Here is a 54,659-nt window from a genome sequence, read left to right on the forward strand (position 1 = left end):
CGGCGACGGGCAGACAGGTCAGCAGCCCCTCGCGGATCCCCTCTCGACCGAAGGTCACCGGTTCGGTGCCGTCGGTCTGGCCGGTCGCTCCCTCGGGATCTTCGACGGCGTCGCCATCGCTGTCGCCGTCGCTCACGTTCGTCTCTGACTCGATCTCCATCACCATCGGAGACTCCGGGAACGATCTATAAGTCCCTCTCGAAACCGGTCCCGATCATCGCGTCGCTCAACCGCCCGCGACCGGCGGGAACACCGACAGCGTGTCGCCGTCCTCGAGGATCGTGTCGGGGCCCTCCATGTGGACGACGTCGCGACCGTTTTTCAGCACGCTCAGCTGGGCTCGGATCGCTCCGTCCTCGAGCAGCTGGTCCTCGAGGTCGTCGTACTCGGCCTCGAGTTCGCCCAGGACGTCCCCGACCGTCGCGCCGTCTTCGAACGAGGACGTCAGCTCCTTCTGCCCGACCGCCTCGCGAAAGGTGGCGAAGAACCGTAGATCGAGTTCCATACCGCATGGTTGGAGGCCGACACCATAAGTCCGGCTCTCAGGCCGACGCCGTCGGCGAGGACCGGTAGGTGACCGAGTCGACGCCCGCGTCGGTCAACGCCGCGTCGATCGCCTCGGCGCCGCGCTCGCCCGCTTCGTCGGCGTCGTCGGCCTCGACGGTGACGACGACGTCGAACTCGACCGCGATCGTGTACGGGTCGAACGGCGCGGTCGGATGCTCGCGGACCGCCGCATCCTCGATCGCCCAGTCGACGAGGACGTCCTCGGCCGCGAGCGATTCGAACGTTTCCTCGAGTTTCGCGACCGCGTCCTCGCGGGCGGTCGTATCGCTTCCTCCGTGTAGTGTCACGAGCGTCGTTCCCTCGCGCGAGACGGCGAACTCCATACCCGTTCTAGCAAGTCACGGGATTTGAACGCTTGGGATGCGTTCGCGTACCGATCACGACCCTCACGGTGGCGACACCGTTCGTACCAGCGGTCGACCGTGCTGATAACGCCGGTTCGTGGGGAACGACCGGCGAGCACGGTCAGCTATCGGTCGAGGCGTTCGCTCGTCGATCAGCAACGCTTCGATCCGCGATCGCGAGAACGTGACGCGCCCTCAGAGATCCTGGAGACGGATCCCGTCCTCGACCAGCCGCACGTTTCGCTCCTGTTCTAGGTGCTCGCCGAGCTCGTCGTGTTCGTACAGCTGGGCGACGACGTCGGCATACAGCGTCCGCCACGCGATCGCGTAGATCGGCGACTGTCCCCACGCCCGTAGCTCGGGCACCAGCTCGTCGTAGGTCTGGTAGCGTTCCTCGAAGCGGTCGACTGCCTCGAGGACGCGGCTCGCGGCCTCGCGTTCGTCCTCGGACTCCTCGAGAACGCGGTTGAGCTGTTGCTCCCAGCCACCGACGGCCTCTTGCATATCGGCCGCGGCGGCGTCGTCCTCTTCCGGCAGTCGGTCGAGCAGCGGTTCCGGCACGCCGAGTGAGATCTCGTCCATGGGCGCCCGTACGAACGGGACCGGTATGAAACCACTAGCCGGGACCGTCGTCCTCGGCGCGCCGAACGTTCTCCCTTCGATTCGATATCGCGGTATATGATTTACCGCTCCGAACCCTCGCTACCGGGCGTCCTCTCCAAGCATGAGAGGACGGCGATTCGAGCGTGGAACGCGGCGCTCGATTCCGATCGTCGACGAGCCGAGACTATCGACCGGGACCTCGCCCGCAGCGATCGTATACACGCCACGTCCCATCGCGGCGAGCAACGGACCTGCTTCGAGGATCCCCGGTTCGTGTGCCAGGACGCTCGGAACGACGAACATCTGCGTGCCGAGCGGGGTAGCAACGTTCCGCAGCGGATCTGACCCACCCATCGGAGATGGTATCGGGATCCAGCGGCTGACTCGGGGAGTATCCCTCTTCCGAGAACGGTTCTACATCCGCGTACTCCATCCGCGGTCGCCGCCCCGGTTCTCGATTCGTCGGCGCCCGCGTTCTCGAAGCTCCGAGCGTCGCCCCGGAGTTGTCTCTCCGTGATCGAAACCGGTGGGGCTGGATATCCCCTGAGGTACCGGTGGAGCAGGTTTCGGGTGACGAGTCGTGCTAGATGAGAGCCGGTCGGTCGATCCGCTCGATATATATCAGATACCACGATACCGAACTGCCACGATCCTGCTCTCACCGCGAGGACGGTGCTCGGGTCGCCATCGAAACCGGAAAAGTCCGCCGCCCATGCAGCCCGCACGTATATCCGTCTCCGTCGACAACGGGAAAGGTAACCTTGTCTCCGAACAGCCGCGCCCGCTGCGGTTTCGCGGCGGGTTCCGCGACGCCGGACGCCGACCGGTATGGACCGTCGTGGTCCGCGTCGGGTCGCGTCGTCTACCCACGAAACCGAAGCAGAGACCAGCCTCGAGGACGAATCGAACAGCAATGAGCGAGGCAGGACAGCACACTCCCGAACCGGCCCAGCTGCTTCTGGTCGAGGACAACCCGGGCGACGTCCGACTGACCCGAGAGGCGTTCAAGCAGGGTCGGATCGACAACGACCTCCATACTGTCTCGGACGGCAGCGATGCGCTGGATTTTCTCCGCCAGCGCGGCGAGTACGAGGACGCCCCGCGTCCCGATCTCGTCTTGCTCGATCTCAATCTCCCCCGCAAGGACGGCGAGGAAGTCCTCGCGGAACTCAAGGACGATCCGGAGCTGCAGTCGATCCCGGTGATCGTTCTGACGAGTTCCCGGGCCGAGGAGGATATCGCCAGATCCTACGAGCTACACGCGAACGCCTACCTGACGAAACCGGTCGACCCCGACGAGTTCATCGAGACGGTTCGGGCCTTCGAGAAGTTCTGGTTCTCCGTCGTTCGACTCCCGCCGGAGGATGACGACCAATGAGCGACTCTGTTTCCAGGGCGGGCGACGACACCGACGTCGGCGGGACGCTCGAGCTTCTGTTGATCGAGGACAACCCCGGTGACGCCCGGCTGATCCAGGAGATGCTCCGGGACGCGACCGAGCTCACTCAGCGGGTCAACCCAGACGAGTCGACGAATCAGGCACCGACGGTGATTCACGAGGACCGCCTCGAGGACGGCATCGAGACCCTGGAGTCCTCGCCACCGGACCTCGTCTTGCTCGATCTCAACCTCCCCGACAGCCGCGGGCTCGATACCCTCGAGTCGGTCTCGACGATCGCCAACGAGACGCCGATCGTCGTCTTCACCGGGGTCAGCGATCAGGAGGTCGGCGTTCAGGCGATTCAAAGCGGCGCCCAGGACTTCCTCGTCAAAGACGAGGTCACCGACGAGTTGCTGATTCGAACGATCCATCACGCGATCGAGCGGGCCCACCAGGAACGACAGCGCCGCCGCCAGCGCGAGCAGCTCGAGTCGCTCAACCGGCTCAACCGGATCGGTCACGACATCACCCACGCGGTGATCACGACCGAGACCCGCGCGGAGCTCGAACAGGAGGTCTGTGACCGACTCGTCGAGGACGACGGCTACCGATTCGCCTGGCTGGGCAGCGTCAACCCCGGCAGCGATCGGATCGAGCCGACGGCTGCGGCCGGCGCCGAAGACGGCTACCTCGACGAGATCGAGGTCACGGCCGATCCGGAGGACGAACGGGGGCAGGGACCGTCCGGAACGGCGATCCGGACCGGGGAGGTACAGGTGGCCGACGACACGCAGACCGACGAGACGTTTGGCCCCTGGAAAGAAGCTGCGAGCGATCGGGGGTACCGGTCGTCGATCGCGATCCCGATCGTCCACGAAGACCTCGTTTACGGCGTGTTGAACGTCTACTCGGAGTCGGTCCGTTCGTTCACGGACGCCGAGGCGACGATCCTCTCGCGGATCGGCGACGTCATCGCCCACGCGATCACCGCGATCGAACGCAAGGACGCGCTGGTCAGCGACGCCGTCATCGAACTCGAGTTCCGCATCGAGGAGATGGCCCCCGAACTCATCGCCCTCTCCACGGAGGAATCGTGTACGATCCGGTTCGACCAGATGATCCACGGCGACGAGACGCTGCTGGTCTATGGCTCCGCGACGGATCTCGATCAGGAGACGTTCCTCGAGACGATCGAGGAGACCGACGGGCTCGGCGACGCACGAGTTCTCTCGGCCCGAAAGGACTACTTCGAGTTCGAACTCGTCGCGCCGACCGCGGTCTCGCTGTTCGAAACGATCGCGACCCACGGCGGCCGCGTCGAGTCGGCGACGATCGAAGACGGCGAGTTCCGGTTCGTCGTCGAACTCCCCCGCGGCCGAGACACTCGCCAGATGATCGAACTGCTCAAGGAGCACCGTTCGGACGTCACCTACCTCGCACAGCGGACCACCGAACGGAGCGAACGCTCGGAGTCGGGCTCGGAGTCCGTCCTCGAGAGCGATCTCACGGAAAAACAGCGGGCCGCCCTCGAGACGGCCTACTTCGCGGGCTACTTCGACTGGCCCCGCGAGAGCACGGGCGAGGAGATCGCCGACCGCCTCGGAATCTCGCCGGCGACCTTCAACCAGCACCTGCGGACCTCCGAGCGGAAGTTCTTCGATTCTGTGCTTGGCGAGTAATCGGTCGATGGCCGGGCCGATCCCCCGCAGCCGAACACCTTCGTGACTTCTCCCACGACTAAAGTCGTGGGCTTCTTCGTGTAATGCAACGGGGACAGTTATGCGGATCGAACCCTCATGGGAAGGTGAGTGTTACCATGAGAGCCCGTTACGGGGGTAAACACCGACGATGACCGGGACCGAACAGGCGTTCGGAGAGACGACGGCGCTGCTGGAGGCAGTTTGGCATTCGATGACGTCGGAGGCCTTTCCCGACCGAAGCGTCCGCGATACGCTTCTGGTTGCGTTCGTGTACGCGGCGGTGTTCCTGTCGCTTCCGTTCGCGATCGGGGCCGACCTGGCTAACCTGCTGGCTCACTGGTAACGAATCCTCGATCCGCCCCCACCGTCGTGAGCGTGGCTAGTTCGCTTCCAGGCCGACCGCCTCGGCGAGCAGTTCGTGCGAGCGGCACACGTCGTCGTGGTCCGCGATGAGGTTCTGGACGATTACGTCGTCGACGCCGACCCGATCGGTGAGCTGTTCGAGCAGATCCTGCATCGTCTCCGGACTCCCCGAGATCGATCGGGGCCACTCCCCCTCCGGAAGCGGGGACGGCGTCGGCTCGGGGACGCCGCCGAGCTCGTCGATCGCTTCCTCGACAGGTGGCATAGAGCCGACGACCCCCTGCTGCATCCGCTTGTAGGACGCCTCGGCGGTCGCCCGCAGTCGCGCCGCCTTCTCGTCGGTCTCGGCACAGACCGCGTTCACCGCGAGCATCCCCGACGGCTCGTCGGGGCCGGCGCCGAACGCGGAGGACTCGAAACTGTCCCGGTAGGTCTCGAAGGCCTGCTCGGCGAGCTGGGGCCTGATGAACGCGGCGAAGCAGTACTGAAGTCCGAGCTTGCCGGCGATCTTCGCGCTCGAGGGGCTCGAGCCGAGCACCCACAGCTCGGGCGCGTCCTCGGCCGAACGCGGGAGCCGGATATCGGCGTAGGGGTGGTCCTCCTCGAACCCGTCGTAGAGATGGCTCGCGGCGGCCTCGATCTTCTCGGCGTGGTCCTTGTCGGGGTTGCGCTTGCGCCGTTCGGTACCGAGCGCCCGGTCGACGGCGGGCATTCCCGTCGCCCGACCCAGGCCGAGATCGACCCGACCGGGCGCCAGCGCGTCGAGCGAGCTGAACGTCTCGGCGACCTTGAACGGACTGTAGTGGTTCAACAGGACGGTTCCGGAGCCGACCCGGATCTCGTCAGTCTTCGCGGCGAGGTGGGCGATCAACACCTCGGGCGTTGTGCTGGCAATCGAGTCGGCCAGCCCGTGGTGTTCGGCCATCCAGTACCGGGAGTAGCCCAGCTCCTCGGCGAGGCGGGCGAGCTCCGTACTGTGTTCGTAGGCCTCGGTCGCACTCTCCCCGTCCCGTACCGGCGCGAGATCGACGATCGAGAGATTCACGACGGACGGTCGGGGCCGCGGGCTGAATAACCGTTCGGTCGGCGGCGAAACGCCCTCGATCGGTGGCGCTTCCGTGACGTCACTCGAGTTGCTCGGCCCGTCCTCGTAGCCGCTCGAGGACGTCGGGACGACCCCGACAGGCGAGCTCGACGGTTTCGCCCTCGTAGTCGACCGACTCGACGGTCGTTCGGTCGTGGGCCGTCGAGACCAGCGACATCGCCGCGTCGGTGTTCGGAAGGGTAAGCGTCGCCCGCTCCTCCGGGAACCGCTCCCGGATCGCGTCGCGGACGTCCTCGACGTTGGTCCCCGCGAGGACGCTCGCGAGGATCGGCGTCGCCGCGTCCTCGGGGACGAGATCGCTCGCCGTCGAGTACCGTCGTCGGCGCTCGGCGTCGGACAGCGCGTCGGCCTTGTTCACCACCGGGACGATCCGCTCGGCGTCGACGCCCTGGGCCGCGAGGACGTCGAGCGATACCGAGAGCCGGTTCCGGAACCGCTCTAGGTCGTCGCTCGCGTCGGCGACGAGGACGACGACGTCGGCCGCGGCCGCCTCCGACAGCGTCGAGCTAAACGACTCGACTAGCTCGTGGGGGAGCTCGTCGACGAACCCGACCGTGTCGGTGACGAGGGCGGGACGCCCGTCGAGAGTCGCCCGCCGGGTCGTCGTCTCGAGGGTCTCGAACAGTCGGTCCTCGATCGCCGCCGTCGCGTCCCCGTCGTCCGCGGGGGCGTCCTCGTCGCGGTCCTCGAGGGACATGTCGTCGGCCAGCCGGTGTAGCAGCGTCGATTTCCCGGCGTTCGTATACCCCGCCAGTGTGACAAGGTCGAACCCTTCCTCGCGGCGACGCTCTCGGAACTGCTCGGCCGGGTCGGGCAGCTCCTCGAGTTTGGTCTCGAGACGGTCGATCCGCTCCTCGACGTCGTAGATTCGGGACCCCTTCTCGGTCTGCTGGTTCAACATCCCCTCGTCGGCCGCAGCGATCACCCGCGGCAGGTCGTACTGCAGGCGTGCGAGCTCGACCTGGAGCTGGGCGCGCCGGGTGCCCGCCTGGCTCTCGAAGAGCTCGAGGACGAGCCGGTAGCGATCGACGACGACCGTCTCCGCGGGCATCCGTCGCTCGATGGTGTGGTGCTGGTCGGGTGTGAGCCCGTCGTCGACGACGACGCGATCGGCTTCGCGGTCCGCGACGACGGTCGCGAGCTCGTCGAGCTTGCCGCTGCCGAGGTAGGTTCCGGAGTCGTTCGGCCCGACCTGGGTGACGGTCGCGACGACGTCGTCCCCGTTGGCCCGGGCGAGTGACTCGATCTCGTCGGTCTCGACGGGTGCGTTCGGGGCTCGCTTCGCGACGACTGCGCGTGCGGTCTGGCTGGGTGCTGAGCGTGACATGGGTTTCGGTATCGAGGATGGTTCGGTGTCCGACGAGCCGGGCGTTTCGCTACTCGGCTCCGGGTGTGCGATACGGTGACGTAGTGGGTGGGAGCGCAGGACGCTGTTTCTCGACGGTCGAAAGAATCGGTCCGAACGCCTTACTCCGCGAACAGCTCGTCGACGGCCTCACGCGCGGCGAGGGCCGCATCGTCGGCGACCTGCTCGGGGTCGGCGTCGTCCTCGGGAGCGTTCAGATAGACGTCAACTTCGAGGACGCCGTCCTCGAAGCTGACCGTGACGTCACAGTCGCGGACGTCGGACTGTTTGTACCGGGAGAAGATCAGCCCCTCCGCCGCGTCGGAGGCGGTCTGGACGATCTCCTCGTCGGTCGGCTCCTCGCTTGGCATCTACGCGCCGCCGGCACCGGGGCCGCCCGGACCGGCCGGACCGCCGCCCATACCGCCGCCAGCGCCGCCGAGCATCTCCTCGAGCTCGTCCTGAAGCTCCTCGAACTGCTCCTGGACGCGCTCTTCCTGTTTCTCGAGGGTCTCGAGTCGGATCTCGAGGGAGTCGACCTTCTCCTCGAGGTCGTCCTCGGCCGTGTCGTAGTCGGTCTCGACGAACAGCTCGCCGACGTTGCGGTACATCGTCGTCTCCTCGTCGATGTTGTCGAGCTCGTCGAGGGCGCTCTCGGCTTCCTCGAGGTTCGTCTCGGCCTGCTGTTTCTGGACGGCGACTTCCTGGGCGGTCTCCTGAAGGCCCTGGAGCTGTTCGATTTTCTCCTGTGCTTCCGGCGGCAGGTTTCCTTGCATGTCTCGACCGTCGCCCTCCGGACTGATAAACCCCATCTTTGTTTCCCGTCGGAGCCGACTCCGCCGGATCGCGGGCACAGCCCTCCCGGCGATCCGTGACTGTGGCTGAAGCTGCAACCTCGACGCCTATCCGTTCTGCACCCCTCCCTCCGGTAATGCGACGCCGCGACGTCCTCGCAGCCGGCGGGCTCTCGCTGTCGCTCGCGGGCTGTCTCGACGTCCTCGAGCGCGAGGACGCCTGGCGCGAGCTCGTCGTCGATCCGCCCGGCGGCGTCTACGTCCCGCCGAAAGTCGACGAGATGCTCCCGCTGGGCGACGCGACCGTCGACGGCCTTGCAGTCTCGCTGGCGGCGACGCGGCCCCACTCGTTCTGGACGGTCGCGGGCGAGGAGCGGACGCGCGCGGACGTCCGGGAGCACCACGACGTTCACCTGATGGCGACGGTTGCCGACGCCGAGACCGGGCTCCCCGTTCCGACGTCGGTCGAGACGACGGTCCGAGGCCCCGAGGAGCGAATCGACGGGCGCGCCCTGTGGCCGATGCTCTCCCAGCGGATGGGGTTTCACTACGGCGACAACGTTCCGCTGGGCGGGGACGGCCCCCGTACCGTGACGGTCAAGATCGACCCGGCGGACGTCGAGGCGACCGGTGGACTCGCCGATCGACTCGAAACCGCCCGGACCGTCGACGTCGAGTTCGAGTACGCGGCCGAGGAGATCGAGTCGCTCGAGCGGCGACTGATCGACGAGGACGAGGGGCGAGGCGAGGCCGGGGCGGTCGAGCCGATGGCCCACGACCACGGATCGGAGAGCGGCCACGACCACGAGTCGGGGAACGGCCACGGCCAACACGAGAACCACGACGACCACGGAGACGCTCGAGAACCGATCCTCGAGGACGCCGTCGACGCGTGGCTCGGCACCGCCCGCAGCGGGGATCTCGAGTTCGGCATCGGCCTCGACGACTCGGACGGCGACGAGATCGCCGTGGTCGTGAGCGTGCACACTCGGCACAACGAGTTCCCGGTTCCGTTCGCGGGACTGTCGGTCGCCCCGGTTCGGGACGGGTCGCCCGGGGAGACGACGGCGCTCACGGAGCGACTCGACGCCGAACTGGGTCACCACTACGGCGCCGTCCTCGAGCGCGAGCGGCTCGAGGCGACGGCGGAGCTGGCAGTGGTCCTCGACGCGACGCCACAGCTCTCACGTCACGAGGGGTACGAGACGGCGTTTTTCGACCGCGAACCCGCGACGCTGGCGATCGACCTCGAGTAGCGAGCCGAGCAAAGCGCGCTCTCTCAGTCGCTCCGGGCCGTGTGGCCGTCGGCGAACCGGAGCACGAGGAGTCCGACGGCGAGCATGAGCACGCTCACCGCGAGCCAGTGGGGGTTCCAGGCTTCCGTGCCGTGGACGACGTTGTGAAGATCGAGGACGTAGTGGCTGACGACGCCGTCGAAGACGTTGAACGCGCCCGCGCCGACGACGATCGCACCGACGAGGTACGTCGTCGAGAGCCGGACGTCGGTGCCGTTGACGAGCCGCCAGGTGAGGCCGAGCCCGACGCCCATAACCCCGAGCATGGCAAACAGGAACAGCCCGTCGAACATGACGTTCGTGCGCATCCCGTCGAGGCTGTACGGATCGTAGATTCCCGACAGCAGGTGGTGAGTCTGCAGGGTGAGATGGAAGATCACGACGTCGATAACCGCACCGAACCCGAACCCGGTCGTTCCGCCCGCGAGCAGGACGCGCCGCGAGCTCGCGGCTCCGGAAGCAGTCGTCATACGGAACCCTCGACGAGCGCGGGCAAAAGCGACCTGCCGACGACTGCTACGTCCCTGACGACGCGTGCGCCCGGTCGCCGACGTCAGCGACCCGCTCGGCGACCTCGATCAGCGAGAACCAGGTGTTCAGCGCCGCGCGGAGCGCAACGGGATCCGCGGCCTCGATCTCGATACGGACGAGGGCGTCCTCGCGATCGATCGTCGTCGCCGAGCGCTCGTCGTCGATCTCGCCGATCTCGCGGGCGACCGATTCGGCGACGATGCGGGCCCGAGCCGGCTCGTCGTACTCGAACTCGAGGGTCGCGCCGTGGGCGGACACGGTGCGCTATCGGACGTCGACTTCCTTGACGTCGCGGCTGCGTTCCTTCAGGAGGACGCGGTGACCGCAGTAGGGACACCGTACGCCGCCGTACTCGTCGAGCTGGACGTCGCGTTTACAGCGGGAACACTTGTAGCTCATGCGTAGGGAGTGAGAGAGCGTTATTCGTCCTCGGCCAGCGCAGCGCGGATCGAGCGCTGGACGGTGCGACCTGCGGGGGTCTCCGGCCGGTAGGCACCGCCCGTGAAGACCTCGCCGGTCTCTTCGTTCTTCCAGATACCGGTGCCGACGCGGGTGACGCTGTCCCCGTCGACCTCGGCGTTTTCCATGTCGTCTTCGATCTCGCTGACGCGGCGTCGAGCGACGCGACCGTAGCGTGCGCCAAAACGGCCCGCGCTGCCGACTTCTTGATTACCCATAGTATCGCTACCTATCGCTACTGGATTCTTAAACCTGTTGAGTCACGGCTACTCGTTTGCGGCGCGTTCGGCGACGGGTCCGGCAAGCAGCTCCCGAAAGACGAGCGCGAGTGCGGCGAACGGGCCGGCCGAAACGAGCGGTGCGGCGAGCAACCACGTTCCGATTCCCGAGACCGCGATCAGCGTCTGGAACGCGACGCCACTTACCGCAAGCAGCGGGATCGCAGCCAGGATCGCGTCGGCTCGCTCGAGCATGGCTAATTATATCTAATTACACCCGGCCGGAAAAGGGACTGACAACCAGCAGCGTCTGTCGCTTCCATCGATTCCGGACAGTATTTGCCCGCTCGAGCGGTTCGTCTCCATTCGCTCGATCCGAACGGCAACGAAGCGGAATTTTCGGTCAGCGGTAGTCCGAAAGAACGACACTCAGGACCGACTGTAACCATGTATTACGGTTTCTGCCCGCGTTCGGTCGCGTATGCGGCGACGGCGATATCTCGCTGCCGGGGGAAGTCTGGCGGCAACGCTCACGGGCGGTGTGGCAGCGCTCGAATGGGGGGTCACGAGCCGGGTGGGAAGCGCCCTCGAGGACGACGGGCAGGTCGGCGTTCGGATCCTGGAGACGAACGCGCCGGTCGAGGGCGGGACGCTGCTCGAGGTGACCGTCGAACTCGAGAACGCCGGCACCGAGTCGGCGAGACCGACCGTCGAGAGCTTCGTCGACGGCGATCGTCACTCGGCAGTCACGACGACGGTCGACGCCAGCGATACCGCGACAGTCGATCTCGGCGGCTACCGAACCGCCCCGGTCGAAGCGGACGAGCGGATCTCCGTACGGGCCGAGACCGAGGACGACGCGGACGAGCGGGCGGTCGACGTGCTCGCGGTCCCGGAGCTCGATCCCGGAGGGATCGAGCCGGATCCGGAGATTGCGATTCGACCGGGGACGACGGTTCTCTTCGAGGTCGAATCCGACGCGCTCGGCGAGTACGGCGGCCGAACGCAGTGGTTCGTCGACGGCGAGTACGTCGGGTGGTCGATGGGGCCCTGGTACAGCGCGTACTACAGCCACCGAGGTGTAGACTACTGGCAGCAGACGTTCGAGTCGCCGGGCACTCGCGAGGTTACCGCAGCCGTCGGTGACGACGACGAGACGTCCCGGGCGACGTGGACGGTCGAGGTGACGGAGATCGGAACCGCAGCCCCGTCCCTCGATGAGCACCGACCGACCGAGGAGTCGCTTGAAGTGGTTCGCGGCGAACCGACGGAACTCGAACTGGACGTGAGCCAGCCGGACGGCGCCCTCGAGCGCGTCGTTTGGTGGCTCGGTCACTCGGACACTGTCCTGGACACGACCGACGTCAGCGGAACCGAAGACACGACGTCGATCGGCCTCGCGGGAGGCTGCTACGCCTGCCCGATCGTCGTCTGGGTGATCGGCGAGGACGGGGCCGTCGCGTCCGAGAATCCGTGGGTAATCGACGAGGTCGGCGACCCCGACGACACCCTGGACGTGACGATCACCGAGACGAACGACCCCATCGACGCGGGCGAGGTGCTCGAGGTGACTGCCGACGTCGAGAACGCGACCGCCGACGAGCGATCGGGGGAGGCGGACCTGATCGTCGGTCACGACCCGGAGCTGGTCGACAGTCAGTCGCTGACGGTCGACGGCGGAGGCACCGAGACGGTCGACCTGGAGTTCGAGACCGCCGTGGTTCGCCGAACCCAGACGTTCCCTGCACGGGTCGAAGTCGAGGACGTCGCCGACGAACGGACGGTCGAGGTGGTCGGAACCGAGGACGTCGCGCTCGACGTGACGATCGCCGAGACCAACGCGCCGGTCCGAACGGGGGAGTTCCTCGAGGTGGTCGCCGAACTCGAGAACGCCCACGATTCCGAACGTCACTCCGAGGTGCAACTCGTCGTCGGCCACGATCCGGACGTGGTCGAGACGAGGGTCGTCTCGGTGGAGCCGGGCGCGACAGAGACGATCACGATGGGGTACGAGACGGCCGTCGTCGAGCGAGAGCAGGAGTTCCCCGTGCGAGTCGAGACCGACGGCGACGCGGACGAAATCCCGGTGTTCGTCTACGTCGACGAGCCGCCCGTTCTCGTGAGCGTTTCCGAGACGAACGATCCGGTTGCCGCGGGCGAGTTCCTCGAGGTCACCGTGGAGCTCGAGAATACCGCGGATTCGGAAACGACGCGGGAGATCGACCTCGTCGTGGGCCACGACCCGCAGCTCGTCGATTCCCGCTCGGTGACGGTCGACGGCGGGGCGACCGAGACGATCACGCTGGGGTACGAAACCGCGCTCGTCCGGCGAACTCAGGAGTTCCCCATCCGCGTTGCGAGCGACGGCGACGCGGCCGTTCGCGACGTCGAGGTTATCGGAACGGACGACGCTGCCGTCGACGTGACGATCACGGGGAGCAACGATCCCGTCGACGCGGGCGAGGTGCTCGAGGTGACCGCTGACGTCGAGAACGAGGGCGAGGGCGCGGTCACGCAGGACCTCGAGTTCATCGTCGGCCACGATCCGACGGCCGTGGACACCGCGTCCGTGCGGATCGAGCCCGGGGAAACCGAAACGGTCGAGCTAGATTTCGAGACGGCACCCGTCGAGAACGACCAGGAGTTTCCGGTGCGCGTCGAGAGCTCCGTCACCGCGGACGAGCGAACGGTCCTCGTCCGCGGCGTCGCCGACGGGGAAGTCGAGATCGAGTTCGTCGATTGTACGGAGGCTGCGGTCGCCGGCAGCTTCGAGGACGGCGACGACCTAACTGCGGAGACGCTCTTCGTGGATTCGGCCGGCGTCGGGAACGCACACTGGGGGATCACGGTCGGCGACGATGTCGACGCGCCGTTTTCGGGGACGGTCCGCGTCCGGGTCGGCGAGGAGAACCGAGTCGTCGACCGAACCGACGACGAACTCGTCCTCGAGCTGGCGTCGGCCGGATTCGGTTCGACCATCGGCTCGATCATCGTCAACTGGTTCGATCCGGACGAACGTCGCGAATCCAACCCGCTCGACTGCATGGACGAGCGCCGACCCGATCGGCCGACGATCTCCCTCGAGGACGTCGAAGCCGTCACCGCCGACCGCTATGCCGTGACGTTCGGCTACGAGAACCCGAACGCCCTCGGGCTGGCGGGCGGGGCGTTCGTCGAGGGAACGACGCCGGACGAGCCGCCCACGCTCGAACCCGGGGAGGGCTCGTTTCGCGTCGAGTGGACACCGGAGACCGACGCGGAGCGTCTCGTCTGGGAGGTCGGCCTCGAGCGGTACCTCTACGACGAGTCGCTCCGGGCAGAGACGGAGCCCGCCGGGGAGTACCCCGCTCTCGAGCCGGCGACGTTTACGATACCGACGCTTGACGTGACCGACCCGGTTCCGGCTGGGGAGGTGCTCGAGGCGACGGCCGAGGTCGAAAACGTCGGCGACGAGGCCGGCGAGACCGTCGTCCAGCTGGATACGGACCTGCAGCAGGGTCTCGATACCCGGTCCGTTTCGCTCGCTCCGACTGAGTCCGAGTCCGTCACGCTGACGTACCGAACGGGACGGGAAGACGTCGGCGAACGAACCGTTACCGCGAGCATCGACGACGACAGCGCGTCGGTTCGGGTTACCGTAGCCGACCCCGAACCGGAGGAACCCGACGACGAGCCGCCGGACGAGGATCCTCCGGTCGACCCGCCCGAGGAGGGACCGGACGAAGCCCCTGCGGAGGACGCTCCGGACGACCAGCCGGCGGAGTCGGCGGCAGAGGAAGCCGAACAGGACCCCGACGATCGACCGCCGGCAGAATCGTCCGAGGAGGGGGCCTGAAGACTGATCTCCTCTCACGCCTGCAGTCGCGGGATTTCGCGCTGCATCCGCCATTCCTTCCAGTCTCCGCGAGGCGTCGCTCCTACTGGAACTCCGCGTCGGTCAGCACGTCGTTGAGGTCGTCGCGGATCCGTTCGCCCAGCTCCCGGTTCGGCGCGGTCGTGACGACCCGGTTCTCTTGAACGCTCGAGCCGTCCCGGATGAGCATCCGCACGTTACCCCCGTCGTCGGCGCGGGTCACCTTCGCTCGCAGCCCCGACTGCGAGCCCTTCCCGCCCGCGTCGATCGGCCCCGGAATGACCTTCTTGACGTGAGGGTGGCCCGCGACGGTCTGGATCGCCCGCATCCCGGTGCGGCCGCCGATTAGCGTCGAGTGGCTGCCGCCGATCTTCTCGGCGGGCGGGGTCTCGACGACCTCGAGCGCACGATTCCCGCGCCGTTCGAGGACGTCAGCGACGGGATCCTCGTCGTCGACTCGGTAGAAGGAGTGGTGGACGTCGCGTCTGACCGCGCGAACGACGTCTCGCTCGCCGCTGGCGTAGACCTCGTCGGGACGCTTGCGTCGGATCTCGTCGGCCAGCAGCCCCGCGAAGTTCCGCAGCTCGACGACCTCGTTCTCGCCGTCCTCCGGCGTGGTGGTGATCGTCGTCTCGGCGATCACGGGGTCGTCCGCGTCCTCGTCGGCCAGCATCGTCAGCGTCGCCCGCTCGCGACCCGCCTCTAGCACGATCGCCGCCGTGTTCTCCTCCCGACAGCGCAGACAGAAGTCGCCGGGTTTCTCGAGGGACGAGCCACAGTGGCGACACTCCATACCGCGTGGTTCGAGGGGCGCGTGTAAAACGGCCGTGTTTTCGCTCGCCCTACACGTCCGGGTCGTCGACGAGCTCGAGTCCGCGGCGGTCGGCGACGGTCCGCAAGATCGACTGCGCCTCCTCGTCGGTGACGTCGTCGACGAGACAGTCGACGAACCCGGCGAGGAGCTCGGGTTTGACCCGGAGGTCGACGTACTCGACCTGCCCGCCGGCGACGATGACGTCGACGTCCCACTCGCCCGCTGCGGGATCGGTCATTCTCACGTCGGCCCACTCTCCCGTCGGCTCGTCCGGCGTCGTGAACACTTCGTTTGGCATATCAGACGGCTAGAACGCGTTCAGCGAGGATAACTCTCTCGCCCGGACGACCGTCGACCGGTCGTGACTAACCGTCGATCCGACGGCCGCGACCGCGGAACGGATCAGCCGAGGTCGATCGGATCGACCTTCAGGTACTCCCGCGCGACGACGGTCGCGTACGACCCCTTCGGCAGAGCGAAGGAGATCGTCAGCGGCTCGCGGTCGAGTTCAAGCGCCGTCCGGACGAGGACGGCCCGACGCGTGCCCGTCGAGTGGAACTCGCCGGGGAGATCGAAGTCCTCGGGTGCGAGCTCGAGGTCCGCGAGGACGTCGCGTTCGATCTCGCCTTGCTCGCCGTCGGCCAGCTCGGTCTCGGTGCCGACAAGCGGCGCGGTGACGAAGGCGCGGCCGCGCTCGCAGTGGCGTGTGACGGAGTCGACCCGGCGCTCGTCGACCCGCTGGAGGCGATCGGTGTCGGGCAGGACGAGCCCTTCGGGGGCGTCCGAATCCGCGAAACAGACGACATCGCCGGCGACGGGGCGGTCGAACGGGAGCCCGCGCTCGAGGCGCTCGCTCAGCATCCGGTTGAAGGCGTACGACTGGGCGGCGTGGACGAACAGCCGCTGGAGGTTCGAGGGGACCCGCTCGAGGGCCGCGCGGAACTCCTCGGGACCGGGCTCCTCATCGAGTTCGGCCAGCGCGTGACACATCGAGCGCTCGTAGCGCAGGCGGTTGGGAATCCGCTCGAGGGCCTCCTGCCAGTCTCCCGGGTCGCGTCGCTCCCCGCTCGAAGAATCCGAACTCCGTCGGAGTTCGCGGTCGACGAAGGCACGAGCCTCCTGTGTCCCCTCGGGCTCCGCGTCGGTCGGGTTCCCCAGGTACGCCATCACGGCTCCCTCCCAGTTCCCGCGGACGATCTCGAGGCCCACTTTGTGGGTGACCGGGCGACGGCTGCCGAAGCGCTGTTGGCCGAAGAAGTTGGGGACGCCGATCGGCGTTTCCTTTCCGTCGCCCTCCTCTCCGCCCCGTCGGCGATCGAGCCCGCCGAACTCGCGGAGCGCGTCGGTGATCGGCTCGGCGTTCCCGGGCCGATCGGGGTCGGCGACGACGATCTCGAAGGCGTTGCCCGCCAGATCCCCGAACTCGAGGTTCCGTCCCGCCCGACCAAGCACCTCGAGATCGGCGCCGTCGACGTCGGGCAACTCCTCGGGCTCGGCGCCGTAGACCGAGAACAGCTGCGTGGTCACGGCGTACTTGTCCTTCGTGCCGGCCCAGTTCACTCGCTCCCGGGAGATTCCCAGGGCGTCGGAGAGCCTGGAAGCGAAGTCGTTGGTGTCCCACCCCCGAAGCGTCGCCCGGAACACGAGGTGGGGGTAGGCGTCGGTCGAGGACTCGAGGGGCTCGGTCCCGAAGCGCTCGAGCTCGCGCACGCGAAAGTGGGCGTCCTCGGTGCGGAGGCGGCCGCCGACGCCGTCGGCGTCGCTGACGTAGTGGTCGATCCCGACGGCCTGCTCTGTAGGATGGGCTGGGCGCATGCTCGTTGCCAGCGGTTCGGACGCCGGCGGTAAATCGGTTCGTTCTCGGACGCTGGCGGTTCGGGTGCCGGCACCGCGGGTCGCTACAGCGAGACCTTCCACTCGTGGCTACAGTCGGGACACTCGAACGCCGCGGTGACGCCGTCGGCGTCGCGGTTCTTCTCGATCAGTTCCCCGAGACAGTCGCCACACGCCGGGCACCACGCGTTCATTCTGACGGAGCCTACCGAACCGACGGTGATCAACACCGGCCCCCGTTATTTTGGATCAGAGCTGCTGGTGAACGCAACTACCGCTCGGCGACGTCGGCGACGAGCCCCCGGACGTACTCGAGTTCGTCCTCCAGCACCGTGTGGCCGACGCCCTCGTAGATCCGCTTCTCGACGTCGGCCTCGAGCTCCTCGAAGACGCGGGCGGTCTCCGCGACGCGCTCGACCGGGATGTGGGGGTCCTGATCGCCGCAGCCGGCGAAGACGGGCGTTCCGTCCATCGATCCCTCGTACTCCCGCGGCGTCCCCTCGGGGCCGATCAACCCGCCGCTCAGGGCGACGACCCCGCCGTAGCGGTTGGCGTTCCGGGCGGCGTACTCCGTCGCGAGACAGCCCCCCTGCGAGAACCCAAGCAGTACTGTCCGCTCGAGGGGGACACCCCCGTCGCCGTCCTCGTCCGTCACCTCATCGAGGACGTCCCCGAGCAGCTCGATCGCCGACCCGAGATGGGGCTGGTTGGACTCGATCTCGGCGAGAAAGGAGTTGGGGTACCAGGTCCGCCGGGCCGCCTGCGGGGCGAGGTAGGCGACGTCGTCGCGCCCGATCTCGTCGGCGAGCCCGAGCATGCCACGTGCCCGGGCGCCGCGGCCGTGGACCAGAATCATCGCCGCCGCGGCCTCGTCGAGGTCGGCCCCGGCCCGTTCGATCGGCTGTCCGCCGTGTGGATCGTCGGTCATACCCGATCAAGAGCCGCCAGCGGAAAAGGCGTTTGCCAGCCGGCGAAGCAGACGGCGAGTCAGAACAGTGAGAGCTCCCCGGTGACTCGATCGACGACGTCCTCGTCGCCGGGGCCGACCGCCAGCGCGGTGACGGTGCCCGACTCGAGCTGGGTGTGGCCTGCGTCCCGGATCAGGGCGTTTGGCAGTCCGCGGCTGTCGGCGATCTCCGAGAGCTCGTGGAGCTGGCGCTCACTCTCCCCCTTGAGGACGACCTTCTTCTGGCCGCCGGATTTCCACTGATTGCGAGCGCGGTCGTCGGCGTTCTCGTAGGCCGACAGCGAGGCGTGGGCGACCTGCGCGGCGAGCTTTCCCTGTCCCATGCCGATGTCGGTGCGGGCGACGATGGCCTGTTTCATACTCGAGCGAACGAGGCCGACCCCTATAGCCGCGGCGAAAGCGTCGCTCGATCCGAACCGTTTTGGGCCGCTCGTCTGTTGGTCGGCCCGTGACGCGGTCGACCCCACTCGTCGATCCCGACGGCTACTTCGCTCGCACGGACGCCTTCTCGCTGCAGCGAGCGGTCGGACTCGTCCTCGCGTACTGGCTCGGCTCGCTCGCCGTCGATCTCGGCTGGTGGCTCGCCGGTGACCTCGCTGGCGACCCAGTGACGGTGCTCTCTGCGCTTCAACATCTCGAGGCGACGCTGCTGTACTGGGTCGTACCGACGATCGTCCTCTACGGGCTCGTCCTCGCGGTCGGCGCCGAGGGCGAGCCGGCCGAGACGCTGGCGCTCGCGGCCTGGGGGCTCGTTCCCCTGCTGGTCGGGTTGGCTACCTTCAACCTCGCGCTCGCCGCGCTCGCGACCCTCGGCGTCGATCCGGGCGCGATTCCGTCGGACCCCGACGTCTGGCTGTTCGTCCCGCTCGCGCTCCTTGCCTGCGGCTGGGCCGCCTACGTCTGGCGCGGCGGGCTGGCGGTCGGATTCAGCCTCGAGCGATCGACCGCTACCGCGACTGCCCTGCTGGCGGGCGGGGTCTGTGCGGCGCTGCTCGTCGTCCCCGTCCTCGGCTGAGCCTTCGATCCGAGTCGAACCGTTTACACCCCCGCCGTTCGACTCGTCGGGTATGATCCTCTCCGACGCCGATATTCTGAAGCGCCTCGAGGACGGCGACCTCGCTATCGATCCCCTTGACGATCCCGAGTTGCAGATCCAGCCCGCCAGCGTCGATCTCCGCCTGGGCCGGGAGTTCCTCGAGTTCCAGCGGACGAACATCTCCTGTATCCACCCCGACGCCGAACACGAGGTCGACGAGTACGTCACCGAGACCGTCGTCGACGATGACGACGACTTCATCCTCCATCCCGGGGACTTCGTGCTGGGAACGACGTACGAACGCGTCGAGATCCCCGCCGACCTGATCGCCCACGTCGAGGGCCGCTCCTCGCTGGGACGGCTCGCCGTCGTCGTGCACGCGTCGTTGCCCGCCGACGAGGAGGTCTTCCTGTGGACGCCGGAGGACGGATACGGCTTCTACGAGATCGGCGACATCGTCAAAAACGAGCGCCCGGCTCACGCGGTCGCGTTTGACCCGAAGACGCTTCGCGTGAGCACCCACCCGGTGACGAACTACATCACGAATCCGACGAAGCGGATCTACCGCGTCACGCTCGAGTCCGGACGACAGGTACACGTTACGAAGGACCACAACCTGTTCACGATCGACGAGTGGGGCGGCGTCACCCGGATTCCGAGCGAGGACGCCGAAGGAACGCACGTGATGGTTCCCGATCAGCTCCCCGGACCGCGCGGGACGGAGACGGAGCTGGATCTCGTGACGCTGTTCGAGGGAGACGACGAGATCGTCGCGTACGCAGCCGATGGGTTGGGAACCGTTCGATGGACCGACGATATCGGACGAACGACTCGCCGGCACTACGAATCGAGAAACGCGGCCCCGCTCTCCTGTGTCTCATCGGTGAAGACGCCGGACGACGCCGAGGTTGCGTTCAAACAGAGTGACGCGCGGCTTCCCCGACATCTCGATATCACGCCCGAGTTCGGGTGGGTCCTCGGCTTCTACATCGCCGAGGGCTCCGTCCGCCGAAAGCAGGTCCAGATCGCGAACACCGACTCGGAGCTGCTCGACCGCGTCGAATCGTGGTTCGAGCAGTACGGGACAAGTATCTACCGGCGGGAACGAAACGACGGCGTCGAACGACTGACCGTCTGTTCGGCACTCTGGGCGAAACTGTTCCGGCGGTTGGCGGGTGAGGGTGCCGAAAAGAACGTCCCGGAGCGTGCGTGGAACTGGTCCGACGACGTACTAGAGGCGCTGCTCGAGGGGATGCTCGACGGAGACGGCTGTCGGCGCGAGACGAGAGACACGCTATACACGGCAAACGAAGCGCTCGCCGACCGAACGCTGTATCTCGCGAGTCGGCTTGGACTGTTGAGTTCGACCTACAGCAGGGAACGCGAGAACTATATCGAACCGAGCGACGTTCACAACAGCGGCACCGAATGGGCGATCGATCTCGCTTCGGACGCTCACAAGCGGGGTCAGTACGTTCCCGTCCCAAGCGAACTGCTTCGATCGCTCCGCGAGGAGGCAGAGCTCCGTATGATCGACGCCGCAGAGAAGATAGGCTACTCCTCGAAATCGAGCATTTCGAACGTCGAAAACGAGGAGTACGGCTCGGTGAAGCGATCGACGCTGCGTCGGTTCTGTGACGTCTACGCCGACGAAGGTGCGGACACCGAACGGCTCGAGCAGCTCCTCGAGGGAGGGGTCCGGTTCGAGAAGGTAGCAGCCGTCGAGGAGACCGATCGCGTCGAGCCGACCTACGACCTCGAGGTACAGCCGAACGGACGGACAATCGAAAACTTCCTCGGCGGCCGGGGCGGGGTGTTTCTGTCGAATACGGCTGGCCTTTGCGACCCCGGATACCGCGGCCAGATCACCCTCGAGCTGTCGAACCTCGGCACTGCGCCTGTCGCGCTCACGCCCGGGATGCGGATCTCACAGCTTACCTTCACCGAACTCAAAACGGAGGCGGAACGACCCTACGGTAGCGAGCGGGGCTCGAAGTATCAGGACCAGCACGGTCCTCAGGCCTCGCGCATCCAGAGTGACGACGAGTTCGGCGGCGACCAGCTCGAGCGGGAGGACTAGACCCGATCGGAGGCGACGACTCCTAGGACGATTCCGACGGCCGCGCCCGCGGCGACCGACGAGCTGAGATCGAAGTGTAGCAGGTACGCCGACAGCGCGGTTCCGAGCACGAAGCCGATGGTGAATCCGGCGAACCCACCGGTTAGCCGGCGCTGACGGGGTGGGGTCGACTCGGCGAGCCCGGTCGCGACGCTTGCAACCGCGACGGCACCGGCCAGCGCGCCGACCGGAAGGCCGACGAGCAGTCCCACTCCGAGCAGCTGGCGGGCGAGCTCGCCGACGGCGACGCTGACGATGAAAAACGTCGCGACGCCGGAGCCGATCACGAGCCCGATCGATTGGTCGGTCATCGCGAGTGGATTTCGTCGACAGCGGGATAAATCGTCCGTACGCGACTGACCCGAGGACGCCCGCGCGCTCGCGCATGTCGGTTGGCCGGACGATGCCGATTTGTGCGCTCGGGTGGGAGGTAGTATCATGGGGGAGCAGATCCTCGTTCCTGTCGACCGATCCGCCCACTCCGATCGCGCGCTCGAGTACGCCGTCGACTCGTTTCCCGACGCCGAACTCACGGTCCTGCACGTCATCAACCCCTCGAGCTACTGGTACGGCAACACGGACGGCTACATCTACAGCGACGAGATCGAGGCGTGGCTCCGCAATCGGGGCGAGGCGGTGCTCGAGGACGCACGGCGGACGGCAGCCGGGCACGACCGCGAGGTTCGCACGGAGCTGAAGCTGGGATCGCCGTCGCGGACGATCACCGAGTACGTCAACGCGCGTGGAATCGACCACGTCGTCCTCGGCAGCCACGGTCGGGACGGCGTCTCGCGGATGCTGCTGGGTAGCGTGGCGGAAACCGTCACCCGGCGCGCACCCGTTCCGGTGACGATCGTTCGCTGATCGCCGGGAGCGGACCCAGGAGTTATTTCCGCGGCGCGCGTCTGCTCACTTACGAGATGCAATTCGTCGAAGAGATCGTCGTCGACGAGTTCCTGCCGACCTTCCGCTCGCTGCTGGCCGGCGAGCTCCGGGAGCGGGGACTCACGCAAAGCGAGGTCGCGGCGGTGCTTGGCATCAGCCAGAGCGCCGTCTCGAAGTACGCCCACGGTGACGTGACGGTCAACGACCGCATCGCCGACGACGAGCGGGTCACCGCCCTCGTCGACGAGCTCGGCGAGGGGCTCGCCAGCGGCGATATGGCGCCGGTACAGGCACTGATCGAGACCGAGGTGCTGATTCGCGAACTCGAGAACGGGAGCGACCTGCTCGCCCAGCTTCACGAGGACGCCGTCCCCGAGCTGGCCGACCACGGCTCGAGCTTCCGGGTACACGACCCCGAGAGCGAGCTTCGGACCAGCGAGCGGGTGTTGTCCTCGCTGCGGCGCGGGCTGCGGATCCTCGAGAACGCCAGCGGGTTCGCCACCCTGATCCCCGCGGTCGGCTCGAACCTCGTCGCCTGTACGCCCGACGCCGAGGACGTCGACGACGTCGCCGGCGTTCCAGGTCGGATCTTCGACGTGAAGGGGCGGGCGACGGTCCCTAAGAGCCCGGAGTTCGGCGTCTCCGAGCACGTTGCGACGGTGTTGCTCTCGGCGCGCCGTCACGGCTCCGAGGCGTCGGCGGCGATCAACGTCGCCTACGACCCCGACCTACTCGAGGACCTCGCCGCGCAGGGTCACGTCACCGCCGAGTTCGACGAGTCGGACGACGTCGACGAGAGCGTCGGCGCGGTCATCGAGGACCAGCCCGACGCGACGGTGCTCTACCAGACGGGCGGAATGGGGATCGAGCCGCTAATCTACGTGCTTGGCTCCGACGCGGAGTCGGTCGCCGACAGCGTCCGCCAGCTCCTGTAGCATGTCGGCGAGTACGAGCGACGAGAGCGCACAGGAGTTCTACGGCCGCTGGGCGCGCCTCTACGACTTGATCGCGCGCCGCACGCCCGGCATCCCCGCGCTCCGCCGACGGGCCGCGGCCGCCTGCCGGCTCGAGCGCGGCGACACCGTCGTCGAGATGGGCTGTGGGACGGGCGCGAACCTCCCCTCCCTGCGCGAACAGGTCGGTCCCGAGGGGACCGTGATCGGGATCGACTTCACCGAACCCGTCCTCGAGCGGGCCCGCGAGCTGACCGCCGAGTACGACAACGTTCACGTCGCCCGCGGCGACGCGACCAGCCCGCCCGTCACCGAGGACGTCGACGCCGTCCTCGCGACGTTCGTCGTCGGCATGCTCGAGGACCCCGCGGAGGCCGTCGACGACTGGTGTGACCTCGTCGGCCCCGGGGGCCACGTTGTGCTTGCCAACGCCGCCCGGAGCGACGCGTGGTACGCTCCGCCGGTCAACGCCGTCTTCCGGGCGATCGTCGTTCTCTCGACGCCGCCGACGACGAAACTGCGCTACGAGGACGCCCCCCACCTGCGCCTCGATGCGAAGATCGACGCGGCCCACGCGCGGCTCCGGGAGCGTTCGCGGGCGATCGCTGACGAGACCCACGTCTTCGGGGTCGTCCGGCTGACGGGTGGGCGGATCGGCGAGGCTTAGGTCGGCGCTTCGAGCCCCTCGTACTCGCGGATCCGTTCGCGGACGTCGTCGTCGATCGGCGCCGGAGAGCCGGTCTCGCCGTCGGTGTGGACCATCACGGTCTCGGCGGTCGCGGCGACCTCGCCGTCGACCCGGATCTCGTAGGCCATCGTACAGCTCGTCTCGCCCAGCTCGGTCACCCACAGCGCGACGACGGGCTCGTCGCCGTACTCGATCGGCCGCCGGTAGGAGAGTTCGAGGTTCGCGATCACGAACGACAGCTCCCGCAGGCGCTGGTCCAGTACCTCCTCGATGTAGTCGATCCGGACCGACTCGAGGTAGCTCGCGTAAACGGCATGGTTGACGTGGTTCAGGGGATCGAGATCCCGAAACCGGACGGGAACGTCCCTCGTAAACTCCTCACTCATTGTCGGTTTTCCAGGACGGTTGGACAGAAGTAGGCTCCGGTTCCGACCCTGACCGTCGATCGCGGCTCAGGACGCCGACGGCAACGGGAGCGTCCTCGATCGACCCCGGGCGCAGGCACCAGATGGAAGGACTTACGCGTGTCACTCTGCTATCGGATTCACCATGGATTCGACTTCCGAGGCGGACGCGGCGCTCCGCCGTCGGATACGACAGCAGGAAGTCGTCGCCGACCTCGGTCAGCAAGCGCTCGAGACGGACGATCTCGACCGGTTACTACGCGATGCGGTGGTCGCCGTCGCCGAGACCCTCACGGTCGAGTACGCGACGGTTCTCGAGCTGCGTTCCGAGGACGACGCGCTCGCGCTCAGACAGGGCGTCGGCTGGCGGGAGGGGGTGATCGGCTCGGCGACGGTTCCCGTCGAGACGTCCTCGCAGGCGGGGCACGCGCCGTTCTCGGCGGAACCGGTCGTCGTCGATGATCTCCGGTGCGAGGAGCAGTTTTTCGCCGCCGAGCTGCACGCCGATCGCGACGTCGGCGGCGGTATCAGCGTCGTCATCGGTTCGGCCGAGGAGCCGTGGGGCGTGCTGGAAGCGCACGCGACCGAGGAGCGGGAGTTCGTCCGCCACGATGCGGAGTTCCTCGAGCGCGTCGCGGACGTCCTGGCGGCGGCGATCGACCGCGAGGAACGCCGGACCGAACTCGAGGAGATCCATGGGCGGATCTCGGACGCGTTTTTCGCGCTCGACGAGGACTGGACGTTCACCTACCTCAACGAGCGGGCCCACGAGCTGATCAACCCGGAGAGTCGAGAGCTCGTCGGCAGGAACGTCTGGGAGGCGTTCTCCGCGGCGACCGAGCGCGAGTTCAAACCGAAGTACGAGCGTGCGATGACCGACGAGGAGGCGGTCACGTTCGAGGAGTACTACCCGGAACCGCTGGACAGCTGGTTCGAGGTGCGGGCCTACCCCTCCGAGACGGGGCTGTCAGTGTACTTCCGGGACGTTACCGAGCGCAAGGAGCGCGAACGAAAACTCGAGGAGGCGAGGCGGCGCTACCGGACGCTGGTCGAGCACTTCCCGAACGGTGCCGTCGCGCTCGTCGACGAGGAGCTCCGGTACGTCACCTTCGGCGGGACGCCGAGCGGGGAGGTCGACGTCGCGCGGGAAGATCTCGAGGGTGAACGACTGTACGAAGCGCTCCCGGCGGAGCTAGCGGAGCTCGTCGGACCCCGCTACGAGCGCGCCCTCGAGGGCGACCCGTCGACGTTCGAGGCGACGATCGGCGACAGGACCTACCAGTTTCACTTCGTCCCGGTTCGCGACGACGACGGAGCGGTCGTCGCCGCGATGGGTCTCTCCCAGGACATCACCCAGCGAGTCGGGATCGAGCGTCGGCTCGAGGAGAGCGAGCAGCGGTACCGAACGCTCGCGGAGAACTTCCCGAACGGCGTCGTCGCGCTGTTCGACGACAACCTCGAGTTCACGCTGGTAGCGGGACGCGCGTTCGAGGACCTCCCGATGGAAGCCGACGAGCTCGAGGGACGACACGTCCGGGAGATCGGCGACGGTTCCGTCGCCGACGCGCTGGAGCCGAACCTGCAGGCGACGCTCGAGGGAGAGGAGAGCACGGTCGAACTCGAGTACGCGGATCGGAGCTGGCGGGTGCATACGGTTCCGGTAACTGACGAGGACGGAGCCGTCGTCGTCGGGCTGGCGATGGCCCAGGACGTCACCGAGCAGACGGAACGCGCGCGGTACCTCCAGGACGCGAAATCTCAGCTCGAGGCCGCGACCGACGCCGGTGCGGTCGGTACCTGGGAGTGGCACGTCCAAGAGGATCGGTTCGTCGCTGGTCCTTCGTTCGCCCGCCAGTTTGGGGTCGACCCCGACGCAGCCCGGGAGGGCGTCTCGCTCGAGGCGTTCGTCTCCTCGATCCACGAGGACGACCGCGAGCGGATCGAACGCAAGATCGAGGCAGCCGTCGAGAGCTGCGGCGAGTACGAGGCCGAGTACCGCGTCCGAAACGCTGACGGTGAACTCCGGTGGGTCGTGGCCCGCGGCCACGTCGAGTGCGACGCCGACGGGACGGCGATCACGTTCCCAGGCGCGCTGACCGATATCACGGAACGGAAGCGGGCCGAGCGGAAGCTCCAAAAGCAACGGGAGCATCTCGAGACACTGTTCGAGGTGTTGCCCGTCGGCGTCGTCGTCGCGGAGCCGGACGGGCGGCTGGTCGAGGCCAACGACGCCGCCGCGGAGATCTGGGGCGGCGACGTCTTCGACGCCGAAAGCGTCGCCGACTACGAGCGCTACGACGGCTGGTGGGCCGACACCGGCGAGCCGATCGATCCCGGTGAGTGGACGATGAGCCGCGTCCTCGAGGGCGAGACCGTCCTCGAACCGGACGTCGTCGAGATCGAGACGGCTGACGGGGATCGACGCACGGTGATGATCCACGGGATGCCGATCAGAAACGAGGCCGGCGAGGTCGTCCGCGGCGTCCTCACACAGACCGACGTCACCGAACGACGGGAGTACCGCCGCAAGCTCGAGGAGAGCGAGCAGCGGTACCGAACGCTCGCGGAGAACTTCCCGAACGGGGTCGTTGCACTGTTCGACGACGACCTGCGGTACAGGGCCGCCGGCGGGACCCTCGTCACCGAGCTCGGTATCGACCGGGAGAGCGCGGTCGGGAAGACGATCTACGAGCGGTATCCCGACGAGCTCGTCGAGACGGTCGAACCACATTTCGAGGCTGCGCTCGAGGGCGAGGAGACCACCTTCGAGGTGACCTACGCCGGACGGGAGCTGCGGGCTCACACTATCCCCGTCCGAACGACGGGCTCGAGCCGGAGAGGGATGCTCGTCGTGCAGGACGTGACCGAGCGCAAGGAGTACCAGCGCAAGCTCGAGGCCTCGAACGAGCGATTAGAGCAGTTCGCCTACGCCGCCAGCCACGACCTCCAGGAGCCCCTGCGGATGATCACGAGCTACCTCGGGCTCATCGAGGAGCGGTACGCCGACGCCCTCGACGAGGACGGCGAAGAGTTCCTGGAGTTTGCCGTCGACGGCGCCGAGCGGATGCGCGAGATGATCGACGGGCTGCTGGAGTACTCTCGCGTCGAGACCCAGGGCGAACCGTTCGAGCCGATCGAGCTGGACGCCGTCCTCGAGGACGTCCTCGCGGATCTGCAGCTGCGGATCGAGGAGAGCGACGCCGAGATCACGACCGAGTCGCTACCGCGCATCGAGGGCGACGGGGGCCAGCTCCGGCAGGTGTTCCAGAACCTGCTGGCGAACGCGATCACCTACAGCGGCGACGACCCCCCGCGGATTCACGTCGAAGCCGAACGAGCCGGCTCCGGGTGGCGGATCGCCGTCCACGACGAGGGGATCGGAATCGAGCCCGACGAGCAGGACCAGGTCTTCGAGGTGTTCCAGCGGCTCCACAGCCACGAGGAGTACGGCGGAACGGGGATCGGGCTGGCGCTGTGTCGGCGCATCGTCGAGCGCCACGGCGGCGAGATCACGGTCGACTCCGAGCCCGGTGAGGGCTCGACGTTCACGATCCGCCTACCGGAGGAGCGCGACCGGTAGCCGACTACGACCGTCCGTACCGCTGTGCGTGGTCGGGGCAGAACTCGGGTTCACGGAGCTGGGCCGCGATCAGGTCCTCGTGGTAGTGGGCGTTGAAGAGCCGACACCCCTCCCGCTCGCAGAAGGCCTCGCCCGTCTCGAGGACGTGGTACGCCTGCAGGGCGTACCCCTTCAGGGCGTCTGTCGTTCGGGGGTCGTCCTCGATCAGGAAGTCGCCCTCGACGCGGTTCTCGAGGACTTCCCGGGGCGGAACGTCGCCCGACAGCAGCGAGTGGCGCTGTTTCTCCTTGTAGTAGGCCTCGGGCTTCGCGGGGGCCTCGTAGAGCCCGGGCACCGAGAGCAGCGCCGGCTGGCCGAGGACGGTCACACGCTTGTGCCAGCGCCCGTCGTGGTCACCCCAGGTGCCGATCGCCCGATCGAGGAGTGCGACGTGTAGCGTCTCGAGTCCTCGCTCCTCGGGCGGGAGCGCGCTGTTTAACGCGCGCTGGACCTGCCGGCCGTCGTAGAGGACACCTCCCTCGCGCTCGGGGTTCTCGAGGGCGCGTTCCTCGTATCGGATCGTTCCCAGCATCGTGTTCCCGGTCTCGCGGTCGTACGGCGAGCGGACCCGCGCCTCGGCGAACCGTTCGGCGAGCTCGTCGGTCCGGTGGACGTCGAGGAACCGATCTCGGACCGAGACCTCCGCTTCGACGCGGTCCGCGAGCCAGGCCGCGATCGCGTCCGCGTCGACGGTTCCACCGTCCTCGTGTGGCGGTTCTGACCCCTCTCCGTCGCCGCCTCTCGCGGGCGCCCGATAGATGATCGCTCGATCGACCATGTATTACCTAGTCGTACCACGGAGTGAATCAGTTACGGTCCCGCGGTCGCCGACCGATTTATATTGCCGTCGGTCGTTCACTTCTACAAACATGTTTCCGCCGGTACTCTCGAACGAGTCGATCCTCACCGACGAGATGAACCCGCTCACGCGGGCGTACCACGACGCGGTCGTCTACGACGAGGTCGACGCCGAGGACCCCCTCTACGAGGGGCCGCTGGTGATCTACGCCAACGGCTGGCTCGAGCTCGAGGGGAACCGACTGCTCTCGCCGAGCGCGGTCCACCACGTCGATATCTACGACGACGAGCGTCCGCCTGCGGCAGACGACGACCGCGACGACGATCGGCGAACTGGACGGTCCGGCCCCCGGTAGTCGCCCCGGGTGTCGGCTCCGAGTCACCCCTCCAGAAACGACGGCGTCGTCGGCTCTTCTTGCTCTGCCTCCCGCCAGGTGTGCTCGGGCTCCCAGCCTAGTTCCGCTCGAGCTTTCGTTGTCGCAAACGCCGCGTCCTCGCCCTCAAGGGTGCAGTTCGGGGGCAGGTCGTCGTAGACGTCCTCGATCGCCGCCGCTGTAGGTCGGCCGAGGTAGTTCTCCGCCGCGACCGCGAGGTAGGCCTCGTGACCCTCGCGGTCGGCCGTGAGCGCGGCGTCGACCAGCGAAACCAGATCCCGGACGTCGACGTACGACCAGAAGTTGCCGCTCCCCTGATCCCCGGGTGCGGTCGTTTCGGGGTCGAACGCCTCTCTGACTCGGGCGAGCTGTTGGCTGCCGGGGTAGCTCACCCACGCGGGACGCAGCGACGTTACCGGCACGTCGAACACCCGGACCGTGCGCTCGGCGATCACCTCGCCGACGAGCTTCGAGGTTCCGTAGGGATCCTCCGGGCGTTGCGGGTGGGCCTCGTCGATCGGCAGGTAATCGGGCAGGGAGGGGGTCGCCGCGAACGGCATCCCGTAGGTGCTCTCGCTGGAGGTCCAGATCACCTCCGCGTTCGTCCGTCCGGCGGCCTCGAGGACGTGGTAGGTGCTCAGGACGTTCGTCTCGAAGGTCTCGCCGCCCGCACGGATCCCCATCGCCGGGATCCCGGCGCAGTGGACGACGGCGTCGGGATCGGGATCGCGGAGCAGCTCCCTGGCGACGCCCTGGTCGGTCAGATCCCCCGCGAGAAAGGTCGCGTGCTCCCGCTTGCCGGGCGGGCGTTCGAGGTCGACGCCGACGACCTCGTGGCCCGCGCTCGCGAGCCCATCGACGATCCAGCTGCCGATCCCACCGGTCGCACCGGTGACGACGACGTGCATGCTCGAGTCGACTCGATCCCGGGGAAAAACCGTGGGGGTTCCCGCCCGACCCCGCTCACTCCGGTTCGTCGGCCGCGGGGAGCGTAATCGTAAACGTCGAGCCTTCGCCGGGCTCGGAGTCGACGGCGATCTCGCCGTCGTGGCGCTCGACGATGCGCTGACACAGCGCCAGCCCGATTCCCGTCCCCTCGTACTCCTCGGCGGAGTGCAGGCGGTCGAACACCTGGAAGACCCGGTGCTGATCCTCCGGATCGATCCCGATCCCCTCGTCGCTGACCGAGATCGTCCACTCGGCGCCCCGTCGGTCCGCGTCGACGTGTACTCGCGGCGGTTTTTCGCCGCTGTAGGTGATCGCGTTCTCGAGTAGGTTCTGAAGCACCTGCCGGAGCTGGCTCCCGTCGCCGCGGACCCGCGGGAGCGTCCCGGTCGTGATCTCGGCGCCGCTCTCCTCGATCCGCAGCTGCAGATCCGCGAGGACGTCCTCAAGAACGTCCTCGAGGGCGACGGGTTCGAACGGTTCGCCCTGGGTCTCGACGCGAGAGTACTCCAGCAGCCCGTCGATCATCTCGCGCATCCGCTCGGCGCCGTCGACCGCGTACGCGATGAACTCCTCGCCGTCCTCGTCGAGCGCCTCGGCGTACCGCTCCTCGATGAGTCCGAGGTAGCTGGTGACCATCCGCAGGGGTTCCTGCAGGTCGTGGCTGGCGGCGTAGGCGAACTGTTCGAGGCGTTCGTTCGAGGCCTCCAGCTGGCGCCGGCGCTCCTTGAGCCGCTCCTCCAGTCGCTTCCGGTCGGTGATATCGGCGATGATCCCCTCCACGTCGATGACGGCCCCCTCCTCGTCGAAGAGTGCGCGGCCACGGTCCCTGACCCACCGCACGTCGCCGTCGGCCGTCTCGATGCGGTAGGTCTCCGAGAAGGGCTCTCCCTTCGCCGCCTGCTGGTTGACGGTCTCCCAGAGCCGTTCGCGATCGCTCTCGACCATCACATCCTCGCCCCAGCTGAGCTCGCCGCTCTCGAGGACGTCGGGATCGTACCCGGTTAGAGCCTCGCAGGCGTCGCTGACGAACGTCATGGGCCAGCCGCGCTCGGTCTTGCAGCGGTAGACCATCCCGGGGACGTTTTCGATCAGCGTCGAGAGCCGGCGCTCGCGCATTCGGAGCTGGCGCTCTCGCTCCTTCCGCTCGGTGATATCCTGGGCGATGGTCATCCCGCCGAAGACGTCGCCGTCGCCGTCGGTGATCGGCACGACGTGGACGACCCACTCCCGGTCGGCGTACTCGAGCTCGACCTCTCGGGACTCGCCCCCGAGGGCGGCCCGGAAGGCTCCCTCGAGGCTCCGGCCGATCCCGTCGGGCCAGACCTCCTGGACGGGCTGGCCCTCGATCTCGGTTGCCGACACCGGCAGCGTATCGAACGTTCGTCCCGCCGCGAGCGTGTACCGCAGGTCGTCGTCGAACAGCGTCACGATCCCGTTGGGGACGTTCTCGGCGAGCGTTCGGTACTGCTGCTGGGACTGTCTGAGCCGGCGCTCGCGTCGCCTGCGGTCGGTGATGTCGCGGGCGACGGCGATCATGTAGCCGTCGTCGACTCCGACGTAGCTGACGTTGACTTCCGCCGGGTAGGTCGTTCCGTCCTTTCGCTCGTGGACCCCCTCGATCGTCACGGCGTCCTCGAGTGCGACGTCCTCGACGTGGTCGCGCCACGCCTCGACGTCGGCGAACCGTCGTTCGATGTCGGGGACCGCGAGCGCGAGCAGCTCGTCCCGGTCGTAGCCGAGCCGGCGACAGGCCGTCTCGTTTGCGTCGAGGATCCGTCCCGTCTCCGACTCGATCACCAGAACGACGTCGTTCGAGTGATCCAGCAGCGTCCGGAACAGCTCGAGCTCCCGCTCGCGTTCCTTGCGGTCGGTGACGTCCCGGAAGTATACCGACAGCCCCGTCTCGGAGGGGTAGGCCCGCACCTCGAACCAGCTGTCCAGCGGCTCCGGGTAGTACTCCTCGAACGTGACCGTCTCCGTCTCGGTCATCGCACGCTCGTACTTCGGTTTGAACTGCCGCTCGAGGGCGGACGAGAACGTCTCCCAGACGTTCCTGCCGACGAGCTCCCGATCGTCGGGGTTGATCAGCTCGTGGGCTCGCTCGTTGAGGTAGGTAAACTCCCAGTCCTCGTCGAGCGCGAAAAATGCGTCCGAGATCCGACCGTAGGTGTCCTCGAACTGCCGACGGCTCCGTCGGTTCTCGATCGCCGTCCCGAGGACGGCTGCGACGCTTTCGACGAAGCTGGCGTCGTGTGGGATGAATGACCGGGCGTCGGTCGCGTACGCCCCCAGCACGCCCCAGGGCTCCTCAGCGGAACCGATCCGGACGCCGATCCCGCCGACGACGCCGTGATCGGCGAACAGCTCGGGGCTGTGGACGCGCTCCTCGCCACGGACGTCCTCGACGAGGAACGGCTCCTTGCACCGAAGCACCTCGCCGACGAGCGTGTCGGCGCTCGCCGGAACCGTCGCCGAACCGACCAGTCCCGCACGCCAGCCGGCGCCCGCCCGGAGCAACGCCTCGTCGGCGGTGCGAAACTCGAGGACGGCCGCGCGCTCGACCGCAAGCCCCTCGGTGAGGGCGTCCGCCGCTTCGTCGAGCAGCGCCTCGAGATCGTCCGTCTCGAGCGCCCGTTGGCCGAGATCGGCGACGACCTCCTGTCGCCGTGTTCGCGTACAGACGTCGGGACTGTTCGACGAGGACGACTCCATTCTCGTCTACGATAGCCGAACTGTAGGTATAAAATCTGTGTCGTTCGGTTCGTCACGATTCCGACCGACGGTCGACAAAGACGACTCCGTCTCAGTCGTCGGCCGGCGTCGCCCGCGAGGTCACGTCGACGGGCTCGGCGTCGACCCCGAGCTCGTCGATGGCCTCCTGGGCTGCGCGTTTCCCCGAAACGAGCATGGCGCCGAAGGTCGGCCCCATGCGGGGCAGGCCGTAGGTCGTCGCGGTCGCCATTCCCGTTGCGATCAGCCCGTCGTGGACGAGGCCGGTGTGTTCGACGACGGCGTCCTCGCTCTTGCCGACCCACATCGAGTCGTGGCCGGGCGAGTCGTGGCCGGGCGCGCCGTAGCTGTCGTCGTCGGTCTGGTCCATGCCGGTCGCGGAGGCCTCAGCGTCGCCGATGCCGGGTGCGTCCAAGACGCCGCGCTCGTCGAGTTTCTTGACTGCCATCGCGTCGTGGCCCGTCGCGTCGATGACGAGGTCGGCCTCGACGGCGATCGGGTCGACACACGTAATTTCGCGTGGCAGTGCGTGGACCGGCGTCCAGTTCATCACGATCCCCGAGACCTTGTGGTCCTCGCGGATGACGATGTCCGTGAACTCGGTCATGTTCTGCATCTTCGCGCCCGCGTCACAGGCAGCCTTGATCAGCCCCGAACAGGCTTCCGGCCCGTTCGCGACGTAGAGATCCTCGCTGTCCTGGGACTCCTTGTAGGAAACCTCGAGTTCCTCGAGGATCCCCTGGGCGGGATCGCGTACGGTGACCTTGTTCATCAGGAAGCCGCCGAGCCAGAACCCGCCGCCGAGATAGTTGTTCTTCTCGACGACCATCGTCTTGACCCCGCGCTCGGAGAGCTCCTTGGCGGCGGTCAGCCCCGAGGGGCCGCCGCCGACGATGATGACGTCCGAGTCCGAGAAGTCCATGAACTCCTCGGTCCACTCCTGACCGATCGCACGGGTTACGTCCGCTTCACCGACGTCGCTGAACTGATCGAACTCGCTCATACGACTAGGTGGTAACAGCGGGTGGTGAAAAGTGTGTCGAGACCCGTCGGCTGGCTGACTGAAACCCGTACCCTCAATACCCGCGGCTGCAAACGAGCGACTCGATGTATCGCCGCGCGTTCCTGGCGCTCGCCGCCGCGGTGTCGGTGTCGGGCTGTCTCGAGTACTTCACCGAGGACGCCGAGGAGATCACCGAACCCGGCGACGTCGAGATCGTCTGGGACGACCTCGTGCGCGACGACCCCGGAACCGACGAGGAGCGCGTCTACGTCTGGGGAGTCGTCAGGAACGCGGGCGAGCGGACCCTCTCGTACGTCGAGATCCGGGTCACGTTTTTCGACGCCGAGGGCGAGGAGCTAGAGAGCGTCATCGAGAACGTCGAGGAGAACGTCGCCGAGGACGAGGAGTGGCCGTTCGACGCCGAGTTCCCCCACTTCGGCGAGGCCGCCGCCGCGGTCGCAGACTACGAACTCGAGCCGGCGACGGGTGTCTGACGTGTCCGTTCCGACAGCGAGCCGACGACCGCCCCCGACGTGCCGCACCCACCGACACCACACGCAGCCATGACCGATCAGGACGAGGGCGTCACCACGCTCGCCAGGCAGGGCAGCATCACGTTCGTCGGGAACGTGATCAACGGGGTGCTGGGCTTCGCGATCGTCATGTTGATGACGCGGTTCGTCAGCCCCTCTGTCTACGGGCTGTTCGTCCTGGCGACGTCGGTCATCCTCTTCATGCAGGTGTTCGCGAACCTCGGGCTCCCACTCGCGATCGACTACTTCGTCCCCCAGCACCTCGACGCCGGGGACCGCGGGAAGGCCAAGGGCGTGATCGTCCAGGTGACCGCGACCGTCCTCGTGACCTCGTCGCTCGTCGCGCTCGTGCTCGCGCTCGGCGCCGGCGCGCTGGCCGAGTTCTTCCAGGAGCCGCCGCTGCGGGTCGGACTTCTCCTGCTTTCGGTGACGATTCCGATGCTGGCGATCTACAACGTCTTGCTGACCTCCTACTACAGCATCAAGAAGCTCCAGTACCGGGTGATCATGCGCGACCTCGTGCGGCCGATCGTCCGTTTTGCCGTCACCGCGGGGCTCCTGCTGGCCGGGTTCGGGCTGCTCGGGCTGGTCGCCGGCTACATCGTCGGCCTGTTCGTCGCGATCACGGTCGGCGCCGCCGTCTTCACCTACAAGGCCTGGGACCTCCTGACGACGGAGATCGAACTCGTCGCCACCGGCCCGCTCGTGCGGTACTCGGTACCGCTGGCGATGACCAGCGTCGTCTTCGTCCTGATGGGCCACGTCGACTACTTCGTGCTCGGCTTCTTCCTCGACTCCGACGACGTCGGGATCTATCGAGTCGGCTACATGCTGGGATCGGGGCTGATGATCATCTTCAACTCGCTGTCGCCCGTGTTCAAACCCCTGATCGCCGAGAGCCGGGACGATATCGAGCTGGTCGAACAGCGGTTCCGGATCATGGCCCGCTGGATCGCCGGTATCACCCTGCCGGTCGCCATCTTCCTCTCGCTTGGCGCGAGCTCCTACCTCGCCGTGCTGTACACGCCCCAGTACGCCGAGGCCGCGGCGGTCGTCGCCCTGCTGGCAGCCGCCTTCCTGTTCAACGTCACCTTCGGTGGCCCCGACGGCTCCCTGCTGCAGGGCCTTGGCTACTCGCGGTTCGTCTTCGCCAACACGCTCGTGCTTTTCGGGGCGAACCTGGTGGTCTCGTTCACGCTCGTTCCGTTCCTCGGCATGGAGGGCGCCGCGATCGGCTCGGCGACCGCCCTGTTTCTCGTCGGCGGGCTCACCCTCGTCGAGATCTACTCCCTCGACGGAATCCATCCCTTCACCCGGGACTTCGCCAAGGTCGTCGGCGCCGGCCTCCCGGCGACCGTCGCCGGCGCACCCGTCGTCTACGTCCTCGAGTCGGATTACGTGATCGCCGCCGTCCTCCCGATCGTCGTCGTCGGCACCTACGCAGGGACGCTCGTGCTCACCGACGCGTTTACCGACGACGACGCCCAGATGGCCGCGGCGTTCAGCCCGACGCTTCGCAAGTGGCTCCCCGTCGGCGGCTCCGGCCAGTGAGGTCAGTCGACGGCATCGGGCTCGTCTCCCGCGCCGGACTCCGCCCCGGGTCCACGGGCGTCGCCGTCCTCGTCGATGATCCCCTCGGTCCAGGTCCCCAGCCGGAACCAGCCGACGGCGACGACGAACGAGGCGACCATCCCGAACGAGAACGCCCACCAGATCCCCGCGACGCCGAGGTCGATCGCGGCGACAGTCGGGATCGTCACGCCGATGAACGGCACCGTCACGGCCGTGAAGGCAAGCACCAGCGCGACCGGAACCCGGAAGATCCACCGCGAGAGAAAGGACAGCACCATCGCCTCGCGGGTGTTGCCGGCGCCGCGGAACGCGCCTTGCAGCACCATCACGCCCGCGAACAACGCCCAGAACGGCGCCATAATTCGCAAGAAGAGAACGCCCTCGGCGATCACGGCTGGATCGGCGACGAAGATTCCCATTGCCTGGGCCGGGAAGGCGACGAGGACGGCGGCGACCACGAAGATCAACAGCATCGTCCCCGCCGTGGCGATCCGCGCGACGGCTGCGGCTCGGTCGGGCGTCCTCGCGCCGAGGTTCTGGCCGACGCCGGTCGCCGTCGCGTTACCGACCGCGCCCGCGACGGCCCACGTGACCGACATGTACCGCACGCCGATCCCGTAGGCTGCGGTCGGCGCGGCCCCGAAACGGGCGACGAAGCCGGCCATCGCGACCGACGCGAAGCTGCGCGCCCAGCCGTCGATCGTCGCCGGGTAGCCGACGTCGATCAGCCGGCGCTGGACCGAGAGGTCGGGCGCGAGGTCGCCGATCCGGAGCCGAACGCCGAACCGTCCGTCGAGCAGGATGTAGATTCCGACGACGGCCGCGAACGCGCGGGCGATGAACGTCGCGATCGCCGCGCCGCGGGTTCCCAGCTCGGGGAACGGCCCCCAGCCGAGGATGAGGAACGGATCGAGGACGACGTTCAGTCCGGCGGAGACGAGCACCAGCCACATCGCGGTCTTGGTGTCGCCGGCGCCCTGCAGCGACGACCGGAACGCGAAGAACAGAAACGTCAGGGGAAGGGCGAGAAAGATCACCTCGATGTAGGCCAGTGCCTCGACGAAGACCTGATCACGCGCGCCGATCAACCACAGTAGGGGTCGACGGAAGTAGAGGCCGACGGCGGCGAGGACGCTCGAAACCGCGAGCGCGAGCAGGATCGTCTGGGCGACGACCCGGTCTGCCATTCGGTCGTCGTCGGCGCCGACGTACTGGGAGACCAACGCGATCGTCGCCGCCGTCAGTCCCATCGCCGTCGAGACGAACATCCACGACAGGGGAAACATCAGCGAGACGGCCGCGACGGCCTCGCTGCTCACGCGACCGACCCAGAACATATCCGCGAGATTGTAGAAGGTCTGCAGAAGGTTGCCGAGCACGAGCGGCCAGGCTAACTGGAGGAGCTTCGGGGGGATCGATCCCGTCGTCATGTCGACGCGTTTGCGTTCTGGCTCGGACTCGGACACGGCGTTGCAGTGGAGGTTCTCTCCGGGCGGACCAAAAGGGCTCGACTCCCCGGTTCCGTTGCCGACTTTCGGGCCCCGTCCCGACCGAACCGGACGCGCCGACACGGTTCGCGCTCGGCGCAGTCGACGACACCTCGTGCACGCGCGAGCGCAAACCGTGCGCGAGCGCAACGCCCGCGTAACGCACGCACACCCGCGCTGTCTGCGGGTTTTGCCGAAAGCGTTATCAGAGGCTCGATCGTACCGGGCGACCATGACCGCAGTTTTCGCTCCGGACCTGCCGCCCGAGCCGCGAGGTGATCGACGGTGGAACTGATCATCACCGAGAAGGACAACGCCGCGCGACGGATCGCCGACATCCTTTCCGGCGGTAGCTATGATTCGACGCGCGAGAACGGTGTCAACGTCTACGAGTGGGGCGGCAAGCGCTGCGTGGGTCTGTCGGGCCACGTCGTCGGGGTCGACTTCCCCTCGGAGTACTCCGACTGGCGGGACGTCGAGCCCGTCGAGCTCATCGACGCGGATATCGAGAAGACCGCGACGAAAGAAAACATCGTCGCCACGCTGCGGATCCTCGCCCGCCGGGCCGAACGGGTTGCGATCGCGACCGACTACGACCGCGAGGGCGAACTCATCGGGAAGGAGGCCTACGACATCGTCCGCGAGGTCGACGAGGACGTCCCTATCCGTCGGGTGCGCTTTTCCTCGATCACCGAAAACGAGGTCAAAAACGCCTTCGACGAGCCCGACGAGCTGGACTTCGATCTGGCCGCGGCGGGCGAGGCCCGCCAGATCATCGACCTGATCTGGGGCGCCGCGCTCACCCGATTCCTCTCGCTGTCGGCGGGCCAGCTCGGCAACGACTTCATCTCGGTCGGACGGGTCCAGTCGCCGACGCTGAAGCTGATCGTCGACCGCGAGCGGGAGATCCAGGCGTTCGATCCGGAGACGTACTGGGAGCTTTTTGCCGACCTCCGACAGGCGGAGACGACGTTCGAGGCCCAGTACTTCTACCGCGACGAGGACGACAACGAGGCCGAGCGCGTCTGGAAGGAGGCCCGCGCCGACGAGGTCTACGAGACCCTGTCGGGTCGCAACGCCGCGACGGTCGTCGACGTCAATCGCCGTACCCGGACCGACGCGCCGCCCGCGCCGTTTAACACGACCCAGTTCATCCGCGCGGCCAGCGCGATCGGCTACTCGGCCAAGCGGGCGATGTCGATCGCCGAGGACCTCTACACCGCCGGCTACATTACCTATCCGCGGACCGACAACACCGTCTACCCCGACGACCTCGATCCCGAGGAGCTGCTCGAGGAGTTCGTCGGCCACTCGACGCTCGGCGACGCGGCCGACTCGCTGCTCGAGGCCGACGAGATCCGGGCCACCGAAGGTGACGAGGAGACGACCGACCACCCGCCGATCCACCCGACGGGCGAGATCCCGACCCGGGGCGGCGACGTCAGCGACGACGAGTGGGAGATCTACGAGCTGGTCGTGCGCCGGTTCTACGCGACCGTCGCCGATCCCGCGAAGTGGGAACACCTCAAGGTCGTCGCCGAGGTCGACGACGTCCGCTTGAAGGCAAACGGCAAGCGCCTCGTCGAGCCGGGCTACCACGACGTCTACCCGTACTTCAACACGACCGAGAACTACGTCCCCGACGTCGAGACCGGCGAGGAGCTTTCGATCGAGGACGTCGAGCTCGAGGAGAAGGAGACACAGCCGCCCCGTCGGTACGGCCAGTCGCGTCTCATCGAGACCATGGAGGATCTCGGCCTGGGGACAAAAAGCACACGGCACAACACTATTGAAAAATTATACGACCGGGGCTACATCGAGAGCGATCCGCCCCGTCCGACCAAGCTGGCGATGGCGGTCGTCGACGCCGCCGAGAGCTACGCCGACCGGGTCGTCAGCGAGGAGATGACGGCCCAGCTGGAACAGGATATGGACGCCATCGCCTCCGGCGAGGCCGGTCTCGAGGACGTCACCGACGAATCTCGAGAGATGCTCGAGGAGATCTTCGCGAACCTGGCCGAGTCCCGGGAGGAGATCGGCGACCACCTCCGGAAGTCGCTGAAAGACGACAAGCGCCTCGGTCCCTGTCCGGAGTGTGGCGAGGACTTGCTCGTCCGTCAGAGCCGCCACGGCTCCTACTTCATCGGCTGTGACGGCTACCCGGACTGCGAGAACACGCTGCCGCTGCCCTCGACGGGCAAGCCGCTGATCATGGACGGCGAGTGCGACGAGCACGGGCTCAACGAGGTGAAGATGCTCGCCGGCCGCCAGACGTTCGTCCACGGCTGTCCGCTGTGTACAGCCGACGAGGCGGGTGAGGGCGAGATCCTGGGCGACTGTCCGGACTGTGGGGAGGGCGCGACGTCTCCGACGTCGCGAGGCGAAGGCGGTGAAACCGCCGAAGCGGACGGGGAACTCGTAATCAAGACTCTCCAGAGCGGCTCCCGGCTGGTCGGCTGTACGCGCTATCCGGACTGCGAGTACTCGCTGCCGCTACCCCGGCGCGGCGAGATCGAAGTCACCGACGAGCGCTGCGAAGAACACGACCTACCCGAACTGCTCGTCCACAGCGGCGACGAGCCCTGGGAGCTCGGCTGTCCGATCTGTAACTACCGCGAGTTCCAGGCCCGGGAGGCAGACAGCGGTTCGGACCTCGAGAGCCTCGACGGCGTCGGCGCCAAGACCGCCGAGAAGCTCGTCGACGCGGGCATCGAGAGCCTCGAGGACCTGACCGACGCCGACCCCGACGCGGTCGCCGAGGACGTCGACGGTGTCAGCGCCGATCGGGTCCGCAGCTGGCAGGCCGAGGCGTAGCGTCGGCGCGGGCTCGGGTTCGATCCTTCGCAGACAGAGCTCTTCGAGGGGATCAGTCCGAGTCGTCGGTTGCGGGTGCTGACGAGCCACCGTCGGCCTCGTCCTCGGACACCGCCTGGTCGTCGGCTTCGGATTCTCCGTCTGCTTCGGATTCTCCGTCTGCTTCGGATTCTCCGTCTGCTTCGGGTTCTCCGTCTGCTTCGGGTTCTCCGTCAGCGTCAGGTTCAGTTGCGTCGTCGTCCGCAGCGTCGCCGTCCGACGACTCGTTTGCGCCCGCTTCCTCGGTATCGTCGCCGTCTGACTCCTCGCCGTCGTCACCGTCGTCCGCGTCGGCTCTCGCCGCGAGGACGGCCTCGACCTCCGAGGCGATCCGGCTGCCGTCGGTGGTTCCGGTCTCGCGCCAGTGCTCCTCGCCGTCGGGATCGATGACGATCGTGACCGGGTAGCCGACCGCCGAGTACTCTCGCATCGGCTCGGAGGCGTCGTAGCTCACGTAGCCGTTCCCGCCGTGGGTCTCCCACCACTCGCGGAGCTCCTCGGGCGGGAACCCCTCCTCGGAGTCGTACGTTAGCGACAGGAAGCTGACGTCCTCGCCGTGGTCGTCCGCGAGCTGTGCTCTGGCGTCGGCGAGCCGTCCGGCCTGCACCTGACAGTTGCCACAGCCGTTGACGAAGAACATCAACACCATAACGTCCTCGGAGGGGACGGTCAGCGTCCCGTCCTCGCTCCCCCGGGCCGCGACCGTCTCGACCTCCATCGGCCACTCCCGTTCCTCCCCGTCGTCGTCGGCCGCGTCGTCCTCGCCGTCGTCGCCGACCGACGGCGGCCCATAGCGAACGATCGCGCCCGCGCCACCGAGCACGCCGAGACTGCCGATTCCGGCGACGATATCGCGCCGTCTCACCAGTCGGTCACCCCTCGCGGACGACCGCTCCCGCCGATCGATCGACGGACGCGAACCGAACTCATAACCGTTCGTACGGGTCGGACGAAAAAGGGTCCACCGGTTCGGTCAGTCATCCGACTCGTCGGTCGCTCCGTCGGTGTCGTCTTCCGGCGACGCAACGTCGGGTGCAGCCTCGAGGGCGCGTTCGATCCCGGTCACCATGTTGCTCGAACCGGTGCCGCCCGTGTCACGCCAGTGGACGTCGTCGTCGGTGCCGAGGGCCAGCACCGTCGGAAACCCGCTGATCTCGTAGTGGTCGTTGATCGACCCGTCCTCGTCGATGCCGATCGTCCACTCGCCGCCGTGTTCGACCCACCAGTCGGCCAGCTCCTCCGGGGTCGGGTCCGGCCCCGACCGAGGATCGACCAGCGAAACGAACCGGACGTCCTCGTCGAGGGTGATGTCGTCCCGGGACTCGAGTTCGTCCCTAGCGTCGGCGATCGTCTCGATCAACCCCTCGCTGGTCGGACACATCAGCCGCGTCGCGTTGAGAAACGTCACTCGGTCCTCGCCCGGAACGATCGCCGTTCGGTCCTCGCTTCCGGGTGCATCGACCGTCCGCAGCTCGAAGGGGGGCTCCTCGGACTCGGCGTCGTGATCTGCCTCCCTCTCGGCGTCGTCTTCGTCGTCCTCGAGACAGCCAGCCAGCGCCGTCGTTCCGAGAGCTGCCAGCAGCCGTCGCCGTCGCGTTGTCCCCCCGCGTATCCGCTCGCGGTTCTCGGCCGACTCGCGGTCGCGACGTTCCATACGCTCATCGGTACGCGGCCGCGGCTCAAAGAGGCGGTGGTCGATCGAGTCCGTCGGCCCGGTTCCGATGACAATCGCCAGTAGAAATAAGTCCGTTCGGGGAAACGTTGCGCTCGAGACCGACTCGGGAACGCAGGCGTCCCGAGCGGTTCGAATATCATGACCTATGACCGCACGACACGCCCGCGGCCTCGCTCGCGACGACCGACGGCGACGATCCGAGGACGACGATGACCGGCGACGCCGCGGACGCGTCGTCGCGCCCCGACTGCCCGCTCTGTGGACGACCGATCGCGATGGTGACGCTGACCGGGCCGACCGACGGCGTGGTCTCCCCGTGTGGCTGTCGGGTCGTCCCCGACGTCCTCGAGTAGCCGCGAACGCGTCGCTTTTCACGATTCATACCGGAGGTGAGAGCGAACACCGTGCCAGTCGCCACCGTCCTCGCCGGAATCGTCTTCGGCATCGCGCTCGCCGCCCCACCTGGCCCGATGAACGCGATCATCGCCGAGGAGAGTGTCGTCCGGGGGTGGTCGGCCGGCTTCCGTGCGGGACTGGGCGCGATGCTCGCCGACGTTCTCTTCTTCGTGTTGACGCTCGCCGGCGTCGTCGCCGTGATCGACCGCTACCCGGTCGTCCGTCCCGTCCTCTACCTGCTCGGCGGGCTGTTGATGTGTTATTTCGCCGTCGGTGCCGTCCGCGAGGCCCGCGCGGCAACCTCCTTTACCGACGGCGGGCAGACGGCCTCGAAAGGGTTTCGCAAGACGTTCGCGCTGTCGCTGACAAACCCCTACCAGATCGGATTCTGGCTTACCGCCGGCGTCGGCCTGCTGCGGTCGGGAAGTCTGGACGTCCTCTCGCACGTTCCGGCCGTCGGCGCCTCTCTCGAGGGGACGCTGGTCGTCGAAACGGGGTCGCCGACGCTGCTGGCGGGGTTCTTCGGCGGGATCGCACTCTGGATCGTCGTCTACCCCGCGGGGCTGGTGTCGGCCGGGAGACGGATCGACGCCCTGGCACCGATCGTCGCCGCGGGGAGCGCGCTGGTGCTCGTCGGGTTCGGCGTCGTCTTCCTCGCAGTGGGGGCGCTCGCGTTGCTGTGAGTCGGTCGAACGCGGCGCCGGGCGTTCCGACGCGGAGAACCGTTCGGCGGTCGTTATCGAAGTACAGGCGCAAAACCCACGACTTCAGTCGTAGGAGCACGTCACCCCATCGCAGCGATCTCGTCCTCAAGCCACTCCCGGAACCACTTGACCCGCTTGAGCCGCTGGTGGGCGATCCCCTCGGCGGTGTCGCTCTGGACCCGCGAGGCGGCGTCGTAGCCGCGTTCGAGGACGCGCTCGACCATCTCGTCGGTTTCCATGTGCGTGCGAGCCTCGTACCCCATGCGTAACAGCATCAACGCGGTGCCGTTGGCGCCGATCTTGTCGAGCAGGTCGGCCTCGATGAGACACTGGGTTTCAAGCGAGACGTCGTTCAGATCGCCCTGGTAGGCGTGTTGTTCGACGGCCCGACACACCTGGTCGATGAAGGAGTCGGGGTACTCCGCGCGGGACTCGAGGTACTCCCGGGCGACGCGGGCGCCGGCCTCGGGGTGGAGGTCCTGGTCGGTTTCGAGTTTCGCGACGTCGTGAAAGAGCGCGGCGACGCGGGTGATGTCGACGTCGGCGCCTTCCTTCCGGGCGATCTCTTCGGAGAGTTCGACGACGTTGAGGATGTGGTTGTGGCGATACTCCGCGGAGTGCCACGGGTACCAGCGCATGCGACCGCCTTCCTCTTCTTTCTCGACGCTTGCTGCGAGGTACTCGAAGACGAACTCCCGCATCGCTTCGAACTCGGCGTCGGTTACTCTGGATTCTTTTATTTCGACGCCCATGAGAGATCCCTCCGCAATAGATGTACGATAGTCATTGGGTGAATGTAAGCCGGTTTCGCTCTTAGGCCTTTGGTTCCGAATGATGGATGTTATCACGGTCGGTCAACCGTCGTCCGTTCCGGTCGGATCGGCCCCGGCGCGGCTGAACGCCGGCGGGAATTGCAGGATTTTCCGTTAAAGTCAAACAGCCGGCTCGGGAAGGGAGGGTATGAGCAGTGAACAGGAGCAGGAGTCGATCCGTTGTCTGGTTGCCAAGGTCGGTCTCGACGGGCACGACCGCGGCGCACACGTCATCGCGCGCGCGTTCCGCGACGCCGGGTTCGAGGTCATCTACTCGGGGCTGCACAAGGCTCCCGAGGAGATCGTCCAGGCTGCGGTCCAGGAGGACGTCGACGTCCTTGGGATCTCGATTCTCTCGGGCGCCCACGACACCCTCGTTCCGAAGATCATGGACGGGCTCGAGGAGTACGACGCGAAAGACGACACGCTCGTCCTCGTCGGCGGCGTGATCCCCGAGGAGGACCGTCCCGAGCTCGAGGAGGAAGGGGTCTCGGCAATCTTCGGCCCCGGAACGTCGATCGAGGAGACCATCGAGTTCGTCCGCGAGAACGCACCCGAGCGATGAACGCCGACGACGAGACGCTGCTGACCGAGCTGCTCGAGGGGAAACACCGGGCGTTAGCGCGGGTCATCTCGAAGATCGAGAACCGCTCGCCGGGCTACCGGGACCTGGTCTCCGAGCTGTACGCCCACACGGGCGAGGCCGAAGTGATCGGGATCACCGGCAGCCCCGGCGCGGGGAAGTCGACGCTCGTCGACAAGCTCGCCGAGACTTACCGCGAGCGCGGCGAGACCGTCGGCGTCATCGCGATCGATCCGTCCTCGCCGTTTACGGGGGGTGCGGTGCTGGGCGATCGGATCCGAATGGCCTCGACGGTCGGGGACATGGACGTCTTCGTCCGCTCGATGAGCGCCCGCGGCACGCTTGGCGGGCTCTCGACGGCGACCGCGGACGCCGTCAAGGCGATGGACGCCTTCGGGAAGGACAAGATCATCATCGAGACCGTCGGCGCCGGCCAGAACGAGATCGACATCGTCCGCACCGCCGACACGGTCGCCGTGCTCGTTCCGCCGGGCTCCGGCGACGATGTCCAGACGCTGAAGGCCGGAATCCTCGAGATCGCGGACGTCTTCGCCGTCAACAAGGCCGATCGTCCGGGCTCCGACCGCACTGTCCAGGAGCTCCGGGAGATGATCGAACTCGACTCCGGGGGCGGGTTCGGTGGGGGCGGCCACCACGGCCCCGACACGGAGGGCGACCAGCACGGCGCCACCGCGGCGACGACCCAGGAGTCGAGCGAGGACGCCGCCGAGTGGACGACGCCGATCGTCGAGACCGTCGCGACCGACGGCACCGGCGTCGAGACGTTCATCGACGAGCTGGCTGCCCACCGGGAGTTCCTCGTCGATTCCGGTACCCGAACGGAGAAGGCCCGCCAGCGCTACGCCGAGGAGATCCGCACACTGCTTCGCGAGGACGTCCACGCGATGCTCGAAGACGAACTCGAGGACGCGGGCGGGATCGACGAGCTGGCGGCCGCGGTCGCCGCGGGCGAGACCGATCCCTACACGATCGCCGACGACGTCCTCGCGCCGGTCGAGGACTGCCTCGAGGACGTCGACACCCGGACCCGGTAACTGTGCCGACCGCAAATCTAAGGCGGTCGCCGCGGTACGGGACGGTATGCGACTCCGAACAGTTCTGGGCGGTATCGTCGGCACCGTCGGGGCGGCCGCGGTCGGGAATCGACTGCTGAAACGCCGTGCCAGCGAGTTCGACCACCGGCTCACCGGGATCGAGCGAACCTACCGCTGGCGCGGGATGGAGGTGAGCTACACCGTCGCGGGCGACCCCGACGACGAGGAGATGCTGTTGCTCCACGGGATCCACGCCGGCGCCAGCAGCTACGAGTTCGAGCCCGTCATCGAGCGGCTGGCCGAGAACTACCGCGTCGTCGCGGTCGATCTCCCCGGGTTCGGCCGCTCGGAGCGCCCGCCGCTGGTTTACTCGGCGGGACTGTACGCCGAGTTCGTCCGGGATTTCGCAGCCGACGTCACCGACGAGCCGATCGTCGTCGCGTCCTCGTTGACCGGAGCTTTCGCCGTCGACGCGGCCGAAGACAGCGAGTTCGCCCACCTCGTGTTGATCGGGCCGACTGCCGACACCGGCGGCAAGCGACCGTGGCTGCGCACCCTGCTTCGCTCGCCCGTGGTCGGAACGACCCTCTTTAACCTGCTGGCGAGCAAACCCTCGATCCGGTACTTCTACGACCGCGACGGCTACTACGAACCCGACCGGATCGACGACGAGGAGGTCGCGTACGCCTGGACGAGCGCCCACCAGCCAGGCGCCCGATACGCGCCCGCCTCCTTCGCCTCGGGGACGCTCGATCCCGACTTCGATCTGCAGACCGAGCTCGCCGCCCTGGAGACGCCGACCACGCTCGTCTGGGGCCGGGACGCCGAGCTCGTCCCGCTGCGGGAGGGCCGTACCCTCGCCGACGCGGCCGACCTGGATCTGGTCGTCATCGACTACGCGACCCAGCTCCCCCACGCCGAACACCCCGAGAAGTTCGTCGAGTATCTGACGACCGAGCTGCTGGCGGGTGATCTCGGGGTCGACTCCGACGCCGACTCGAACACCGGTATCGGCTCGGACTCCGACGTCGAAGCGTAGTCGAGCGATCGGCGAGCTGACGGCACCCTCGAAAACAAGCGAGAAGAAGCGAACGGCGGGAAGTCCTCAGAACAGCGGCTCGGGGGTCGCCGGCGGCGTCCGCTTGTGGGCGCTTTCCTCGTGGAACTCCTGGATGCGCTCGACGGCCTCGACCGAGGTGTCGGTCAGTCGGGCGGTGACCGACGCCGGGAGGTTGCCGTCGACGTAGAACGCGAGGACGGCGTCGAGGGTGTCGTAGCTCATTCCCATCTCCTCCTCGTCGGTGTCGTAGTCGACCATCCCGCCCGTCGGCGTCTTCTGGACGACCGACTCGTCGACGCCCAGGTGGGCCGCGACCTGCCGGACCTGCTGTTTGTAGAGGTTGGCGAGCGGGTTACAGTCGACGCCGCCGTCGCCGTACTTGGTGACGTAGCCGGTCGCGAGCTCGGCGCGGTTGCCGGTGCCGAGCACGATCCGGTTCTCGCGGTTGGCCAGCAGGTAGATCAGGGTCATCCGGACGCGGGCGCTGGTGTTGCCGACGTACCGACCCTCCCACTCGTCCTCGGAGGGATTCTCGGTCTGGGCGTCGCCCTGGGCCAGGACCTCTTCCATGACCGAGTCAATCCCGATCACCTCGTAGTCGATACCCAGCTCCTCGGCGACGCGTTCGGCGTCGCTCATGTTCGCCTCCTCGTTTACCTCCTTGGGGAGGAGGACGCCGTGGACGTTCTCCGCGCCGAGCGCCTCGACGGCGAGGTAGGCGGTCGCCGTGCTGTCGATCCCGCCCGAGAGCGCGATCTCCGCACCGTCGGCACCCATCGCGTCGACGCGTTCCCGGATGAAGTCGGTCAGGTGATCGACCTGTGCTTCCATCTCGTCTTCGGAAAATCGGAGGTCTACGGGACTGATCTCGTCTTGCGTCTGCTCGTAGAGGTCTTCCATGTGAGTACTGGATAACCGGGCGTCTAACTGAAAAGCTATGCGCTTTCGGTAGCAGATCAGGCCCTGATACCCTCGATTTCGGGTGAATTATCATCGGCGACCCCGGTTTCGTCGGACCGGTCGGTACTCGTGTATGGTAGTCGACGAACTGCACCCGTGGACGACCGCCCGGTCCGTCACGGCTGGAAGCAACGCGTCTTCCGAACCGATCGTCGCTCTCGTTCCGAGAGAGAAGGCAGTATCGCGTTGTTCGAACGCCTCAGACGGGGCTGAACCCGAGGACGCGCTCGCCGGTCGTCTCCGAGACGGTGATCTCGATGTCGACCTCGAGGCCGGTCTCGACGGTCTCGAGGTCGGCGTCGACGACCTGGCCGGTGAGCCGAACGGGACCGAAGGCGGCGACCGCCGTCGCGTAGGGGGCGTCCTCCTCGAAGGCGGGCGTCGGGACGTGGGTGACGGTGAACGTCTCGATCTCGCCGCTGTCGGGCAAGGCGGTCTCCTCGAGGTCGGTCGCGCCACAGTCCGGACAGACCCGGCGGGGCGGCAGCGAGGCGTGGCCCTCGGGACACTCGAGGTAGTAGGCCGCGTCGTCCTCGGCGGCGTCGAGCCACTCGTCGAAGCCGGCGTCCTGGACGTCGTCGCTCATTGTTCGCTCACCCCCGGAGCAAGCACCGGCGTCGTTGCGCTCGCTCGACGAACGTCGCTCACGCAACCACCTCCAGAACGTGAACGGTCGCGCTGGCGACGGTGCCACCCGCGTTGTGCGCGACCCCGGTCGTCGCCCCGTCGACGAACTCGCTGTTGGGGTGGTCCCCCGCGAGCAGGTCGGTGAGTTCGGCGATCTGGGAGACGCCCGTCGCGCCGACGGGATGGCCCTTGGCCTTCAGCCCGCCCGAGAGGTTGATCGGCGTCTCGCCGTCGGCGGTCGTGCGACCGTTCCGGGCGGCCGAGATCCCCTCACCGACCGGCTCGAGGTCCAGCGCCTCGATCGCAAGCACCTCGGCGATCGTAAAGCAGTCGTGGACCTCGGCGACGTCGACGTCGGCCGCGTCGATCTTCGCGTCGGCGTAGGCCTCCTCGCCGGCCTCGCGGGCGGCGGGCGAGCGGGCGAGGTACTCCCGGTCGTGTAAGGCCATCCGATCGCCGCCCTGTCCCGTTCCCGAGATCGAGACCGGCGCGTCGAGATCGTGTTCCTCGGCGTAGGACTCGCTGACCAGCACGGCCGCGGCGGCCCCGTCGGAGATCGGACAGGAGTCGTACAGTCCGAGCGGCTCGGAGACGGGCGGCGCCTCGAGGACGTCCTCGATCTCGATCGCGCTCTGGTACTGGGCCTTCTCGTTGGTCAGGGCGTTCTCGTGGTTTTTCATCGCGACGTGGGCCAGGTCCTCGTGTTCGCCGCCGTACTCGTCGAAGTACGCCTGGGCCATCAGGGCGTAGGCGCCGGGAAAGGTCATTCCCGCTCGGACCTCCCAAAGGTCGTCGGCCGCGATCGCTAAGGCCTCGGTCGCGCCCGCGGTGCCGAGGTTGGTCATCCGCTCGGCACCCCCGACGAGGACGACGTCGTCCTCGCCGTTGCGGAGTCGAAACACGGCATCGCGGACGGCCGCCCCGCTCGAGGCACACGCCGACTCGTAGCGGGTCGCCGGAGCCTGGATTCCCGCGGCCTCGGCCATCAGCGGGCCGTGGTGACCCTGGTGTTCCGAGAGCTCCCCCATGAAGTTACCGTACAACAGTGCGTCGACGTCCTCCCGTGGAACGTCGGCGTCCTCGAAGGCAGTAATGGTCGCCTCCGCGAAGAGGTCCCGGCTCGTTCGCTCGGGACTGTGGCCGAACTCGGTCAGCCCGGCACCTGCGACACGTACGTCAGACATACACATCCCTTGTGGACGGATCGGTTAATACCCCGCGGTTAATATCTCAACGTCGGCGGCAGCGATCGTCGGATCTGGAGTGTTTACTCGCCCTCGAGTTCGAATCCGAGACCGTACGGCGATCGGTTTCCACGCGCTTATCACCGTTTCGTCCTCACGTGCAAGCATGAAATCCGCCCCGTTCGACACCGAGCTTCTGGAGACGCTCACCGAAACCAGCGGCGTCCCCGGCTACGAGGATCGCGTGCGCGAACTCGTCGTCGAAGAACTCGAGGACAGCGTCGATCGGGTCCGAACCGACGCGATGGGTAACGTCGTTGGCACGCTCGAGGGCGACGGGGAGTACTCGGTCGCCGTCGCCGCCCACATGGACGAGATCGGCTTCATGGTTCGCAACGTCCGCGGCGAGGACGACGGCTTCGGCTTCGTCGAGCTCGATGCGCTGGGCGGGTGGGACGCCCGCGTGCTCACGGCCCAGCGGGTGATGATCCACACCGAGGACGGCGATGTTCCGGGCGTCATCGGTTCGCCTCCGCCTCACACCCTGGACGAGGAGGAACGCGAGAAGACCCCGGAGGTCGAGGACGTCGCTGTCGACGTCGGTCTCCCCTACGAGGAGGCCGACGAGCGGATCTCGCCGGGCGATCTGGTCACGATGGATCAGACCACCGAGCGTGTCGGCGAGACGATCACGGGGAAGGCCCTGGACGACCGGGTCTGTCTGTTCGCGATGCTCGAGGCCGCCCGCCGCCTCGAGGCGCCCGACGCGACGATCCACTTCTGTGCGACAGTTCAGGAGGAGGTTGGGCTCCGCGGCGCGAACGCGCTGGGCGTCGACGTCGACCCCGACCTCGCGGTCGCGCTCGACGTCACCGTCGCCAACGACCTCCCCGAGTTCGACGACGGCGAACACGTCACCGAACTCGGTGAGGGAACCGCGATCAAGCTCAAGGATTCGAGCGTCATCACGAACCCGAAGGTCCACCGTCGGATGCAGGCCGTCGCCGACGAGCGGGGGATCGACCACCAGCTCGAGATCCTGCCCGCGGGCGGCACCGACACCGCCGGCTTCCAAAACACCGCCGGCGCAAAACCCGTCGGCGCGATCTCGGTTCCGACGCGGTATCTCCACACCGTCACCGAGACCGCCCACGTCGACGATATCGCGGCCACCATCGACCTGCTCGAGGCGTTCCTCGAGACCGAGGACGGCGACCACGAGTACACGTTCTAGCACGACTTCCCCGAGCCGTTCGATCGGTCTTCCCGATTCATTATCTCCTGAATATCAAAAGTACAGTGACAGTTCTCGCTACACTTATATCAAATAAACAATCTTTTGTATGTCGGAAGCGTTGACTGTTTCGTGGATCGAAGAAGTGTGCTGCTTGGTGGATCAGTGGTACTGACCAGCGTTCTGGCCGGCTGCGCGAGCGACGGCGACAACGGCGACGACGAGTACCAGAACGGTGATGAAAACGGTGACGACGAAAACGGTGATGACGACGCCAACGGTGGCGACGACGCGGACGACGACGAGCTCGACGAGGAGGACGTCGAGGACCGCGAGGAGGGCGAGGACGTCCTCGAGTTCGGCGACCTCGAAGTCCTCGAACACGAACTTGTCGTCGAGGAAGACGAGTTCAGCGACGACATTGCCGTCGAAGGGATCGTCGAAAACACCGGCGAGGAGATGTTCGACTACGTCGAGGTCGGCGTTCGGATCTACGACCCGGACGGCCACCAGCTCGACCGGTACATGACTAACACCCAGGACCTCGACGGCGACCAGACCTGGGCGTTCGAGATCATGGTGCTCGAGGACGCCGAGGACGTCGACGAGTACGATATCGGCGTCAGCGGTAGCCAGTACTGAGAGCCGTCGAGCTGGGTTCGAGCCGACTCAGTCGGGCAGCTGCGCGAGCGAAAACCAGAACGACTCGATCAGCTCGACCCGCTCGACGAGCTCGTCGGGATCGACCGGCTTCGTCAGGTAGGCGTTGGCTCCGGCCGCGTAGGCCCGCTGGACGTCCTCTTCGTCGTTCGAACTCGAGAGCACGATGATCGGGATCCGGCTGTGCTCCGGGTTCGATTTGAGCTCGGTTAACACCTCGTGGCCGTCGGTGTGGGGCAGGTTCAGATCCAGTAAGACGAGATCGGGCTGGGGAGTGTCGTCGTACTCCCCGCGCTGGTAGACGAATTCGATGGCCTCGTTGCCGTTGGTGACCGTGTGGAGTCGGTGGGGGATGTCGGTGACCGCAAGGGCCTCTTCGAGCAAGCGAACGTCGCCGGGATTGTCCTCGACCAGAAGGATCTCTACCGAGTCACGGTCCGAGCCCTCGTCGTCGCTCATCGCTCCTCGGTCGTGGACGGCGGGATGTCGGTGGTCGCCGACAGCGCTTTGACTCCATCGTCCACCGACGCCGACCGGTGCTCGCTTGCTCGTCCCATACACGGGCGAAGCGTACCTACCATCGAGAGCGTACGGACTACCTATGTAACGCTTTTATATATTACCACGGGAATCACGCCGTGTTGCGGACGGCTCACGGCATTTCGTGAACCGCCAGCTCCACGTCGCGACGCCGCCCCTCGATGTCCGCGACGAGTCGTTCGACGACGGTCTCGGCCTCGTCGAGCAGCTTGGGTTCGACCTTCCGGACGACCCAGTCCAGCGAGACGAACCGAGGGAGGGCAAGCGCGTTCTCGTCGGCCGAGTAGGGGTCGTACGTCGCGTCGAAGTAGATCCGACTGGCGCTCTCGGCGCCGTCGGGCGCAGACTCCGGTTCGGGCTCGACGCGCCACTCGCCGCGGGCGTCGACGTCGTTGACCAGGTGCCATCGCAGCGATTTGGGTGGTTCGATCGTCGTCACCTTCGATCGGGCGGTGTAGCTGAGCTTCCACCAGGCGAGTTCCAGGTCGTAGATCGAGCCGACGTCACCGCTGCCACGGACGCGCACTTCCTTGAGGTGGTCGGTATACCGCGGGTAGTCGACGAACGACCGGACGTACGGGAACACCTCCTCGGGGGGGCGGTACGCAACCGTACTGAGCAGGATCCTGTCCACGGGGTGGCTAAGACGGGGATCGGTAGTAAGGATTCCCATTCGGGGTATCGCGCGCCGTGACCGCGACCGACGCCGACGGCCACGGAGCGCGCTCGGCCGAGGACGGTGGCAATCTTCTATACGCCCGGGGGATAACGCCGACCCATGCGAGACGTCTGTATCGTCGGCGGGGGCGTCGCTGGCCTCGCCGCATCGATCTTTACTGCCCGTGCGGGACTGGACACCCTCGTCGTCGACGGCGGCGAGTCGATCCTGGCGCGCAACGCCAGCCTCGAGAACTACCCCGGGTTTCCCGACGGGATCGACGCCCGTCGGTATCTCCAGCTCACGCGCGAGCAAGCCCGGAACGCGGGCGCCGAGTTCGAACTCGGCCGAGTGACGAGCGTCGAACCCATCGACAGCGCGGCTCCGTCGGAATCGCGAGGAGCCGGGGAACCCGGCGTCGAGACCGACCTCGGGCAAGGGTTCGTCCTCGAGACTGACGGCGGGGATCCGATCGAGGCACGGCGGGTAATCGCCGCCTCCTGGTCGGACAGCGACTACCTCGTTCCCCTCGACGTCGGGCGGCTCCAGCGCGGGAACAAACACTTCGTCAGCGTCGACGAGGGCGGCCGAACCGCCGTCGACGGCGTCTACGCGGCGGGCCGGATCGCCGACGAACCCCACCAGGCGATCGTCGCCGCCGGCCACGGCGCGAAGGTCGGCTTCGCGGTGATTCACGACGCCGACGTCGGCTTCTACCAGGACTGGGTCGTCCCCGACGGCTACTTCACGGGTCGGGGCCGCGAGGTGCCCCCGGGCTGTGAGGAGATCGACGACGAGGAACGGCGGCGACGCGACGAGCGAGCCCGGGAGACGATGCTCGAGGCACTGTCGGAGCCGCTGGAGGAACGGCCGACGATGCACCCGAGCGTCGAGCGGGACCGATCGTGAGTCCTCGTCGTCGTCGTCAGGTCGATGGCAAACCGGTACGCCTTCGAACGAGCGCCGAGCGTGAGACGCTGGGCGCCGCGACCGCGTACGCGCGAACGCACGGCCTCGGAACCCCGGTGGAGACGGCGTACCTCGCGGCGCTTCCGGACGCGCGCCGAGAGATCTGTCGCCGGCTCGTCCGCGGGCTGCTCCGCGGGCGTCCGGCGGCGCTTCCCGACGCCGCGTTCGTCGATCCGGCGACCCCCGCCGTTCCCGACGCACCGACACCCCTCGAGGCGCTGACCGGGGATCGGCTCCGCGCGCTCGTCGATCCGATTCCCGACGGCTGTCGTCGGCTCGCAGTGCTTCCGTTTCCGTCCTCGGAGACGGCACTGATCGCGCCGATCACGGCGAGACACGGCTACGATCGCTTCCGGTTCGTCGGTCCGACGTTCCGGTGGTCCTCGGCGGCTGCGGGACGAGACGGCGAGGACGCCGGGCGACTCACCCATCCCGTCGACCTCGTCCCGTTGCTCTCCGGCGAAGACGCGTTCGCCGACGCCGACCAGGCCGAACGGATCCGGACCGAGCTCGCGGAGAGCGTCGCCAACCTCGCGCTGGCGCGGCTGGCGACGCCCGTCCTCGCGGGGGAGATCGAGGACCGAGTCGATTCCGCGGTCGAGTCGCCGCTCGAGGCCGTCGCGAGGGGCGTCCCGAGCGCCGACGCCGCGACCGCCTTCGAGCGGATCGTCACCGACGGCCACCCGTTCCATCCCGCCGGCAAGATCCGACGCGGGATGACCGCCGCTGACGGGCTGGCGTACGCGCCCGAGTTCACCGAGCGAATCGACCTGCGGTTCGTCGGCGTCGACCGGGAGTACGCCCTCGAGACCTGCACGGAGGGGTCCGCTGACGGTCACGGTCGGCTGACCGACCGCCTGTACGCGACGTTCGAGGGCCTCGAGGGCGCGCTCGAGCGTGCTGTTCCCGCGGGGCGGGCGGGTGAGGAGTACGCCGTCGTCCCCGTCCACCCGATGCAGTACCACCGGACGATTCCGGACCGCTACGCCGACGCGATCGAGGACGGACGGGTCGTCCCGATCCCCGACTACGCGACGCCGGCGACGCCACAGCTCAACCTCCGGACGGTCGTCCCCTACGCCACCGATCGCACCGCCGACGGCCCGCTGCCCCACCTCAAGCTCGCGATTCCCGTCCAGACCACCAACGTCGTACGGACCCTGTCGCCCCACGCCGTGACGAACGGGCCGCAGGTAACCGACGTCGTCCGCGCGATCGAGCGCCGGGAGTCGCTCGAGGAGCTGGGGTTGCTCGCCGAGCCGGCGGCGACCTGCTACTCCCCGCCCGGCGGCCCCCACCCCGAAGGCGAGGCGTTCGACGACGCGCGTCACCTCTCCGGGCTGGTGCGACAGAACCCGTCGGCCCACC

At 67.4% G+C, this 54,659-nt stretch carries 59 protein-coding genes and 1 pseudogene (2 of these 60 only partly in view); 25 read left to right on the plus strand and 35 right to left on the minus strand.

Features of this window, described 5'->3' with window-relative positions; genetic code table 11:
* The 5 genes from NATOC_RS02365 to NATOC_RS02385 form a co-directional block, all read right to left on the minus strand.
* Window positions 1-160 carry the beginning of an AzlC family ABC transporter permease gene (locus NATOC_RS02365; protein WP_015319813.1) on the minus strand. Its footprint begins 623 nt before the window's first position, so 160 of the gene's 783 nt are visible here — the first part of the coding sequence; it begins with the start codon at window positions 158-160; its stop codon lies off the left edge, out of view.
* A 66-nt stretch (window positions 161-226) separates the two neighbouring features.
* Window positions 227-505, minus strand: coding sequence for a ubiquitin-like small modifier protein 1 (locus tag NATOC_RS02370; protein ID WP_015319814.1), 279 nt, complete (start codon window positions 503-505; stop codon window positions 227-229).
* A 37-nt stretch (window positions 506-542) separates the two neighbouring features.
* Window positions 543-890 (minus strand): hypothetical protein, encoded by a 348-nt coding sequence (locus NATOC_RS02375; protein ID WP_015319815.1) that lies wholly within the window; start codon window positions 888-890, stop codon window positions 543-545.
* A 216-nt stretch (window positions 891-1,106) separates the two neighbouring features.
* Complete coding sequence (locus NATOC_RS02380) at window positions 1,107-1,493, minus strand: hypothetical protein (RefSeq protein WP_015319816.1); 387 nt, start codon at window positions 1,491-1,493, stop codon at window positions 1,107-1,109.
* Window positions 1,494-1,613: 120 nt separating this feature from the next.
* Window positions 1,614-1,868 (minus strand): hypothetical protein, encoded by a 255-nt coding sequence (locus NATOC_RS02385; protein ID WP_015319817.1) that lies wholly within the window; start codon window positions 1,866-1,868, stop codon window positions 1,614-1,616.
* Window positions 1,869-2,427: 559 nt separating this feature from the next.
* Between NATOC_RS02385 and NATOC_RS02390 the strand changes: the two genes are divergently transcribed.
* The 3 genes from NATOC_RS02390 to NATOC_RS02400 all read left to right on the plus strand — a co-directional run bounded on the left by NATOC_RS02390 (window position 2,428) and on the right by NATOC_RS02400 (window position 4,938).
* On the plus strand, window positions 2,428-2,892 hold the full coding sequence (locus NATOC_RS02390) for a response regulator (RefSeq protein WP_015319818.1): 465 nt from the start codon (window positions 2,428-2,430) through the stop codon (window positions 2,890-2,892).
* Entirely contained in the window at window positions 2,889-4,574 is a 1,686-nt protein-coding gene (locus NATOC_RS02395; protein ID WP_015319819.1) for a bacterio-opsin activator domain-containing protein, read from the plus strand. The genes NATOC_RS02390 and NATOC_RS02395 overlap by 4 nt, the downstream gene beginning before the upstream one ends.
* Window positions 4,575-4,743: 169 nt before the next feature.
* Window positions 4,744-4,938: a hypothetical protein gene (locus NATOC_RS02400; protein ID WP_015319820.1), complete on the plus strand. Its 195-nt coding sequence runs from the start codon at window positions 4,744-4,746 to the stop codon at window positions 4,936-4,938.
* Window positions 4,939-4,974: 36 nt separating this feature from the next.
* Here the strand turns inward: NATOC_RS02400 and NATOC_RS02405 are convergent, their stop codons facing one another.
* From NATOC_RS02405 to NATOC_RS02420, 4 genes are all read right to left on the minus strand, one after another.
* A complete protein-coding gene (locus NATOC_RS02405; protein ID WP_015319821.1) occupies window positions 4,975-6,003 on the minus strand; it encodes an LLM class flavin-dependent oxidoreductase in 1,029 nt (342 codons plus the stop codon).
* A 79-nt stretch (window positions 6,004-6,082) separates the two neighbouring features.
* Entirely contained in the window at window positions 6,083-7,390 is a 1,308-nt protein-coding gene (hflX, locus tag NATOC_RS02410; RefSeq protein ID WP_015319822.1) for a GTPase HflX, read from the minus strand.
* 140 nt (window positions 7,391-7,530) lie between these two features.
* Window positions 7,531-7,779 carry a DUF3194 domain-containing protein gene (locus NATOC_RS02415; protein ID WP_015319823.1) on the minus strand — a complete coding sequence of 83 codons (249 nt, stop codon included), beginning with the start codon at window positions 7,777-7,779 and terminating at the stop codon, window positions 7,531-7,533.
* Window positions 7,780-8,184: a prefoldin subunit beta gene (locus NATOC_RS02420; RefSeq protein WP_015319824.1), complete on the minus strand. Its 405-nt coding sequence runs from the start codon at window positions 8,182-8,184 to the stop codon at window positions 7,780-7,782.
* 155 nt (window positions 8,185-8,339) lie between these two features.
* Between NATOC_RS02420 and NATOC_RS02425 the strand changes: the two genes are divergently transcribed.
* On the plus strand, window positions 8,340-9,458 hold the full coding sequence (locus tag NATOC_RS02425) for a DUF7350 domain-containing protein (RefSeq protein ID WP_015319825.1): 1,119 nt from the start codon (window positions 8,340-8,342) through the stop codon (window positions 9,456-9,458).
* Window positions 9,459-9,481: 23 nt separating this feature from the next.
* On the opposite strand, the gene NATOC_RS02430 is transcribed toward NATOC_RS02425, so the two are convergent.
* The 5 genes from NATOC_RS02430 to NATOC_RS02450 are packed head-to-tail and all read right to left on the minus strand — an operon-like array spanning window position 9,482 to window position 10,960.
* A complete protein-coding gene (locus tag NATOC_RS02430) occupies window positions 9,482-9,967 on the minus strand; it encodes a DUF2243 domain-containing protein (RefSeq protein WP_015319826.1) in 486 nt (161 codons plus the stop codon).
* Between the two features lie 46 nt (window positions 9,968-10,013).
* Window positions 10,014-10,286, minus strand: coding sequence for a KEOPS complex subunit Pcc1 (locus NATOC_RS02435; RefSeq protein WP_015319827.1), 273 nt, complete (start codon window positions 10,284-10,286; stop codon window positions 10,014-10,016).
* A gap of 6 nt (window positions 10,287-10,292) precedes the next feature.
* A complete protein-coding gene (locus NATOC_RS02440) occupies window positions 10,293-10,427 on the minus strand; it encodes a DNA-directed RNA polymerase subunit P (protein WP_005581305.1) in 135 nt (44 codons plus the stop codon).
* A gap of 20 nt (window positions 10,428-10,447) precedes the next feature.
* Entirely contained in the window at window positions 10,448-10,705 is a 258-nt protein-coding gene (locus tag NATOC_RS02445; RefSeq protein ID WP_015319828.1) for an eL43 family ribosomal protein, read from the minus strand.
* 48 nt (window positions 10,706-10,753) lie between these two features.
* Window positions 10,754-10,960 carry a hypothetical protein gene (locus NATOC_RS02450; protein ID WP_015319829.1) on the minus strand — a complete coding sequence of 69 codons (207 nt, stop codon included), beginning with the start codon at window positions 10,958-10,960 and terminating at the stop codon, window positions 10,754-10,756.
* 226 nt (window positions 10,961-11,186) lie between these two features.
* Between NATOC_RS02450 and NATOC_RS02455 the strand changes: the two genes are divergently transcribed.
* Entirely contained in the window at window positions 11,187-14,540 is a 3,354-nt protein-coding gene (locus NATOC_RS02455) for a COG1470 family protein (protein WP_015319830.1), read from the plus strand.
* Between the two features lie 82 nt (window positions 14,541-14,622).
* On the opposite strand, the gene NATOC_RS02460 is transcribed toward NATOC_RS02455, so the two are convergent.
* The 6 genes from NATOC_RS02460 to pth2 all read right to left on the minus strand — a co-directional run bounded on the left by NATOC_RS02460 (window position 14,623) and on the right by pth2 (window position 18,531).
* A complete protein-coding gene (locus NATOC_RS02460) occupies window positions 14,623-15,351 on the minus strand; it encodes a DUF2103 domain-containing protein (RefSeq protein WP_015319831.1) in 729 nt (242 codons plus the stop codon).
* A gap of 49 nt (window positions 15,352-15,400) precedes the next feature.
* Window positions 15,401-15,670 carry a hypothetical protein gene (locus tag NATOC_RS02465; RefSeq protein ID WP_015319832.1) on the minus strand — a complete coding sequence of 90 codons (270 nt, stop codon included), beginning with the start codon at window positions 15,668-15,670 and terminating at the stop codon, window positions 15,401-15,403.
* Between the two features lie 104 nt (window positions 15,671-15,774).
* Window positions 15,775-17,187 carry a tRNA pseudouridine(13) synthase TruD gene (gene truD, locus NATOC_RS02470; RefSeq protein WP_015319833.1) on the minus strand — a complete coding sequence of 471 codons (1,413 nt, stop codon included), beginning with the start codon at window positions 17,185-17,187 and terminating at the stop codon, window positions 15,775-15,777.
* Between the two features lie 83 nt (window positions 17,188-17,270).
* Window positions 17,271-17,399, minus strand: coding sequence for a hypothetical protein (locus tag NATOC_RS23020; protein WP_015319834.1), 129 nt, complete (start codon window positions 17,397-17,399; stop codon window positions 17,271-17,273).
* Window positions 17,400-17,476: 77 nt separating this feature from the next.
* On the minus strand, window positions 17,477-18,133 hold the full coding sequence (locus tag NATOC_RS02475) for an alpha/beta hydrolase (RefSeq protein WP_015319835.1): 657 nt from the start codon (window positions 18,131-18,133) through the stop codon (window positions 17,477-17,479).
* Between the two features lie 59 nt (window positions 18,134-18,192).
* Complete coding sequence (gene pth2, locus NATOC_RS02480; RefSeq protein WP_015319836.1) at window positions 18,193-18,531, minus strand: peptidyl-tRNA hydrolase Pth2; 339 nt, start codon at window positions 18,529-18,531, stop codon at window positions 18,193-18,195.
* 89 nt (window positions 18,532-18,620) lie between these two features.
* Between pth2 and NATOC_RS02485 the strand changes: the two genes are divergently transcribed.
* The 3 genes and pseudogenes from NATOC_RS02485 to NATOC_RS22730 all read left to right on the plus strand — a co-directional run bounded on the left by NATOC_RS02485 (window position 18,621) and on the right by NATOC_RS22730 (window position 21,288).
* Window positions 18,621-19,187, plus strand: coding sequence for a YIP1 family protein (locus tag NATOC_RS02485; protein ID WP_015319837.1), 567 nt, complete (start codon window positions 18,621-18,623; stop codon window positions 19,185-19,187).
* A 52-nt stretch (window positions 19,188-19,239) separates the two neighbouring features.
* A pseudogene (dcd, locus tag NATOC_RS22725) lies at window positions 19,240-19,593 on the plus strand (dCTP deaminase); the annotation flags it as partial.
* A complete protein-coding gene (locus NATOC_RS22730) occupies window positions 19,582-21,288 on the plus strand; it encodes an LAGLIDADG family homing endonuclease (RefSeq protein WP_394296442.1) in 1,707 nt (568 codons plus the stop codon). The pseudogene dcd and the gene NATOC_RS22730, both read left to right, overlap by 12 nt.
* Here the strand turns inward: NATOC_RS22730 and NATOC_RS02500 are convergent.
* A complete protein-coding gene (locus NATOC_RS02500; protein WP_015319839.1) occupies window positions 21,285-21,638 on the minus strand; it encodes a hypothetical protein in 354 nt (117 codons plus the stop codon). The two genes, NATOC_RS22730 and NATOC_RS02500, sit on opposite strands and share 4 nt — an antisense overlap.
* A gap of 127 nt (window positions 21,639-21,765) precedes the next feature.
* On the opposite strand from NATOC_RS02500, the gene NATOC_RS02505 reads away from it, so the two are divergent.
* The 3 genes from NATOC_RS02505 to NATOC_RS02515 are packed head-to-tail and all read left to right on the plus strand — an operon-like array spanning window position 21,766 to window position 23,832.
* Window positions 21,766-22,191 carry a universal stress protein gene (locus NATOC_RS02505; protein ID WP_015319840.1) on the plus strand — a complete coding sequence of 142 codons (426 nt, stop codon included), beginning with the start codon at window positions 21,766-21,768 and terminating at the stop codon, window positions 22,189-22,191.
* A 56-nt stretch (window positions 22,192-22,247) separates the two neighbouring features.
* Window positions 22,248-23,147 (plus strand): thiamine-phosphate synthase family protein, encoded by a 900-nt coding sequence (locus tag NATOC_RS02510; RefSeq protein ID WP_015319841.1) that lies wholly within the window; start codon window positions 22,248-22,250, stop codon window positions 23,145-23,147.
* A gap of 1 nt (window position 23,148) precedes the next feature.
* Complete coding sequence (locus NATOC_RS02515) at window positions 23,149-23,832, plus strand: class I SAM-dependent methyltransferase (RefSeq protein WP_015319842.1); 684 nt, start codon at window positions 23,149-23,151, stop codon at window positions 23,830-23,832.
* Here the strand turns inward: NATOC_RS02515 and NATOC_RS02520 are convergent.
* The gene (locus NATOC_RS02520; RefSeq protein ID WP_015319843.1) at window positions 23,829-24,239 is read right to left on the minus strand and encodes an acyl-CoA thioesterase; all 411 of its coding nucleotides are present in this window, start codon (window positions 24,237-24,239) and stop codon (window positions 23,829-23,831) included. The two genes, NATOC_RS02515 and NATOC_RS02520, sit on opposite strands and share 4 nt — an antisense overlap.
* A gap of 163 nt (window positions 24,240-24,402) precedes the next feature.
* On the opposite strand from NATOC_RS02520, the gene NATOC_RS02525 reads away from it, so the two are divergent.
* Complete coding sequence (locus tag NATOC_RS02525) at window positions 24,403-27,837, plus strand: PAS domain-containing protein (protein WP_015319844.1); 3,435 nt, start codon at window positions 24,403-24,405, stop codon at window positions 27,835-27,837.
* 4 nt (window positions 27,838-27,841) lie between these two features.
* Here the strand turns inward: NATOC_RS02525 and NATOC_RS02530 are convergent, their stop codons facing one another.
* A complete protein-coding gene (locus tag NATOC_RS02530; protein ID WP_015319845.1) occupies window positions 27,842-28,654 on the minus strand; it encodes a DUF7001 family protein in 813 nt (270 codons plus the stop codon).
* A 91-nt stretch (window positions 28,655-28,745) separates the two neighbouring features.
* Between NATOC_RS02530 and NATOC_RS02535 the strand changes: the two genes are divergently transcribed.
* Window positions 28,746-29,030, plus strand: a complete 285-nt coding sequence (locus NATOC_RS02535) for a hypothetical protein (RefSeq protein WP_015319846.1) — start codon at window positions 28,746-28,748, stop codon at window positions 29,028-29,030.
* A gap of 23 nt (window positions 29,031-29,053) precedes the next feature.
* Here NATOC_RS02535 and NATOC_RS02540 read toward each other — a convergent pair whose 3' ends face one another.
* From NATOC_RS02540 to NATOC_RS02550, 3 genes are all read right to left on the minus strand, one after another.
* Window positions 29,054-29,956 (minus strand): NAD-dependent epimerase/dehydratase family protein, encoded by a 903-nt coding sequence (locus tag NATOC_RS02540; RefSeq protein ID WP_015319847.1) that lies wholly within the window; start codon window positions 29,954-29,956, stop codon window positions 29,054-29,056.
* 55 nt (window positions 29,957-30,011) lie between these two features.
* Window positions 30,012-32,708: a PAS domain S-box protein gene (locus tag NATOC_RS02545; protein ID WP_015319848.1), complete on the minus strand. Its 2,697-nt coding sequence runs from the start codon at window positions 32,706-32,708 to the stop codon at window positions 30,012-30,014.
* Between the two features lie 91 nt (window positions 32,709-32,799).
* Window positions 32,800-33,729 (minus strand): sulfide-dependent adenosine diphosphate thiazole synthase, encoded by a 930-nt coding sequence (locus NATOC_RS02550; RefSeq protein ID WP_015319849.1) that lies wholly within the window; start codon window positions 33,727-33,729, stop codon window positions 32,800-32,802.
* A gap of 104 nt (window positions 33,730-33,833) precedes the next feature.
* Between NATOC_RS02550 and NATOC_RS02555 the strand changes: the two genes are divergently transcribed.
* Together NATOC_RS02555 and NATOC_RS02560 are read left to right on the plus strand one after the other, a co-directional pair.
* Entirely contained in the window at window positions 33,834-34,223 is a 390-nt protein-coding gene (locus NATOC_RS02555; RefSeq protein WP_015319850.1) for an FxLYD domain-containing protein, read from the plus strand.
* Window positions 34,224-34,292: 69 nt separating this feature from the next.
* The gene (locus NATOC_RS02560; RefSeq protein WP_015319851.1) at window positions 34,293-35,813 is read left to right on the plus strand and encodes a flippase; all 1,521 of its coding nucleotides are present in this window, start codon (window positions 34,293-34,295) and stop codon (window positions 35,811-35,813) included.
* 2 nt (window positions 35,814-35,815) lie between these two features.
* Here the strand turns inward: NATOC_RS02560 and NATOC_RS02565 are convergent, their stop codons facing one another.
* Complete coding sequence (locus tag NATOC_RS02565) at window positions 35,816-37,264, minus strand: MATE family efflux transporter (RefSeq protein WP_049888874.1); 1,449 nt, start codon at window positions 37,262-37,264, stop codon at window positions 35,816-35,818.
* Between the two features lie 342 nt (window positions 37,265-37,606).
* Between NATOC_RS02565 and NATOC_RS02570 the strand changes: the two genes are divergently transcribed.
* Window positions 37,607-40,135, plus strand: a complete 2,529-nt coding sequence (locus NATOC_RS02570) for a DNA topoisomerase I (protein WP_015319853.1) — start codon at window positions 37,607-37,609, stop codon at window positions 40,133-40,135.
* A 52-nt stretch (window positions 40,136-40,187) separates the two neighbouring features.
* Here the strand turns inward: NATOC_RS02570 and NATOC_RS02575 are convergent, their stop codons facing one another.
* Both NATOC_RS02575 and NATOC_RS02580 read right to left on the minus strand, forming a co-directional pair.
* The gene (locus NATOC_RS02575; RefSeq protein WP_245549675.1) at window positions 40,188-41,039 is read right to left on the minus strand and encodes a TlpA family protein disulfide reductase; all 852 of its coding nucleotides are present in this window, start codon (window positions 41,037-41,039) and stop codon (window positions 40,188-40,190) included.
* A 108-nt stretch (window positions 41,040-41,147) separates the two neighbouring features.
* Window positions 41,148-41,828 (minus strand): thioredoxin domain-containing protein, encoded by a 681-nt coding sequence (locus tag NATOC_RS02580; protein ID WP_015319855.1) that lies wholly within the window; start codon window positions 41,826-41,828, stop codon window positions 41,148-41,150.
* Between the two features lie 230 nt (window positions 41,829-42,058).
* Between NATOC_RS02580 and NATOC_RS22185 the strand changes: the two genes are divergently transcribed.
* Together NATOC_RS22185 and NATOC_RS02585 are read left to right on the plus strand one after the other, a co-directional pair.
* Entirely contained in the window at window positions 42,059-42,202 is a 144-nt protein-coding gene (locus NATOC_RS22185) for a hypothetical protein (RefSeq protein WP_169330921.1), read from the plus strand.
* A 51-nt stretch (window positions 42,203-42,253) separates the two neighbouring features.
* Window positions 42,254-42,928 (plus strand): LysE family translocator, encoded by a 675-nt coding sequence (locus NATOC_RS02585; protein WP_015319856.1) that lies wholly within the window; start codon window positions 42,254-42,256, stop codon window positions 42,926-42,928.
* 101 nt (window positions 42,929-43,029) lie between these two features.
* On the opposite strand, the gene NATOC_RS02590 is transcribed toward NATOC_RS02585, so the two are convergent.
* Window positions 43,030-43,701, minus strand: coding sequence for an HD domain-containing protein (locus tag NATOC_RS02590; protein ID WP_015319857.1), 672 nt, complete (start codon window positions 43,699-43,701; stop codon window positions 43,030-43,032).
* 208 nt (window positions 43,702-43,909) lie between these two features.
* On the opposite strand from NATOC_RS02590, the gene NATOC_RS02595 reads away from it, so the two are divergent.
* From NATOC_RS02595 to NATOC_RS02605, 3 genes are read left to right on the plus strand one after another with little or no spacing between them, the layout of a single operon-like run.
* Window positions 43,910-44,326 carry a cobalamin B12-binding domain-containing protein gene (locus NATOC_RS02595; RefSeq protein WP_015319858.1) on the plus strand — a complete coding sequence of 139 codons (417 nt, stop codon included), beginning with the start codon at window positions 43,910-43,912 and terminating at the stop codon, window positions 44,324-44,326.
* Window positions 44,323-45,399 (plus strand): methylmalonyl Co-A mutase-associated GTPase MeaB, encoded by a 1,077-nt coding sequence (gene meaB / locus NATOC_RS02600; protein WP_015319859.1) that lies wholly within the window; start codon window positions 44,323-44,325, stop codon window positions 45,397-45,399. Before NATOC_RS02595 ends, meaB begins: the two co-directional genes overlap by 4 nt.
* Before the next feature lie 46 nt (window positions 45,400-45,445).
* Window positions 45,446-46,438, plus strand: a complete 993-nt coding sequence (locus NATOC_RS02605) for an alpha/beta fold hydrolase (RefSeq protein ID WP_015319860.1) — start codon at window positions 45,446-45,448, stop codon at window positions 46,436-46,438.
* 66 nt (window positions 46,439-46,504) lie between these two features.
* Here the strand turns inward: NATOC_RS02605 and NATOC_RS02610 are convergent, their stop codons facing one another.
* The 3 genes from NATOC_RS02610 to NATOC_RS02620 form a co-directional block, all read right to left on the minus strand.
* Window positions 46,505-47,359 (minus strand): NAD+ synthase, encoded by an 855-nt coding sequence (locus tag NATOC_RS02610; protein WP_015319861.1) that lies wholly within the window; start codon window positions 47,357-47,359, stop codon window positions 46,505-46,507.
* 259 nt (window positions 47,360-47,618) lie between these two features.
* A complete protein-coding gene (locus tag NATOC_RS02615) occupies window positions 47,619-48,005 on the minus strand; it encodes a Zn-ribbon domain-containing OB-fold protein (RefSeq protein ID WP_015319862.1) in 387 nt (128 codons plus the stop codon).
* Between the two features lie 58 nt (window positions 48,006-48,063).
* Complete coding sequence (locus NATOC_RS02620; protein WP_015319863.1) at window positions 48,064-49,230, minus strand: thiolase domain-containing protein; 1,167 nt, start codon at window positions 49,228-49,230, stop codon at window positions 48,064-48,066.
* Window positions 49,231-49,396: 166 nt separating this feature from the next.
* On the opposite strand from NATOC_RS02620, the gene NATOC_RS02625 reads away from it, so the two are divergent.
* Window positions 49,397-50,464 carry a M42 family metallopeptidase gene (locus NATOC_RS02625; RefSeq protein ID WP_015319864.1) on the plus strand — a complete coding sequence of 356 codons (1,068 nt, stop codon included), beginning with the start codon at window positions 49,397-49,399 and terminating at the stop codon, window positions 50,462-50,464.
* Window positions 50,465-50,596: 132 nt separating this feature from the next.
* Window positions 50,597-51,106 carry an FxLYD domain-containing protein gene (locus NATOC_RS02630; RefSeq protein WP_015319865.1) on the plus strand — a complete coding sequence of 170 codons (510 nt, stop codon included), beginning with the start codon at window positions 50,597-50,599 and terminating at the stop codon, window positions 51,104-51,106.
* A gap of 27 nt (window positions 51,107-51,133) precedes the next feature.
* On the opposite strand, the gene NATOC_RS02635 is transcribed toward NATOC_RS02630, so the two are convergent.
* Together NATOC_RS02635 and NATOC_RS02640 are read right to left on the minus strand one after the other, a co-directional pair.
* Window positions 51,134-51,583, minus strand: a complete 450-nt coding sequence (locus NATOC_RS02635) for a response regulator (protein ID WP_015319866.1) — start codon at window positions 51,581-51,583, stop codon at window positions 51,134-51,136.
* Between the two features lie 193 nt (window positions 51,584-51,776).
* Entirely contained in the window at window positions 51,777-52,298 is a 522-nt protein-coding gene (locus NATOC_RS02640; protein ID WP_049888628.1) for a type II toxin-antitoxin system RatA family toxin, read from the minus strand.
* 144 nt (window positions 52,299-52,442) lie between these two features.
* On the opposite strand from NATOC_RS02640, the gene NATOC_RS02645 reads away from it, so the two are divergent.
* Entirely contained in the window at window positions 52,443-53,231 is a 789-nt protein-coding gene (locus tag NATOC_RS02645; RefSeq protein ID WP_015319868.1) for an NAD(P)/FAD-dependent oxidoreductase, read from the plus strand.
* On the plus strand, window positions 53,228-54,659 hold the 5' portion of the coding sequence (locus tag NATOC_RS02650) for an IucA/IucC family protein (protein WP_049888629.1). The gene runs 707 nt beyond the window's last position; the window shows 1,432 of its 2,139 coding nt (coding positions 1-1,432); its start codon is at window positions 53,228-53,230; its stop codon lies beyond the right edge, outside the window. Before NATOC_RS02645 ends, NATOC_RS02650 begins: the two co-directional genes overlap by 4 nt.

It is taken from the genome of Natronococcus occultus SP4, from assembly GCF_000328685.1.
In the GTDB taxonomy this organism is placed as follows: Archaea; Halobacteriota; Halobacteria; order Halobacteriales; family Natrialbaceae; genus Natronococcus; species Natronococcus occultus.

Excerpts from the sequence above, each read along its gene's own strand:
- NATOC_RS02370 (WP_015319814.1), bottom strand. The coding sequence starts at position 505 with ATGGAACTCGATCTACGGTTCTTCGCCACCTTTCGCGAGGCGGTCGGG.
- NATOC_RS02375 (WP_015319815.1), bottom strand. The coding sequence starts at position 890 with ATGGAGTTCGCCGTCTCGCGCGAGGGAACGACGCTCGTGACACTACAC.
- NATOC_RS02380 (WP_015319816.1), bottom strand. The coding sequence starts at position 1,493 with ATGGACGAGATCTCACTCGGCGTGCCGGAACCGCTGCTCGACCGACTG.
- NATOC_RS02385 (WP_015319817.1), bottom strand. The coding sequence starts at position 1,868 with ATGGGTGGGTCAGATCCGCTGCGGAACGTTGCTACCCCGCTCGGCACG.
- NATOC_RS02390 (WP_015319818.1), top strand. The coding sequence starts at position 2,428 with ATGAGCGAGGCAGGACAGCACACTCCCGAACCGGCCCAGCTGCTTCTG.
- NATOC_RS02395 (WP_015319819.1), top strand. The coding sequence starts at position 2,889 with ATGAGCGACTCTGTTTCCAGGGCGGGCGACGACACCGACGTCGGCGGG.
- NATOC_RS02400 (WP_015319820.1), top strand. The coding sequence starts at position 4,744 with ATGACCGGGACCGAACAGGCGTTCGGAGAGACGACGGCGCTGCTGGAG.
- hflX (WP_015319822.1), bottom strand. The coding sequence starts at position 7,390 with ATGTCACGCTCAGCACCCAGCCAGACCGCACGCGCAGTCGTCGCGAAG.
- NATOC_RS02415 (WP_015319823.1), bottom strand. The coding sequence starts at position 7,779 with ATGCCAAGCGAGGAGCCGACCGACGAGGAGATCGTCCAGACCGCCTCC.
- NATOC_RS02420 (WP_015319824.1), bottom strand. The coding sequence starts at position 8,184 with ATGCAAGGAAACCTGCCGCCGGAAGCACAGGAGAAAATCGAACAGCTC.
- NATOC_RS02425 (WP_015319825.1), top strand. The coding sequence starts at position 8,340 with ATGCGACGCCGCGACGTCCTCGCAGCCGGCGGGCTCTCGCTGTCGCTC.
- NATOC_RS02430 (WP_015319826.1), bottom strand. The coding sequence starts at position 9,967 with ATGACGACTGCTTCCGGAGCCGCGAGCTCGCGGCGCGTCCTGCTCGCG.
- NATOC_RS02440 (WP_005581305.1), bottom strand. The coding sequence starts at position 10,427 with ATGAGCTACAAGTGTTCCCGCTGTAAACGCGACGTCCAGCTCGACGAG.
- NATOC_RS02445 (WP_015319828.1), bottom strand. The coding sequence starts at position 10,705 with ATGGGTAATCAAGAAGTCGGCAGCGCGGGCCGTTTTGGCGCACGCTAC.
- NATOC_RS02450 (WP_015319829.1), bottom strand. The coding sequence starts at position 10,960 with ATGCTCGAGCGAGCCGACGCGATCCTGGCTGCGATCCCGCTGCTTGCG.
- NATOC_RS02455 (WP_015319830.1), top strand. The coding sequence starts at position 11,187 with ATGCGGCGACGGCGATATCTCGCTGCCGGGGGAAGTCTGGCGGCAACG.
- NATOC_RS02460 (WP_015319831.1), bottom strand. The coding sequence starts at position 15,351 with ATGGAGTGTCGCCACTGTGGCTCGTCCCTCGAGAAACCCGGCGACTTC.
- NATOC_RS02465 (WP_015319832.1), bottom strand. The coding sequence starts at position 15,670 with ATGCCAAACGAAGTGTTCACGACGCCGGACGAGCCGACGGGAGAGTGG.
- truD (WP_015319833.1), bottom strand. The coding sequence starts at position 17,187 with ATGCGCCCAGCCCATCCTACAGAGCAGGCCGTCGGGATCGACCACTAC.
- NATOC_RS23020 (WP_015319834.1), bottom strand. The coding sequence starts at position 17,399 with ATGAACGCGTGGTGCCCGGCGTGTGGCGACTGTCTCGGGGAACTGATC.
- NATOC_RS02475 (WP_015319835.1), bottom strand. The coding sequence starts at position 18,133 with ATGACCGACGATCCACACGGCGGACAGCCGATCGAACGGGCCGGGGCC.
- pth2 (WP_015319836.1), bottom strand. The coding sequence starts at position 18,531 with ATGAAACAGGCCATCGTCGCCCGCACCGACATCGGCATGGGACAGGGA.
- NATOC_RS02500 (WP_015319839.1), bottom strand. The coding sequence starts at position 21,638 with ATGACCGACCAATCGATCGGGCTCGTGATCGGCTCCGGCGTCGCGACG.
- NATOC_RS02505 (WP_015319840.1), top strand. The coding sequence starts at position 21,766 with ATGGGGGAGCAGATCCTCGTTCCTGTCGACCGATCCGCCCACTCCGAT.
- NATOC_RS02510 (WP_015319841.1), top strand. The coding sequence starts at position 22,248 with ATGCAATTCGTCGAAGAGATCGTCGTCGACGAGTTCCTGCCGACCTTC.
- NATOC_RS02515 (WP_015319842.1), top strand. The coding sequence starts at position 23,149 with ATGTCGGCGAGTACGAGCGACGAGAGCGCACAGGAGTTCTACGGCCGC.
- NATOC_RS02520 (WP_015319843.1), bottom strand. The coding sequence starts at position 24,239 with ATGAGTGAGGAGTTTACGAGGGACGTTCCCGTCCGGTTTCGGGATCTC.
- NATOC_RS02525 (WP_015319844.1), top strand. The coding sequence starts at position 24,403 with ATGGATTCGACTTCCGAGGCGGACGCGGCGCTCCGCCGTCGGATACGA.
- NATOC_RS02530 (WP_015319845.1), bottom strand. The coding sequence starts at position 28,654 with ATGGTCGATCGAGCGATCATCTATCGGGCGCCCGCGAGAGGCGGCGAC.
- NATOC_RS02535 (WP_015319846.1), top strand. The coding sequence starts at position 28,746 with ATGTTTCCGCCGGTACTCTCGAACGAGTCGATCCTCACCGACGAGATG.
- NATOC_RS02540 (WP_015319847.1), bottom strand. The coding sequence starts at position 29,956 with ATGCACGTCGTCGTCACCGGTGCGACCGGTGGGATCGGCAGCTGGATC.
- NATOC_RS02545 (WP_015319848.1), bottom strand. The coding sequence starts at position 32,708 with ATGGAGTCGTCCTCGTCGAACAGTCCCGACGTCTGTACGCGAACACGG.
- NATOC_RS02550 (WP_015319849.1), bottom strand. The coding sequence starts at position 33,729 with ATGAGCGAGTTCGATCAGTTCAGCGACGTCGGTGAAGCGGACGTAACC.
- NATOC_RS02555 (WP_015319850.1), top strand. The coding sequence starts at position 33,834 with ATGTATCGCCGCGCGTTCCTGGCGCTCGCCGCCGCGGTGTCGGTGTCG.
- NATOC_RS02560 (WP_015319851.1), top strand. The coding sequence starts at position 34,293 with ATGACCGATCAGGACGAGGGCGTCACCACGCTCGCCAGGCAGGGCAGC.
- NATOC_RS02565 (WP_049888874.1), bottom strand. The coding sequence starts at position 37,264 with ATGACGACGGGATCGATCCCCCCGAAGCTCCTCCAGTTAGCCTGGCCG.
- NATOC_RS02580 (WP_015319855.1), bottom strand. The coding sequence starts at position 41,828 with ATGGAACGTCGCGACCGCGAGTCGGCCGAGAACCGCGAGCGGATACGC.
- NATOC_RS22185 (WP_169330921.1), top strand. The coding sequence starts at position 42,059 with ATGACCGGCGACGCCGCGGACGCGTCGTCGCGCCCCGACTGCCCGCTC.
- NATOC_RS02590 (WP_015319857.1), bottom strand. The coding sequence starts at position 43,701 with ATGGGCGTCGAAATAAAAGAATCCAGAGTAACCGACGCCGAGTTCGAA.
- NATOC_RS02595 (WP_015319858.1), top strand. The coding sequence starts at position 43,910 with ATGAGCAGTGAACAGGAGCAGGAGTCGATCCGTTGTCTGGTTGCCAAG.
- meaB (WP_015319859.1), top strand. The coding sequence starts at position 44,323 with ATGAACGCCGACGACGAGACGCTGCTGACCGAGCTGCTCGAGGGGAAA.
- NATOC_RS02605 (WP_015319860.1), top strand. The coding sequence starts at position 45,446 with ATGCGACTCCGAACAGTTCTGGGCGGTATCGTCGGCACCGTCGGGGCG.
- NATOC_RS02610 (WP_015319861.1), bottom strand. The coding sequence starts at position 47,359 with ATGGAAGACCTCTACGAGCAGACGCAAGACGAGATCAGTCCCGTAGAC.
- NATOC_RS02615 (WP_015319862.1), bottom strand. The coding sequence starts at position 48,005 with ATGAGCGACGACGTCCAGGACGCCGGCTTCGACGAGTGGCTCGACGCC.
- NATOC_RS02620 (WP_015319863.1), bottom strand. The coding sequence starts at position 49,230 with ATGTCTGACGTACGTGTCGCAGGTGCCGGGCTGACCGAGTTCGGCCAC.
- NATOC_RS02625 (WP_015319864.1), top strand. The coding sequence starts at position 49,397 with ATGAAATCCGCCCCGTTCGACACCGAGCTTCTGGAGACGCTCACCGAA.
- NATOC_RS02635 (WP_015319866.1), bottom strand. The coding sequence starts at position 51,583 with ATGAGCGACGACGAGGGCTCGGACCGTGACTCGGTAGAGATCCTTCTG.
- NATOC_RS02645 (WP_015319868.1), top strand. The coding sequence starts at position 52,443 with ATGCGAGACGTCTGTATCGTCGGCGGGGGCGTCGCTGGCCTCGCCGCA.